This is a genomic window from Collinsella sp. UBA1693 (assembly GCF_002320115.1).
GTDB classification, from domain to species: Bacteria; Actinomycetota; Coriobacteriia; order Coriobacteriales; family Coriobacteriaceae; genus Collinsella; species Collinsella tanakaei.
The window spans coordinates 102,197-152,053 of the sequence record NZ_DCJT01000007.1; the positions used below are offsets into that span (position 1 = coordinate 102,197).

A 49,857-nucleotide genomic window follows, 5' to 3' on the forward strand; every position below is an offset into this window, starting at 1 on the left:
CTTTGAGCTGAACTTGGTTTGGCTTCATGGGGTCGAGCGGCGTATCGCGAATATCTTGCGGACCCAGTGCGGCGATGTGGGCGGCAATGCGGATGCCCTGGGTCTCGAGGGCCTGTAGCGCGATGCCGCCAGCGATGCACAGGGGTGCGGTGAGGCGACCGGAGAAGTGACCGCCGCCCGCGACATCATGGTTGTTCTTGTATTTGATATACGCTGCATAATCAGCATGACCGGGGCGAGGGATTCTGCGCAGGTTGGAGTAGTCTTGCGAGCGCGTGTCGGCATTTTTGATAATGCCGGATATGGGTGCCCCGCAGGTGAGGCCGTCGACTATGCCGGAGATGATATGTGCGGTATCGGTCTCCTTGCGTGCGGTCGCGGTCTCATCGCGGCCCGGCGCGCGTCTATCGAGAAAGAGCTGGAGTCGCTCTAAGTCAATGGAAACGCCGGCCGGGATGCCATCGAGCGAGCAGCCGATGGCAGGCGAGTGGGACTGACCGAATATGCTGAGTTTGAGGACGTTGCCGGTGAAAGAAGACATGCAGACAGCCCCTATTCTTGCGTGAGCTCGACCATGCCGCCAAGCTCTTGATAATGATCGAAGAACAGCGGGTAGGACTTGTTTACGGCTTCCGCGCCCTTGATGTAGACATCGTTTTCGCAGCGGGAGGCGGCGATGGCAGCCATCATGGCGATGCGATGGTCGTTGTGGGAATCGACCGTGCCGCCGATCAGTTGGGGGACGCCGTCGATGATGAGCGCGTCGCGTTTGATCTGGATCTGCGCTCCCAGGTTGCTAAGTTCTTTGGCGACGGTGGCGAGCCTATCGGATTCTTTGATGCGCAGGCGAGCGCAGTCGGTGATCACCGTGCGGCCCTCTGCAACGGAGGCGACCGCGGCGATAATGGGGACCAAATCCGGGATGTCCTTGGCGCTCATCTCGAAACCGCAGAGTTTGTCTGGACGAGAAATGGCGGCGTCGGTGGAGCGGCCTATGCGGGCACCAAAGCGCGACAGGGCTGCGAGAACGTTGCGATCGCCCTGGGCGGAAGAAAGCGAGAGCCCGTCGACCTTGATGGGCAGCCTGCCCAGAGCGCCTGCGCACAGCCAGAAGGCCGCATTGGACCAGTCGCCCTCTACGGTCGCCTCATGCGGGGTGCGGTAGGTGTCGTCCTCGGTGGTGAAGACGGTGACCTCTGTACCATCGCCCTGGGTCCTGCGATCAACGTAGACGTCGACACCGAAGGTTTGCATGGCCTGTATGGTGAGGTTGATATAGGGCCGGCTCTCGATGCGCCCGTTCACAACGATCTCGCTGGGGTGGTCGAGCAGCGGCGCTGCGAGCAGAAGGCCGGTAATGTACTGAGAACTCACATCGCCGGGAAGCTCGAATCGTCCAGGGCGAATTCGACCAGATGTCTTGAGTGGGAAGCCGCCGAGACCCTCGAGTTCGCATCCGGCGGCGATTAGCTCCTCGGAAAGCGGGGAGAGGGGCCTTTCGCCCAAACGACCGCTTCCAATAAAAGTCGCCTCTGCACCCAGCGCGCATGCGACGGGGAGCATGAAGCGAAGCGTCGAGCCGGATTCGCCGCAGTCGAGGGTGGCATGATGCAGCGCCCTCAGCAGGCCGAAGGCGACGCTTTTAGGCATAGGCTTTACTATGAAGCCATCGTCGACCGCATCTATCTTGGCGCCAAGCGCCGTAAGGCAGCGGATGGTGGCGTCGATGTCGGCGCACGTGGTGTTGCACTTGATGTGGGTGTCGCCATTAGCGAGCGCGGCGACGATGATGAGGCGATGTGCAACCGACTTCGAGGCGATGGCCGGAATGGTTCCGGAAAGCAGGGTCGGATGAATATGGGCAATCATACATGCTCCCTTGATGCTGCGAAATGTATGTGCTGGTTACTCGTCTTCTATGTCCCCGGCGTAGGCGTGCACGCAGGCAAGGCCCACCTCAAGGATCTTTTTGAACTCATCGAGCGGTGTGGGTGCTATCGAGGCCGCCCCGATCGCGCGCGGAACCACCAGATCGATCGAATTGCCGGCGCGCTTCTTGTCGTGCAGGGCTTCGTTATAGATGTTCTGTGCGTCGGCTTGGAAATGAAGTGAAAGCCCGTGGTTGCGTAGGAGCGCGGCAATTCGATCGGGAACATCGGGTTCGCACACTTCTGCGGTGACAGAGGCGCTGGCGATGGCCACCATGCCGATACCGACGCATGTTCCGTGGCCCAGGCAGTAGGATTCCGCCGCTTCGACGCCATGACCGATGCTGTGACCAAAGTTGAGGAGCTTGCGCATGTTGGACTCGCGCTCGTCCGCCTCGACAACGGCTCGCTTAATATCGATGTTACGGGCGATGAGGTAGGCGACGCGAGAAAGATCCTGCTTGAGGAGCTCGGGCGTAAGCGGCGTCTTCTCGAGCTCTTCGAACAGCTCGCTGTCCGCGATAACGGCATGCTTGATTACCTCTCCACACCCGTCGGCGAATTGCTCGTCCGTTAGCGTGCCCAGGCAGCCCACATCGGCGAGAACCGCACGCGGCTGCCAGAATGCACCGGCTAGGTTCTTTCCCGCCTCAAGGTCGATAGCGGTTTTTCCGCCAACGGAGGAGTCGACCATGGCCAGCAGCGTGGTGGGAATCTGGATGAAGTCGATGCCTCGCATGTAGGTCGCCGAGACAAAGCCCGCGACGTCTCCCACCACGCCGCCGCCAAGGGCGATGATGAGGTCAGAGCGCGTCATCTCAAAGGACGCGGCCTTCTCGAGGAGGCCGACGTATGTCTCCGCGCGCTTGTGCTCTTCACCGGCGCTGAATACGGCGAGCTCGCAGGTGTAGCCGGCAGCCTGCAAACCGGACTTCACGGGTTCCGCATAGAGCGGAGCGACATTGGAGTCGCTGATGATGAGGGCGCGCCGTCCTGCGTTGAGCGAACGCGCGATCTCACCTGCGCGTTCAAGCAAAAAGGTGTCGATCAGCACCTGGTAGGGCTTAGACGCCTGGATATCAAGAGAGTACATGGTCCTGCCTTTCGCAGATCTTAACGCGGTATGTCATCGAGTGCGCGCTTGATCTGGTCGCCCTCTGCAAGGAGTTCGCGAAGCCCTACCCGATCGCGGTTGATGAGGGCGACGCGGTATTTATCGAGCGCGTTGATGATGATCTCGATTTCATCGGCCAGGTAGTCGGCGTCTTGGATCATCAGCTCGCTCCACATATCGGGGTTGAGGTGCGCCACCCTTGTGAGGTCCTTGTAGCTGCCTGCGGAGAAGCCATGATGGGCCTGGGCCGTGGGGCTCTTCACATACGCGTTGGAGACCACGTGGGCCAGCTGGCTGGTAAAGGCGATGACGCGGTCATGGTCGGCCGGCGTGGTGACGCTAAAGCGCCCGAAGCGGCAGGGGGAGAGCAGCGTATGGGCTCTGTCGAGAAGCTCAAGGCGGGCGACATCGTCCAGCTGGGGCGGGACGAGAACCATGGGAGCGCCGACAAACATATCCGCGCTACCGTAGGCGTATCCGGAGTGCTCGGTACCTGCCATGGGGTGCGCGCCGCAAAAGGTAAATCCATAGGTACTCGCCAGGTCGAACGCGCGGTTGCACAGCGCGCCCTTGACGCCGGCGCTATCGATGACCAAAGGACCTTCCGCGCCCAGCTCGCCCAGCGTTTGGGCGCGGGACTGAAGCCATGCGATGCAGGCCTCGGGGTATGCGGAGAGAATCACAAGGTCGCAGTCTGCGAGCGAGGCATCGTCCAAGACCGTATCAACCGTGTCGATCATGGCTATGGCAAGCGTATCAGCATCGGTATCGAATGCGGCGACGCGCCAGCCGGCAGCGTGGTAGGCGCGGGCGAAACTGCCGCCGATAAGGCCCAGGCCCAAGATGCCTACGGTGGGATTGTTTGAAGTTGCTTCTGCAGGGGTAGAGGTGTTGTCCATGGTTCCTTACGCCTCGCAGCTCTCAGTGTCGCAGATGACGGAGCGGATCTGGCGGATGCGCTCCATGGTCTGGTCGAACATATCGGGAGTTAGGGCCTGAGCGCCGTCGGACCAGGCGCGGCTGGGGTCGTCGTGAACCTCGATCTCAAGGCCGTCGGCACCCGCTGCGGTGGCGGCAAGCGCCATGGGCTCGACGTAGCGCGTGTAGCCGGTGGCGTGGCTGGGGTCTGCGACCACGGGAAGGTGGCTTAGGTAGTGCAGGACGGGCACGGCGTTGAGGTCGAAGGTGTTGCGGGTACGCGTCTCGAACGTGCGGATGCCGCGCTCGCACAGGATGACGTTTTCGTTGCCCTCGCTCATGATGTACTCGGCCGCCATCAGCAGCTCGTCGATGGTACCCGCCATGCCGCGTTTGAGCAGGATGGGGGCCTTGGTCTTACCCACCTCTTTCAGCAGTGGGAAGTTTTGGGCGTTACGTGCGCCGATCTGCCAGACCTCGATGTTCTTATCGAGGAACGTTTGGACGTCGCGCTGGTCCATTATCTCGGTGACGATGGGCATATCGAGCTCGTCGGCAGCTTCGCGCAGCAGGTCGAGACCCTCGGGGCCCATGCCCTGGTATGCGTACGGGGAGGTGCGGGGCTTGTATGCGCCGCCGCGCAGCATGGTGGCGCCGGCAGCTTTAACACGCCTGGCGATGTTGATGAGGTTCTTGCCTTCGACTGAGCAGGGTCCGGCGATCACCTGGAAGTGCCCGCCGCCGATCTTGACGCCGTGTCCGCAATCGACGACGGTGTCCTCGGGATGGAACTTGCGGTTGGCCTTCTTGAAGGGCTCGGAGACGCGCTGTACGCGTTCAACGATGTCCATCGACTCAAGCAGGAAGGGATCGATCTTGGTGGTGTCTCCCACCAGGCCGATGACGGTCTCGTTCTCGCCCTTACTATAGTTAGTTTGAAGGCCCTTCTTTTCGATCCAGCTGAGTAGATGCTCAACGGCCTCGGGCGAGGCGTCCTTGCGCAGGATTGCGATCATGTGGTCCTCCAAAAGTAACTCATGCGCGTGCAAATGTATAAGTTACAGAAGTGTATACCATCCTTATTAATATCGAGGGCCATAACTCATGTCGTTACAAATGCGATAGAGGGTTTGCCCTTAACTGACGATCGTCTTTTCCTGCATGTGCAAGTTCGTTGCCCGCTATTAGCTCACAGCTAATGAATTGGTAGATAGCCGTGCCTAGAATCAAGCTACTGGTGCTGTCCATTGACGTATGGAGGGAAAATGAAAAAGGAGAAAAAGCCTGTAGTTCGCCGCTGGTGGTTCATCGCGCTGGTTGTCATCTTGGCGATATCGGCGTTGGCATCCTGCGCGAATTCGAGCTCGGGCAAGAGCGGTTCTGCGGATGATGCGCCTGCTTCCGAGCAAACAGATGGCGACGATACTTCTACGGTTGATGAAAATGTTCCTACGGAATATTCCTCAGCGCTTAAGAAGGCTGAGTCCTACAGCAAGATGATGCATATGTCTAAGCAAGGTATCTATGATCAGCTCACATCGGAGTACGGTGAGCAATTCTCTGCGGAGGCGGCTCAATATGCAATTGACAATATGAAGGCCGACTGGAATGACAATGCTCTCAAGAAGGCTGAAAACTATAGCGACACAATGCATATGTCCAAACAGGGCATTTACGATCAGCTTGTATCTGAGGCTGGTGAGAAGTTCACTGCGGAGGAGGCCCAGTACGCTGTTGATACAATCGAGGCCGATTGGAATGAAAACGCTCTTGCAAAGGCAAAAAACTACCAGGAAACTATGGCTATGTCGCCCGAGGCAATTCGAGATCAACTTGTCTCTGAATATGGAGAGAAGTTCACGCAGGAAGAGGCCGATTACGCCATCGCTAACCTTTCCTAGCATTTAAGTGTCGCGTCTATAATGATTCTGGAGCTTGAGATCCAATGAGCGAGCGTTTGACTGAAGAACTATTGAACGACCTTTTAGATTCTTCCGACCTTGAGGGATATCTCAACGACCTTTCTTCAGCTGATACGTCGCTCGCTTCCTATCTTCAGCAGCTTTTGGACGAGAAGCATTTGAAGCGCGTCCAGGTGGTGCGCATGGCGGACCTCAACGAGACCTTTGGATACCAGATCTTTACGGGTGCTCGCCATCCCAGTAGGGATAAGGTGCTGCAGATATGCTTCGCGATGGCCCTTTCGCTGAGGGAGGCCAATAGGGCGTTGGGCTATGCCGACGCCGGCAGGCTCGACTGCAGGAGCAGGCGCGATGCCATCATTATCTACTGCCTCGACAAGGGTTGTTCTCTTCAGAAGGTGAACGAAGAGCTCTATCGATTTGGAGAGCGCACTATTTGCTAGGCCTTAGAATCCTTGTTCCCGCGTTCCGCCCGGATACCGTTGTTGTGTCCGGGCGGTTTGCTATAGTTTGGAGCTATGGATACAGATGAATTGACAGACCAGCTTGAATCGATGCTAGCCATCCGTGAGGCGGGCTTGGATTATCGTGTCGAGCGCGTCTTAAAGGATGGCTCGCGCGAGTGCACGCAGGTGGTATATCTGCTTGGCGCGGGTGGGGGAGAATACGGTCCGTTTGTCCACAAGGTTATCGCGGCGGACCGCGGCTTGGGCACCGTATATCGCACGCTTCATGACGCCTGGTTATCAGGACGAAGGTTCGCCCACCTTCCTGAGATTATGAACGTTAGCAGTCAGGGCGATGAGCTTGATGTGCTTATGGAATACGTAGAAGGCCCTACGCTCGAGGTGTACCTCACGGCAGCCGGCTTTGATCGGGGTGTTGCTCTTCATGCTTTTGAGGACGTGTGCCGCGCTTGTATTGAGCTGCATGCCTCTTTCGCGCCGCCCATCATCCACCGCGACCTTAAGCCCTCAAATATCATCATGGCTCAAAGTAGGTTCTCGTCCCAACTCACCGCTGTGCTCATCGATTTTGGCATCGCCAGGCAATGGCGCGAGGGAGAGTCGTCTGATACGGTTCATTTTGGGACCAGGGAGTTTGCTCCACCAGAGCAATACGGTTTTTCTCAAACCACGGTTAGAAGCGACGTGTATGCGCTGGGCATGTTGCTCGCGTACTGCCTTATCGGCTCGACCGTGCCTTGTGAGCAGCTTGTCTCTTCGCTGACGGGCGCGCACGCGAGCGCGGGGCTTATCCGCGTGGTCGAGCGCGCTTGCGCATTCGATCCAGCCGATCGCTATGATTCCGTGCAAGCGCTGCTGGATGCGTTTTCTGCTGCGGTGGGCGCTGGCGACCTTCCTTCCAGCAGGCAGCGTGGGGATGCATTGAGTGGCAAAGCCGTCAAAGACTCCCTCTTTATGGCGCCTTCTTCTACCCTGACGCCGCAGCGTCCCCAGGCGCCGCGTGCCGTTCACGCGCGCTTTATCGATAATCCGATCGTACGCATACCTTGGAACATAACGGTCCTTTTCGTTGCCGTCGTTTGCGTGCAGGCGACTTTAGAGCTGGTCGCTCATCCCACTGAATCCATGAGAGATGCTTCGATTCCCGCGCTTGTCGTCATTGCTTACTTTATGGTGCTGCCGATATTTCTATTTGGCTGTTGGCTGCTTTACAATAAATCCTGGCTAAGAAAGAGATTCGCTTTCGTGGATCGGGCCATATCGATCGGCTTGCCGAGGCTTATTGCTCGTTTTGTTGCCTTGGAAGCTGCTGCTTTGGTTGCCGCGCTGCTGCTGTGGTCCGTTTAGCAGATGGCTTTGCGCGTGCCGCGGTTTATTTGATTAAGAATGAGCGGGGGAGGACTTCTTCTTGAATAGCGACGGTGGGCTTGAATCAGCTTGTTTTACAGGTCAAATTCCGCTTCGCGCTACGTTTATTGGCGGAAATCTTGATGCGGCTAACGCGTTCTCCCTGTGGGGCATGCGGTGGGCGGAGCACCTTGGCGTCCATGAAGACAGAGGCAGGCTACCTGCTCCCAGGCCCGTGATCGAGCTCTTTGTATATTGTCCGGAGGAAAGCGTGGAGCTTGCTTACGCCGTTGCGTATCTATGTGAGTGCACCTGGGCTGATTACGGCTTTGCCGGCATGGCGCATGTTGCGACCGATCACATCGATGCCCTTCGCGACTCTCAGGTGATTGTCGATAGCACTTCCGCGCCGTCCCATTCCAAGAGCGTCTTCAGTCTCGAGGCATATCGTTCTTCTTCGCGTATGGATGCGATGATGTTTGCGCCTCAGGCAGATCTGTATTTCATCGATGAGGGATCGGACCCTTGGATCGCTTTGCCACGCTACGATTGATTTTCGTCCTTTTTAATCCCTTTTCGCTATTCGCTTCAGTCCGCAAACGGTATAAATTCATCTGTGAACGGTATTTGAAAACAAATACTTACAAATTCGCCATTGTTAGGCTATGCTTTCAGCCATAGCAAGGTTGTTACTCCTCGGGAGGCATCACTTGTCGATACGGATGTTTCCCGTAAAAGGGGACCGTCCGATTCGATCAATGAGATGCTTAGGGGAGTTTTTTCATGATCATAGTTAAGAAGATCAACAACAACGTTGCCATGGCGCGCGATGATCGCGGCAACGAGTTGGTCGTTTTCGGTAAGGGGATCGGTTTTCACGAGACCCCGTATTATCTCGAAGACGAGTCGACGCTCCAAGCAGTCTTTTCAAATATCAACAACGGTATTCTCTCCATGGTTCGCACCGTGCCGTCCGAGGTTATCGATGCCGCCCTGCAGATCATCGATATGGCAAAAGGCGAGCTCGACTGCGAGTTGAATCCCAACGTTGTTCTTACCTTGGCCGATCACCTTCAGTTTGCGGTCGAGCGCCTTAAGGATGGCTGCGTTATCGAGAACCCGCTTTCGGATACGGTCGAGTTTGTCTATCCGGTCGAGCATGGTCTGGGCCTTCGCGCTCTCGCGATCCTTAAGAAGGAGACCGGGGTTTCTATGCCGCGGACCGAGGCTTGCTCCATCGCCATGCACCTAGTGAATTCCGAGCGCGCGGATGGTCGGGTTGACGATATGGACGAGGTTATGCGTACGCTTTCCTCAATTGACGAAGTTACAAATATCGTGGAGCGCGAGTTTGGCATCACCGTGGACCGCGCATCATATAACTACGCCCGCTTCACCACCCATCTTCGCTATCTCATCAAGAGGCTTAAGGCGGACAGGGCATCTTCCGATTCCAATGCCGATCTGTTCGCTCGAATCTCTCATGATTTTCCCGATGTCAGCGCTTGCGCCGACGCGATTGCCTCCTATTTGGAGGACCGCTTTGGCCGCGCGTGCTCCGAGGAAGAACGCCTCTATCTCATGATGTACATCAATCGGTTCCTCGCGAGCCGCTGATGGGATCTCTCGTCCAGGCGCCGGACGGGACATCCGAACAATAGGTATTAATGAAACTATGCGGAAGGAATGATCATGGCTCAGAAAAACTATGACGAGCTGTCCCAGAGCATTCTCGACAACATCGGTGGCAAGGACAACATCAAATCCCTTGCTCACTGCATCACCCGCCTGCGCTTTAAGCTCAAGGACGTTTCCAAGGCCAATACCGAGGCCATCGAAGCGCTTCCCGGCGTCATCAAGGTTCTCGACGCCAATGGTCAGTACCACGTCGTCGTGGGTAACAAGGTTGAGGAGGTCTACGACAACTTCTTGAAAGTATCCGGTCTACACGGTGGCGGCGAGGTCGCGGCTGATGATGACGATTCCAACGAGAAGAAGACCCCTGCCGCTATCCTCATCGACTTGATCTCCGGCATCTTCGCCCCCATGCTGGGCACCTTTGCCGCCGCAGGTATCATGAAGGGCCTGCTCGCCGCCGCGACGCAGTTCTTCCCTGAGTTCGCTACCGATGGCGCCTATACGCTGCTCTACACGGTCGCCGACGGCATGTTCTACTTCCTTCCTGTTGTGCTTGCTTACAACGCCGCTAAGAAGTTCCGCATGAGCGAGTTCAACGCCATGGCCATCGCGTTTGCTCTTGTGTATCCCACCATGGTCGCGCTGACCTCCGGTGAGGTCCTTGGTTCTGTTGACCTTGGCTTTGCGGGCACGTTCTCCTGGTACGCCACGTTCTTCGGCATCCCCATCATCATGCCCGCTTCCGGCTACACCAGCTCCGTTATTCCTATCGTGCTCATGATTGCCCTCGCTGCCTGGCTTGAGCACAAGGTTAAAAAGGTTATGCCGGCTTCCGTCAAGATGTTCTTCACCCCGCTGGTCGTCGTCACCGTCACCGTTGTTCTCGGCTATCTGGTCATCGGCCCCGTCGCTACGCTGATCACCAACCTGCTCGGCCTGCTCTTCCAGACCCTGTTCGGTCTTCCCGTCGTGGGTTCCATCCTCGGCTGCACCGTCGTCGGCGCTTTCTGGATGTGCCTGGTCATCTTTGGTTTCCATTGGTCGCTCGTCCCTATCGCGCTTGTTAACCTCACCACCCTTGGCCATGACTACATCCTCGGCGCCGTTATCGCCCACTCCTTCTCCCTGGGAGCCGTCCTGTTCGCCATGTACCTCAAGAATAAGGATCAGGATTTCCGCGGCATCTGCTTGCCCACTATCATCTCGTCTTTCTTCTTCGGCGTTACCGAGCCTGCTATCTACGGTGTCGCCCTGCCCGATAAGAAGGCGTTCGTGATCGCCTCTATCGGTTCAGCCGTCGGCGGCCTCATAATCGGCATCACCGGCGCTGTGGTCTACATCTCCGGTGGCCTGGGCGTCTTCAACTGGCTGTCCTTCCTTCCCCCCGCGGGTGTCGAGGGAGCTAGCTTCATCGTCCCTGCCGTCATCGCCTCCCTGGTGGGCGCCGTCGTGGGCTTCGTCCTCGAGTACGTCACCTATAAGCCTGAGCAGAAGCTTGCTAAGTAGTAATCGCGTCAGCTCTTAATAAGGGCTGCGCAAAATATGGGGCGCGCGGCCCGGAGCATCTCGCTTCGGCCCCGCGCCCTTTTGTTCCCTTCGTTTTCCTTCTTTGCGAAAGGATTCCCACTATGTCTTTCCCTAAGAACTTCCTATGGGGTGGCGCAACCGCAGCCAACCAATTCGAGGGCGGCTGGAACCTTGGCGGCAAGGGTCCTAGCGACGCAGATATGATGACCAACGGCACCCATACCACGCCGCGCCAGATCACCCGTACGTGGGAAGAGGGCCTGTGCTATCCCAACCACTTCGCAAGCGACTTTTATCATCGCCATGCCGAGGACGCCGCGCTTATGGGCGAGATGGGCTTCAAGGTGTTCCGCATGTCCATCAACTGGAGCCGCATCTTCCCCAACGGAGATGATCTGGTGCCCAACGAGGAGGGCCTGGCGTTCTACGGCCAGGTCTTCGATGAGCTACACGAGCAGGGTATCGAGCCTTTGGTAACCATCAGCCATTACGAGTTGCCCTGGCATCTCACCGAGAAATACAACGGTTGGGCATCTCGCGACCTTATCGATTTCTATGTTCGTTACTGCGAGACCATCTTCACTCGCTATCGCGATAAGGTGAAGTATTGGCTCACCTTTAACGAAATCAATTGCGGTACCATGCCTCTGGGCGGCTATCTGGGCCTGGGCATCCTCAACGAGGGAACGCGTGACTTCCTCAACCAGGTGGATGACCCGCAGCTTCGTTTCCAGGGTTTACACCATCAGTTTGTGGCGAGCGCCCGCGCGGTCAAGCTCGCCCATCAGATCAACCCTGATTTCAAGATCGGTTGCATGATCGCCTATATGGCCAATTATCCGTATAGCTGCAACCCGGCTGACGTCATCGCATGCCAGCAGAAGATGGACGAGGGTAATTATTATTGCGGCGACGTTCAGGTTCGCGGCGAGTATCCTCACTTTGCCCAGAGGGTCTGGGATAAATATGGCGTTAAGCTCGATGTTGCTGAAGGGGATCTGGAGGACCTCGCAAGCGGTACCGTCGATTTCTACAGCTTCAGCTATTACATGAGCAATGCTGTGTCTACCGACCCCGCTCTCGCTTCGACTGGCGGGAACCTTATGGGCGGCGCTAAGAATCCGTATCTCAAGGCAAGCGATTGGGGTTGGCAGATCGACCCCGATGGCCTGCGTTGGACGCTCAACGAGCTGTACGGGCGCTACCGTATCCCGCTGATGGTTGTAGAGAACGGTCTCGGCGCGTTCGATACGGTTGAGGACGACGGAGCTATTCACGATAGCTATCGCATCGATTACTTGCGTATGCATATCGAAGCCATGAAGAAGGCCGTTGAGGTCGACGGGGTTGACCTTATGGGCTATACGCCGTGGGGTTGCATAGATTTGGTCTCCGCTTCAACCGGTGAGATGGGCAAGCGCTACGGCTTTGTGTACGTCGATGCGGACGACGAGGGTAACGGCACCTTCGACCGCAGTCGCAAGGATAGTTTCTTCTGGTATAAGAAGGTTATCGAGTCTAACGGCGAGGACCTGGCATAGGCCATCGAACGCGTTGGCGCTCATGTGCGAATGGCTGTGCGACGCGTGCTGCTTGCGTGCTCTTTGCGTGGTATTATTATGGTGTTACCTGCTGGTATGGCAGGTAACGTTCACTCATGAAGTGTTGTGTAAATCCTCACGCCTTATGAGGTGGTGCGATGTTTGAATGGGGGATCCAATGGGATTTTTTGACAGGTTTAAGAAAGCGGCGGAGCCCGAGAAGCCCGCGGTGCCCGCATCCGTAACGGCTCAGGTTTCTGCTGATACGCTGTGCGCTCCCGTAAAGGGCCGCGTTTGCAAGATGGCTGATATCCCCGATCCGGTCTTTAGCTCCGAGGTCCTCGGCAAGGGTTGCGGCGTTTGGCCCGAGGGCGACGTCGTTTATGCTCCCGTTACCGGCACGGTGACCGTTACCATGGGCCATGCCGTTGGCATCCAGGGCGATGACGGCGTCGAGGTTCTGGTGCATGTGGGCGTTGACACCGTTAACATGCAGGGAGAGGGCTTTACCGGCTATGTTGCCCAGGGTGATCACGTAGTTGCCGGTCAGGCGATTCTGGGCATCGATCGCGGTAAGATCGCCTCTGCTGGTTATAAGGACGTTGTTGTGCTGGCTGTTTCCAACAGCGCTGAGTTCGCTTCTGTAGAGCTGTGCGCGGACGAGGATTCCGCTGTTTCTGCAGGCGAGGCCGTTCTTAAGGTTGCTCGCTAGCCTGCTTTTCGCTTATATGCGTGTAAGCCGCGTGCCCATTGGTGCGCGGCTTTTGTTTAGAGTCCGAGCGTGAAGCAAAAACGACGACGTCCCCTTGGAGACGTCGTCGTTTAAATTGGTGAGTTGAAGCTCTCTGTAAGCTATATCTTCTGCATCTCGGAAAGCGTGTTGTGGTACCAATGGTACCAATTGGGCGGGCAGTACTTCTTAGCCGCTTGAACGCTAATCGTGTAGCCATAGCCGCGGGCAAGTCCGCGCACATGGGTATCGATGGCTTCTTCCCAACTTGAGAAGTCGATTGCTCCCCAGCCCCAGGCGTTATGCTCGCGGAAGCAATAGGCTCCCTTTGAGCTTTCGGTGTTGGAGATCGCGGGGGACCAGCGGGGGTCGACACCGTATTTCCAGGCAGCGGCTGCAAAGGTCGCGCCGTAGCCTTCGAGAGGGGAGCCTGCAAGGTAGGCATCGATGCGTGCAGACCACTCGGCAACAAAGCTGGCCTCGTCGGTGTTCCAGTTGACACCGGACGTGTCGGGCAGGACCACTGATGAGCTCTCTTCGGTGCCGCCAGCAAGCTCACTGGATGCTTGCTGAAGCGCTGCAAGCTCGGAAGCGGCCTCCTCGTCTGCTTTCTTTTGAGCGGCCTCACGGAGTTTCTGAGCCTCGGCAAGAGCGTCGGAGGCCGCCTTGGCCTCTGTGTCTGCCTGGGCCTTTGCCTGCTCGAGCTCTACCTTCGTCTGTTCAAGCTGCTTTTGGGTTTCATTGAGCTCTTCGAGCGCGCTGGTGTTGGAATCTTTGATCTGGTTCATGTAAGCCATCTGGGTGAAGAACTCGTCGAAGGACTGGGAGTTCAGGATGAAACTCATGAACGGATTGGATGCCTTTTCATACTTGTACATATCGCGCATGACCTGGCTGGCCTTGCGCTGCTGCTCGGGGAGCTTGGCCTCGAGCTCGGCGATAAGCGCATTGTTCTCATCAATCTGGGCCTGGAGCTTCGCGACATTCTCTGTTGCCTTGTCATAGGCGGCGGCGGAATCCTCAAGCTTTTTCTGGGTCTCGGTCAGCTGTGCCTCAGTCTCCTGGGTAACGGCCAGAGCGGTTGTAGGGCACAGCGCGGTACCCGAAAGCGCGAACGCCAACGCAGCGCCGATAACGAGAGCCTTGTGAGTATGTCCATAATTGCGCATGTACGTATCCTTCGATAGCAGACAACGTGCGAAATCTTTTGCAGGCCATAGTATATACCTGACTTCGAGTTGAACTTGAACCTTAGACTTCTTTAAGGGTCAAGTTGAAGGTTTAGGATAGTCAGCTACCTGCAAGTTTGATGAATTGTGAAGCAACTATAGAGTTTCAAGTTCACGTTTAAGGTTAGGCTCTTAGGTAGATTCTACCCTTGAGAGCGCTACAAAACCATGCGACAACCAGCGGATATCGTACATATGTCGCGCCTTGGCTTCATCCTAAATCGATACGCGCTGATACCATTGTTTAAGTGCGTGCAGCTTGGATGCAAGCGCGTGAGGATTGCGCTGCCTTCGCGGGCGAGGCTTAGTTGAAAGACAGGCGCGTGGATACCTTTTGAGATATCCACGCGCCTGAATGCGTCCTTGAGGATGCCCGGCTTATTCGAAGCCAAATGAGGTGTGGCTTGGTGATGGCCACGATGCCGGGGATTGTTATTAGTTGTTGCTGAGAAACTTCTTGCGTGAGAAGAAGTTGTACCACGTCACCAAAAACGTCGAGATGAGTTTCATTGCCTGGTAACCAATATTGAGCATGGTAACCCCGACAAACATATACAGGTCGTTCAGGCCAAGTCCCACAGCCGAAAGGATCGCGAAGATTGTGAACTCGCGCTTGCGGCTCATGCCCTCGCGATGGTCGAAAACGTATTTCATGCTCAGGACATAGTTGATTATCACGGAAACGATAAACGATACCGTGGTGCTGAAGAACAGGTCTGCCTCGCACGCTTCTACTAAAAACATGAGGAGCGCGTAGTCGACAGCCAGTGACGTTAGTCCAACAATGGCGAATTTGCCGAATTGCTTTGTATTTTCTTGAGTCAATGCAGCTCGCACCAAAACCCCTTACAACAGAGTGTATGTCAAGAACTATAAATATATTGTCAGCAAAAGGTAAGCTGCTCTCGGTGAAACTACAGGCGCACCACATATCGCCGCGGTGCGCCTGTAGGGTTTAGGGTGAATCTGTTGTTGCGGGATTATGAGGCTTACTGTTTTTGTGCATCTCCTCCGGCATCTCCGCCGTCGAGGAAGATCTTCCTGGTAATGAAGTTCCATACCATCACGATTGCCGTTGCCGCGATCTTGACAATTCGGTAATCGATGGATGCGATCTCGGTGCCCGCCCACATGATTGCATCATTTATAAGCAAGCCTGCGACTGAGAGGGCGATGAAGATTGCAAACTCGCGCTTTCGACTCATATCGCTCTTGTGGCTGAAGACATACTTCATGCTCGCGAGGTAGTTGAAAACAACGGAAACGATAAACGAGACCGTGGCAGAGGCGACGGGGGGTATGCTGAATACCTCAGCAAGCAGCACCATGACCCCATAATCGATGACGAAAGCGATAGCGCCGACGACTCCGAATTTCATGATTTGCGTGATCAAATTCCTCATGAGTTGCTCCAAGCTTTGTAACAAGAATGGTTCAGTGATGTTAGGTGAACTCATGCTTTTACTAAGCGGGCGATGCCTGGCAAAAGCTCGATTTATATAAAAACAGCATGTCACATGTTCAACAGCCGTAGATTTATTGAACCGCTTTCTGCAAAATATCGCTGTGCTACCATGTTTTGCGTATTTGACTGCATTTGCTCTTTGTAAGGGGTTCAATCGTGTCAACAAAGGCCAAGCTCGGAAAGAGCCACGCATCGAGCGCGCTTGCCAAAGACATCTTTATTCTCAAGCAGCTTGTAAGCAAGGATTTTAAGCTTAAATATCGACGCAGCGTCTTGGGCGTTGTCTGGAGCGTTCTCAACCCGTTGCTCATGATGGTTGTCATGAGTATTGTTTTCTCGTACATGTTTGGTGGGTCTGTAGAGAATTTCCCCCTGTACCTCATTGTCGGTAACGTTACGTTTTCCCTTATGAGCGACTCAACCAACGCCGCTCTTTGGTCGATTATCGATGCGGCTCCGCTTCTTAAGAAGGTTAAGGTCGATCGCTTTGTCTTTCCGGTGCAGAAGGTTCTCTTTGCGCTGGTCAACTTTGCGTTCTCGTTGATTGCGGTTGCGTTCGTTATGCTGTGGTTCAGGGTTGTTCCCACCTGGCATCTCGTCATGCTTCCCGTGGTTCTCGTCCTCCTCATGCTCTTCTGCATCGGTATCGGTCTCGCCATCGGTTCCCTTGCGGTTTTCTTCAGGGACATTATTCACCTTTGGGGAGTCATCATTTTGGCTTGGACGTATCTGACCCCTATCTTCTGGGATCTTCAGCTTTTGATCGATAAAGCCGCGCCCGCTTGGATCATCACGCTTGTTAAGGTGAATCCCATGTACAACTACATCACGTTCATGCGCGATATCTTCCTTTGGCAGCAGGTTCCCTCAGCTACCGTTTTTGGTCTTTGTTGTTTTTGGGCCGTTCTCGCCCTGGTTATTGGTTTGCTCATCTTCCGTAAGACCGAGCACAAATTCATTCTTTACGTTTAGGCGAGGTTTGCGCTCATGACAACTTCAATTCAAGACAATGACTACGCTATCGAGGTGAAGGATGTCTCTATGGTCTTCAATATGGCCAGCGAGCAGCTTAATAGCCTCAAGGAATATTTCATCAAGATCGCCAAGCGCGAACTATTCTTCAAAGAGTTCCGTGCTCTTGACCATATTTCCTTTAATGTGCCCAAGGGCGAGGTCGTGGGCCTTATGGGCACCAACGGCTCCGGTAAATCCACCATGCTTAAAATCATCGCTGGCGTTCTGGAGCCCACTGAGGGCGAGGTTGTTGTTCGCGGAAACATCGCCCCTCTCATTGAACTTGGTGCAGGTTTCGATCTCGAGTTGACCGCACGTGAGAACATCTACCTCAACGGTTCGCTTCTGGGCTATACCCATGAGTTTATCGACCAGCATCTGGACGATATCATTGAATTTGCCGAGCTTCGCGATTTTATGGACATGCCCTTGAAGAATTATTCAAGCGGCATGGTTGCGCGCATCGCTTTCGCTATCGCTACCGTCACGGAACCGGACGTTCTCATTGTTGATGAGACTCTGTCCGTTGGCGACGTCTTCTTCCAGGAGAAGTGCGAGCGACGCATTCAGAGCTTCATCGATTCCGGCAACGTCACCGTCTTGTTCGTCAGCCACAGCATCGACCAGGTCGAGCGCCTCTGCAAGAGCTGCGTGTGGATTGAGAAGGGCAAGCAGCGCATGGTCGGTCCGGTGGAGGAAGTCTGCAAGGCTTACCGCAACCAGTTCAACTAGCACGGCATTACAATGGATACCCTAATAAGGGCGGGCGCGCCGCGCGTGTGCCGCAATGATCCCAATGCCGCCGCTACGACGTCCGTCGCGCCTTTTTTCTCCATCATCATGCCAAGCTATGGGGTGGAGCGCTATATCGAGGCGGCTTTGGACGATGTCCAGGCGCAAACGTTCGGTGATTGGGAGCTGATCGTGGTGGACGATGGCTCGCCGGACAACGCCGCCCAGCTAGTCCGCGAGCGCATGGCCGCTGATTGCCGCATTCGCTTGGTCCAGCACGATGCTAACCGCGGGTTATCCGCCGCACGCAACACCGGGCTTTCGCATGCCCGCGGTGCCTATGTGTGGATTCCCGATCCCGATGACAGGTATGACCGCACGCTGCTCGCTCGCGTTCACGCTGTCCTCACCGACACTGCTGCAGATGCGGTTGTCTTTGGCTGCACAGAGGAGTACTTCGACGCCAAGGGCAACCTCACCGGGTCGCGAAGCGTCATGCCCCCGGTTTCCGGCGTCGCGTCCGGCGATGCGTTGCATCGCTGCATTCTCGACCTTGAAGAGGCGACGCTTTACGGCTACGCCTGGAACAAGGTCTACAGGCGCTCTGAGCTCTCACGCCTTGCGTTTGAAACCGTCCCGCTTATCGAGGATATCCTGTTCAACATCGCGTTCTTCCAAAACGCCAGCGTTTGCGCGTTTTTGGACGATGCTCCCTATCGCTACGCCAAACGGCTTAACGCCAACCTCACCAATAAGTTTGTGCCTGAGTACTATCAGGTTCACAGGCGCCGCATCGAGGCCCTTTTTAACCAGCAGCGCGCGTGGGGGCTCGATAACCAAGAGGTGCGCAGCCGCCTGGGGTCGCTCTACGGTCGCTTTATCATGAGCGCCCTGGAGAGAAATTGCGATTCGCGCGCGCATCTTGACCGTGCGGGCCGCATCGCCTGGTGCCGCTCGCTTTTTGCGGACCCGCTGTTTTTGACCCTTATTCCCGGCGCCACCTCACGGGGTGGAAAAGTTCTTAGCTTGGGGCTTGCCGTATTGAAGATGCGCTCTGCCCTTGCTTGCTGCGCGCTCGGCAGGCTTATCCATCTGGTTCGCGGTTCTGGCTCCCGTATGTACGCGCAATTGAAGATGCAGAGGTGATGACGATGTCTTGTACGCAAACGGATGGATCCAAAGGTTACTCCAAGGTCCTTACCATCGCCATCCCTTCCTATAACGTCGAGCGCTACCTTGAGCGCGGCCTTGCAAGCTACTGCTCGCCCAAGCTGGAAAGCGGGTTGGAGGTCATCGTCGTTGACGACGGTTCCACCGACGCCACCGCCCTCATCGCCGAGTCCTTTGTCAAGCGCTCGCCGTCGATCTTCAAGGTCATCTCTAAGGAGAATGGAGGCCACGGATCTACCATCAATGCGGCGTTGCAGCAGGCTCGCGGCAAGTACTTCCGCGTGGTCGATGGCGATGACTGGGTGTGCACCCAGGGACTTATCGATCTGGTTGAACGTCTTGGCAGCCTTGACTGCGATCTGGTGATCGACAAGAAGCGCGAGGTCCACATGGTGACGGGGGAGAGCACGCTGTTCGAGCTTCCCGATGGCATCACGCCCGGGGACGTCCTTTCCTTTTCCTCGGTGTGCGGGGCCCATCAGGCCGCGTCGCAGATTATGATCCATACGCTCACCGCCAAGACCTCCTATCTGCGCTCTACCGGCCTTCAACTGTTGGAGCACACGTTTTACGAGGACTACGAGTACATTCTCAAGGCGAGCGCTCCCGCGCGCGATATCGTCTTTTACGATATCGAGGTCTACCAATACCTGGTGGGCAACGCCCAGCAAAGCGTTAGTTTTGAAAACTACGTCAAGCGCTGGGGCGACCATACGCGCGTGGTGGATGAGGTGCTGGCTTACCTCGAGCGTTGCGAGAATGGAGAGGTCCTTGCATCCGGTGCGGATGGTCCGTTGGGGACGCAGGCACTCGATTACGTACGCCACAAGGCGCATCTCATCATAGATACGCACTACAACATCGCGCTTTTGTTTGACGAGGACAGGGCCAGGGGCCGTGCTCGCGCCGCGGCGTTTAGGCAAGACCTCAAAAATCGCAATCCGGCGCAGTGGAAGTTGGGGGAGAAACGGTATAGGGTTGCATTGCTCCTCAATCGATTGGGTATCTCGTATACTCGCATGAGTAACATTCTCGGGCGCTAGGCGCGCAGGTGACATCGAAGGGACCATCATGGCTTCAAAGGGACGCATAGCGATCTTCAGCATCGACGCCAAGCTTGGCCGCGAGGTTAAGGGCGCTACTCGTTATGTCTACCTTGCCGAGCTTCTGCAGCGGTCGGGCTTTGAAGTTGATTTCATCACTTCTCGTTTTCAACACTGGGAGAAGCGCCAGCGCGATCTCGACGCGTTCGATTACTCCGCGCACTCCTTCAACATCAAGTTCATCGAGGAACCCTTCTATCCCAAGAACATGTGCCCTCAGCGTATCTGGGCCCATCATGTCATGGCGGGCCGCGTCGCCGAGTATTTCGAGAGCGACCACGCCTACGATCTCATCTATTCGCAGATTCCGCCTAACGACATCACGTTGGCCATCGGCCGGGTTGCTAAGAAATACAACATTCCCTTTGTCATCGACGTGAACGATTTGTGGCCCGAGGCGTTTCGCATCGCTCTGGACGTCCCCGTCCTCTCCGACATTGCGTTTTTTCCCTTCTACCGCCAGGCCAAGGCGGCATATAACCTCGCCGACGCGATCGTGGGCACCTCTGATGAATACGCCTCGCGCGGATTTAAGGACCGTGCTCAGGATATCCCCAAGGTTGTTGTGTACGTAGGCAACGACGTGGACGATTTCGACGCTGGCGTCGCCGCCAATGCTGACGAGGTCAATAAAGCGGACGATGAGGTGTGGGTGGCATACGCCGGCACCTTGAGTGCATGCTATGACCTTGGGACGCTTATTCGCTCCGTGGCGCGGATTCAGCGCGATAGGCCTTGGGTTAAGCTCAAGTTGCTGGGCGATGGCGTGGTTCGCGAAGATCTTGAGGCCGTGGCCCGCGAGGTTTCTTGCGATGTCGAGTTCTTGGGGTATCGCCCCCACGATGTGATGGCGGCCTATCTTTCTAAGTCTGACATCCTCATCAATTCCTTGGTCGGAAACGCTCCGCAAAGCATCCCCACCAAGATCGGCGACTATCTTGCCGCCGGCAAGCCCATGGTCAATACGTCTTTGAGTCCGGAGTTCTCGTCCAAAGTGGCTGCAGACGGTTTTGGCGTAAACGTTCAGCCTGAGAACGTGGATGCGCTCACGGGCGCGCTCGTCGACCTGATCGACGACAGGTCCGTTATGGAGTCGATGGGCCAGAGGGCTCGCGCCGTGGCCCAAGAGCAATTCAATCGCAGGCGTTCCTATTTAAAGATTGTCGAGCTTATCGAACAGCTGATGAGATAAGGGCATTCCAAATCGGCAGATCATCGACCGATTTGGGCATATCTGACCAAAGAGATAGTAAAATGTTTTCAAGTGTTCGAATTGGTTTTCTGCTATCGACAGGGGGATGCCCATGAGTAGACGTGCTCGGGGCCTGCTGCTATCGACCTTCGCAGTGCTTATTGCGTTAGTGTGCGGGCCCGTATTTATCGCCGCTGGAGAAGATGTCGTTGACGGTGCGGTCATCGCATCGACTGACGAGCCTTCTGCTCTTGCTGTAGAAGGGGAGGGCTCGGCTGAGGCTACCGAAGATTCGGCAGAAGCGTCGAATGCCGTCTCGTCCAGCGAGGACGTTGCTTACTCCTGGCGCTATGAAGCCGGTGAGCTCGAGACCCAGGTCGGCGATTCCGATGTCATGCTTCTTTCTCGTCCAACGCTTCCCGAGGGCGCGGCCGAATGGGGCGTTGACGTAAGCTTTGCTCAAGGCGATATCGACTGGGCCAAGGCGAAGGCCGATGGCGTTGATTTCGCCATCCTGAGGCTTGGATACGGCGTTGGCGGTTCTGACAGGCGTTTTGTTGCAAACGTCCAGGGTTGCAAGGCTAACGGCATCAAGTTTGGCGTCTACCTCTACAGCTATGCCTGGAATGCCTCCACCGCGACCTCTGAGGCCGAGTGGACTTTGACCGTTCTGCGCAATGCCGGCGTTTCGCCAAGTGATCTTGGTCTGCCTGTTTATTATGACCTTGAGAATCAGAATCCCGCCACGGGCCGTCCCGCGGGCGTTGATGACAAGAATCAATACCATGAGATCGAGGGCGGCTCCGCAACGTTTGCCGCTATGGGCAAGGCATTTTGCTCTAAGATCGCTGCTGCCGGCTACACCCCGGGCGTCTACGCCAATCTTCGCTGGTGGAACAACTACCTTACCGATAGCGTCTTCGATAATTGGGACCGCTGGGTTGCCCAATACAACTCTACCTGTGATTACGAAGGCAACTACACGCTGTGGCAGTATAGCTCTTCCGCCTCCGTGGACGGTATTTCCGGCCGCGTGGACGTGAACTATCTTTACGATCCCGAGGGTACGCCGCAGTACATGGACAAGCTTGCCATAGCAAATAAGGGCCTTGTCCAGGACGGCTCTTATGTAGTTGCCTTGGCTGCGGGCAATCGCCAGGTACTCGATGTTTCCGGCGGCTCGCTCTATGCGGGCGCTAACGTTCAATCGTATGGTGCCAACGCGTCCGCGGCTCAAACGTGGGTTGTGCAAACCGTCGACGGCGGATACCTCAAGATCTCCAACCTCGCCAGCGGAAAGGCGCTGTCCGTCACCCCGTTCTCTTCGCAGGCGGGAGCCAACGTTCAGCAAGAGGATTGGAGCGATACCCGTTCTCAAAAGTGGGTTGCTACCAAGCAGGGCGATGGTATCGTCCTTCGCTCGGCATTGGGTAAGCACCTTGTTCTTGATATTCCCCAGGGCGCCCATAACGGGGCGAACGCTGTGGTTGGCGAAGACGCCTCGTCCTCTTCTCAAACCTTCGTCCTCTATAGCGCCGATGGCGTCTCCACTCAAAGCAGAACCCTGCCGGATGGAACGTATTCCTTTACCTTGAACGGCCTTTCGCTCGACATCGCCGGCGCCAGCACGGCTAACGGCGCTGCCCTGCAGCTGTACACGTCCAACGGGACGGCGGCCCAGCTGTTCTCTGTAAGCTTCCACGAGATTTCCGGCGGCAAGGGCTACTACACCATCAGGCCGGCCCATTCGCAGAAGCTTCTGGATGCCGATAACGGAGCATGCTATCCCGGGGCCAGCGTTGCCCAATGGGGCGACACGGCAGGGGCTAAGCAGCGCTACTGGGTCATCGAGAAGAATAGCGACGGCACCGTCTCGATCATCAATGCCGCGAACGGCTATGCGTTGGCCGCGTCCTCTCGCGCTGCTGGTGCGCAGGTGGTCACGCTTCCCAAAACCGATAGCGGAGCCCTTGCGTTTACGTATAAGCGCTCCATTCTTCCTATCTCGCACGACGATATCGACGCCCTTGCCAAAGAGCACATCGACGAGCTGCCAGAAGGAACGTATGCGTTTGGCTTTGGTACGTCGTCCAGGCTCGTCTTTGATGTAAGCGGTGGCTCGACGGGTAACGGTGCGAATATCCAAATCTATTCGTCCAATAGGTCCGCTGCCCAGCAGTGGTCGGTCGAGCGTGTCTACAAATCCAACGGCTACGTTCGCATAGTCAACGTGGGCTCCGGCAAGGTGCTGGATATTCAATCCGGTTCCAATACGCCCGGTGCGAACGTGCAGCAATATAGCTGGAACGGCAGCAGGGCACAGCTGTGGCTCCCCATTAAGCAGGCCGACGGCTCCTACGTGTTCTATTCCGCCGTCGCGAACGCGCTGGTCCTGGATGTCTCGGGCGCTGGCGCCTACAACGGCGCGAACATCGACGTGTACACTTCTAACGGAACCATCGCGCAGTCGTTTACGGCGTACAACCTTAATCCCAACGTGCCCAGCCAGGGCCGCGTTGTCGATGACGGCGTTTACACCATTGTATCCTCGTCCAATTCAAACAGTGCCGTAGCCCTTGGCGAGCCGCTTGATGCCAATGGAACGCTGTTGGGCATCGCGGGCGCAAATGGCAGCTCCACCTCCCAGCAGTTCATGCTCACGTACGGCGATGACGGGTATTACAGGATTCGTTCCGTCTCCTCCCAAAAGGGCCTTGATCTAAAAGACGGCGATTTCCTTGCGGGCGCCAAGATCCAGCAGTGGGATTATTCCTCTGTCAACAAGAACCAGAAGTGGGTTGTCTCCAAGAACAGCGACGGCACTTATTCGGTGGTGTCTGCTTCCACCGGTCTTGCGTGGGATCTGTCCGGGAGTTCGCTGGTGTGCAATCCTGTCAGCTCCTCTTCGAGCCAGCGCTGGTCGCTGAATAAGTACGTTCCCGTTATCGAGACCGGCGCGTACATCTTGAAGTCGGGCGTGGGCGATAACGTGCTAGACGTTGCCAGCGGAAGCGTTCAGGACGGCGCCAACGTTCGCATGTGGACCAACAACGGCTCCCTTGCCCAGCGCTGGTACGTCCGTAAGGTATCCGATGGCGTGTATCGCTTCCAAAATGTGCTCTCCGGGAAATATCTTTCTGCTGACAGCTCTGATAACGTCGTTCAGTCTTCGTTGACCTCACGTTGCGATTGGACCACCGAGGCTTCCCTGTTCGGCGTCGTCCTTAAGAACGTGGCGACGGGTAAGGTGCTCGACGTTTCCAGTGGCAGCAGCAAGGTTGGTGCGAACGTCCAGGTCTACTCGTCCAACGGCTCCAAGGCCCAGGCGTGGACGCTGCAGGCGAAAGAGCTTGTGAGCGAAGGCTTCTATCAGATAGCTTCCTCGATTAACTCCTCGTTTGTCTTGGACGTCTCCCAGGGATCAAGCGCTAACGGCGCCAATGTTCAGATCTACATGAACAACAGCACGTCCTCGCAGAAGTGGATGGTCAAGAGCGCCGGCAACGGGTGGTATAGCATCATCGCTGCCTGTTCTGCCAAGGCGCTCGATGTTGCCGGTGGATCTGCTTCCCCCGAAACCAACGTGGACCAATATGACCAAAACGGTACCGCCGCTCAAAAATGGACGTTCAGGATGGGGGAGAATGGCGTGGAGATCGTCTCCATGCTTGGTACCGTCCTGGATGTAAAGGGCGGCGAGGCGTACAACGGGTCAAATGTTCAGACTTATACGTCGAACAACAGTCGCTCCCAGCAGTGGCACCTTACGTCTATTGAGGCTCCCGGCAAAATCGGCTATCAAAATCCGTCTCAGTTCTTCCAGGTAAGCAGCAAGAATGTTCGGTTGGTGGACGCAGCGTACTCCACGCCGTATTGCTACGTGACACCTTCGAGGATCGATGTCGATGCCACGAGGGAGGAGTGCGTTGAGGCGTTTATTGCCCGTGCATTCGAGTATATCAATGCCCCCTATGTGTGGAACTACTCGCTTTCCCCCCAAAAGGGCGTGGATTGCGCTGGCCTTGTAATGCAGGCGGCGTACGCGTGCGGTATGGATTTGGGCGAGTACAACCCTTACGCCCATTGGTATGATCCCTGGCACAGCCACGATGCAAACAACATGAGCGTTGACCCGCGCTTCATGCATGTCAAGCTTGCCGACCGCAAGCGCGGAGACCTGGTCTTCTACCCCGGTCACGTTGCGATCTATCTTGGTAACGACCAGATTATCGAGGCGACCCCTCCGCGCGTAAGGACTGCGAGCGTCTTTTGGCTTGGAGCGCCCACTGCGGTGGCCCGCCCCTTTGTATAGGGACTGATTACCCTAGCGCCCGGCTGCTTCCACAGTCGGGCGCACTTGTAGTTACTGTGCTATTAGGCCCCTTGCATGGCTCATTGTATAGAATTAACTCTGTTCAACATCTGCCCGTCGCACACGCTGCGGTTGTATGCAACGTTAGGAAGGATCACCATCCCGATGACCGATACCCCGTCGATTTCACTTCTTGTACCAATCTGTAACGTCGAGCGTTACCTGCGCGAATGCCTGGACAGCGCTCAGGGGCAGACGCTTACCGATATCGAGATCATCTGCATCAACGATGGCTCCACCGACTCCTCGCTTGAAATCATTAATGAGTATGCCTCTCGCGACGATCGCTTCATCGTTATTGATAAGCCTAATTCCGGTTACGGCGACTCCATGAACAAGGGCCTCTCCATCGCTAAGGGAGAGTACGTGGGAATCCTCGAGTCTGATGACTTCTTCGAACCCGATGCCCTCGAGCTTATGCATAAGGCTGCTAAGTCGGTTGACGCCCAGGTGGTTAAGGCGGACTTCTTCCTGTTCTGGTCTACGCCGGACGTAAGAAACGACCGCTTCATGTGGGTCGACTCGCGCATCGCCGGCCACATCAACCCCCAGGTTGAGCGCGAGGTCTTTTATCGCAAGCCTTCGATCTGGTCGGCTATCTATAAGCGTGAGTTCCTCATCGAGAACGATGTGACCTTCCTTCCTTCTCCCGGTGCCTCGTATCAGGATGCGGGCTTCAATTTCAAGGTGTGGTCTTCCTGCACTAATGCCGTGCTTATCGACAAACCCATCCTTCATTATCGTCAGGATAATGAGAAGTCTTCCGTCAACTCTCCGGGCAAGGTCTTTTGCGTTTGCGACGAGTATCAGGAGATGAATAAGTATCTCGATACCCACCATCTTGACAGGCCGTATCTTCGTGCCATCCTTTCCAGGATGAAGTTCGACACGTACGAGTGGAACTTTGACCGTCTTGTTCCCGAGCTGCGTGAAGAATTTGTTCCTCGCATGGTTGAGGATTTGAAGCATGATGAGGAGCTTGGACGCGTCGATCTTTCTATCTTCGATCCTGGTAAGAGGATCAATCGCGCCCTGTTGCTTTATGATCCCAAACTGTACGCCATCAAACGCGCGTCCGATGGAGTCCAGTCTCGTTCTGACCGCTTCAAAAGCTTGGTAAAGCACGGCGGTGTTCTTGCTGCGTTTAAGATTGCGCTCTTCCGCCTGACTCATTAACGATTGGTTATTGATGATTAAAGTAAGTATTGTAGTTCCCGTATACAACGTTGAGCGATATCTCGCTCCCTGCCTCGATTCCATTCGCAACCAGTCGTATTCGAATATTGAAATCGTTTGCGTCAACGATGGGTCCCGTGATCGCTCTCGCGACATCCTTGCTATGTATCAGTCGGTCGACGCCCGTATTAAGGTTGTTGATAAAGAAAACGGCGGTCTTTCATCTGCCCGCAATGCCGGCATCGCCGCCGCTACTGGTGACGTGGTGTGTTTTGTCGATTCTGATGATATGATTACCCGTGATGCTGCCGCGGTTATAGCTTCCATCTTTGAATCCACTTCCGCCGACGTTGTAACCTTTGGAGGCTCTGCGTATCCTTCGTTTAAGTCCTATCCTTGGCTTAACCGAGTCCTGAGCCCTCGCGATGTCGTTTACGATTCGTTCACTCCCGATATCTTTGAAAAGGAGGCATGCGATCCCTTTGCCTGGCGAACCGCCTGCCGTAGGGATTTCCTGCTTGCCCATGGGGTTGCGTTTGACGAAGAGCTTCGATTTGGCGAGGACAAGCTATTCCTGTACTCCATCTATCCGCGCTCCTCAAAGACCGTCTTCGTTTCCAACAAGCTGTATCTCTACCGGCTTGACCGCGAGGGATCTCTTATGAGCTCGCGCGCGGAAGACCGTCATCTCAGGCTCTATGATCACCTGAGGATCTTCCACGCCATTGTAAAAGACTGGTCGGATGCTGGTTTCATCGAGTCGTATGGGTCCGAGCTGCTGCATCTTGGGTGCGAATTCCTTATCGTCGACTTGCTGAGTGCTCCCAAGACTATTCGCGTGGACCTGCTCAATTTCCTTGCTGCCATTTGGACCGTGTATTTCTCTCGCGAGCAAATCGACGGCCTGCTTTCGGATCCCCAATACGGTTCCCTGGTCGATGCCGTTCTGGTAAATCGCAAGCGTGCATATGGCGTCTCTCACAAGATGATGTTCTATGCATACAGTCTGCATAGCGATCCTCGAGATTTTTTCTCCAGGGTATGGCAGCGCGTTAAGACTACCGGAATCATCGGTCGTTTCGGGCGCTCCGTCTCTTCCAGGTTGCCGCTATCCAGGCGCGCTGCTGCGGGACTTTTGGAGTCTGTTGTATTCGAACAACAAGATGCTTCGATGTGCTCACAGGCTCTCAAGATGATTCAGTTGGAATCATCTCAGGCGAATTATCGGTCTTAACAACTATCGGACTTTCACCAACCTTTGGGTGAAAGTCCGATTTCTTTTGATCGCAGCGGATTTACGGAAGCATCGATAAACTAGTGACGAAGCGCGTCGACCACTTTTCGATACGGCGTCGCAATCGATGTTCCAAATCGATACGCCTTCGAGTTAAGTATCGTTTCTATTTCCTCCTCAGCGCGCTGCAGCTTTCCCTCCACGTCTTTACGCGCTTCGGTTTCATTGTGAAGCTTTTCCTCAAGAATGGGTATCTGCGGAGCTAGCAGCGTGTAGGCGTCGTAATACTTCCACCTTTCTCGTTCATTGGTACGGTTGGTTTTCCATGATAGGTCTCGCTGTGCGGTTACCTCTTGCAGCTGGGTAAAGATGAATTCATCAAGGCTCATGGCTATGGCGTTATTAATGTATGCCAGTTGGCTTGCGTTAAGGTATTCCGCCGTCTTAAGGCTTCCTAGTTCCAGCTCGGTGAAATAGCGTTCTGCAGATTCGAATACCTTAACAAAGGTTGCGAGTGTTTTTTGCGATGTGAGGTTGGCGTAGTACCCATCGATGGCATGGTTTACATAGCTTGTCTTAACGTTTTCAAAGAGGCCGAGCTTTTCCAGCTCTTCTTTAAGCGATCGAAAAGCTTCAAAGAACGCAAGCGGATCGACTTCGTTGGTCGAGGTGCTATTGGTGGTCAAGCTAATTCGGTAGTGCGGATAGGGGCGTTTGATCGTTGTAATCGAACGCGCCTTCACCAGCGCCAAGCAGGTAAAGAGAAGGTCGTCCGTTCTTTTTACCTGCTGATACCACAGCTGGTTTTCAACGATAAAGCTCCTTTTGTACATCTTGTTCCACGGTACGTTGGAGAACGTGTTGAAGATGGAGTCTTGCATGTCCCTATAGTTGAACACGTCTTTATCCGGGAGATTACCCGTCACAAAAGTCCAGTCGGTAAGATATTCCTCATGGGTGTCGTTTTCATAGGTATAGGACTGCGTAATAAGGACATCGGCGCCGGTGGCGTCGAGCTTATCCGCCGCATCCTTGATAAACGTCTCATCGAAAAAATCGTCCGCATCCAGGCAGATGAGATAAGTTCCCCTTGAAGCGCCTATACCAAGGTTTCTGGCGGCTCCCGCACCAAGACCCTCCCCTTGAAAAACCCGGTACCTAGTGTCTGATTGCGAGCGTCTCTCAAGGATTTCCGCCGTGCGGTCGGTCGACTTGTCGTTGACGCATATGATCTCGAGAGATTGCTCGGTTTGATTCTCGATGCTATCAAGGCATTCATCGAGATACGGGTCTGCATTGTAGATTGGGACGATAACGCTTACGCGCGGATCCGACATGAACTATCTCCTTGGAACAGCGTCTGGCAGCGATGAATCTGCTTGGGTTGGCATGGCGTACGGTAATTCTAGATGCGGAGATGCCGGCGGTCCGCTAAAAATCGATAACTGGCAGTCGGCATTCAGCAACATACGCTATATCAGCGTTTCAACGGCGTTTTTGACGACGTTGAAGAGCGTGGGACATTCGATATAGAGGGCTCCAAATCGGTCTGTCCCCAAAAACGTCCAGCAGTACAGGCCTATACCAACTATCGAAAGGAGCGCTATCGCCGGGTTGAGCTTCCCCTTTGGGCCATCGTTTGATGGCAGGCTCCAAAGAAGCAAGACGGTTGGGATGAGTAGCAGCCATGCGAAGTCTGCAAAATATCTCATATTGGTGCCGGACACATAGCTGGCAACAACGATGTCGAAAGAGGCGATGGCAAGGCAGGCTACAGACAACTTGAGACCTCCACGCTCCTTAAGGGCGCGGCGCGGCTTTTTTAACAGCAGTCCAAAGAGGCAGAGCGTAACAGGCGTGAGGAACATGAATCCAGCGTAAAAGGGCTCGTTGGTGAATAGCATGGGAAGCTTTTGCAGTAAGGGGGACGTATTGATGGTAGAGATGTAAGGGAAGGAGCCAATAAGCTGGAAGGGTAAAAAGAGGTATTCAAGGAATTGGATCATGATTTTCGCCGCGCTGAACGTGTACGAGGTCATGTCTCCGCCCGTGATGTTATATGAGGCTCCAAAGTTGGTCCAAGAGCCAAAGCGTGCCTGGTTGTACCATGCGATGGGGGCCAAAATGATGAGGAACGGCACGATGACAGCCAGTGTGTTCCAGATGCCGCGGACGGAGAAGAACTCACGTTGCTTAATCTCGTCAAAGAAGATGGGGAACGCCAACAAGCATGCAAGTACAAATTGCGGCCTGCAGCCCAGCGTGAGCGCTATAGAGAAGGAGCCTGCAACGAGATAGGCTTTGTTCCATGTTCGCGATTGGGCAAATTGGCGCTCCGCCTTGATCCAGAAGTAGAGGCCCATGTATGTAAAGAACAGCGCGGAGAGTATTGGGATGGGATAAATTCTAGGTAGAAAGGCCTGCTCCAATACACCGCAGCTCAGTCCAAGCAATATAAAGCCAATAAGATACTGTCCAAGAGATATATCTTTAGCATACTTTTTAGCGAGTTCGACAAGAAGCAGTGCCGAAGCGGCAAGCGTGAGGCACGCGAACGCAACGACAACGATATCTGTGCGCAAGTGCATGCCTGTAAACGCCTTGAAGGGCAGAAACATTAGCAGACACGGCACTACGCCGAAATAGCAGTAATAGCTTCCGTCGTAATATGCGTAGTCCCAATAGATGGGTTCGCGAGCTTCCTTATTGAGCTGTGCTCTAAGAGCCGGGTCGTAGGGGTTTTCCATACTATCCAAGATGGGTGAGGAAGGAAGATCAAGGCTGAGGCTTCCGCTGAGCAGCGCGTCGGCAAGGTGGTTATATTGGTTGCCGTCCTGGACGGCTTCGATTCCCTCATTGTAGACCGGGCCCTGTTCCAGCCATGCCGCTTGACCCGAAAGCTGGGAGAACGCACCCATACCCATACAGCTTATCGCGAACGCGATGCCAAGGGATACTTTTGCCCTAGCTCCCATGTCAAAAAACTTGATATTCCAGATGGCCGAGGAGGGTTTGAATATCTCGAACAGCACGTAGATAATCGCCATCACCGCAAGGCGGGCCTTAGAGATGAGAAACGGCCCGGGATTGCCAGAAATGATACCTGCCAGCGTAAGCCAATAGCGCCAATGGAATACGATGGCTTCGATTGCGAATATCGCTACGAGTGCCACTAGCACCTTCATGGCAAGCCTTGATGGAGAAGACTCGCATTTGGTCTTTATCGCCGGCATCGATTTCTTAGCGAAGTGATTGCCTGGTTTGTTCATACGATGATTCCTTTACGCCGTTCTCAAAAGTAGGACAAAGCCCGTGCAGTACATGATTCTCACAATGGATGCGATTCCGTTGCTAAATGGCATTCCGATCAAGAACGGAAGCGAGCTCCATGCTATCCACCAATCGAGCGCATGCATGCAGTATATGGCCATTCCTTCTCGTCCATAAAAAAGCAGGGGCTTTTTTATGGAATAGTTGATAGCCGGATGGGAAGCTTTTGAGAGGACGGCGGCAGCCAGGCAGACCGACAGCGTTCCCGCGATGGCGGCGATAAGCGCAAGCGCTACGTTGTGATAGGCGCGCGTTGCGAGCTCGAGCGAGCTGTTGCTTGAGGTAGCGAGCCAAAGAACGACGGATATCGGCAGAGCGAGCCATTTGCTCTTGATCTTGCTAAATAGGTCAAGCTGCTTCGCCGCATATCCTACGTACATGAAGAAGATCGCCACAAGTGCGATGTCGAAGCTAAAGGGCAGGTAGATGCCAAGTCGAGCGCCCAGCGAATAGCCAAGTGCAAGGCTGGTCAAGCTGAGGATGCCCAAGGTGGCCAGCGGCTTCTTGGAGCGTTGCGCCGCGGCCGCCGCGATGTTGAAGAGGATTCTGGCGACAAAGAGGACCACGAGGAACCATGCCATTCCAACGGCGACGACCTTGGGCGTTTCCAGGTCGATGCCGGAGGCGAAGGTGTAGGTGAGTGCAAGGGACAAGATGCTTTGGTCCGTTATGGGGCCAGATTTGAGCGCGAGCATTCCGTGCCAAAGCAGAAAGACTATCGTGTAGGGAAGCAGTAGCCTTTTTGCCGACGACGCCACAAGCGGCATCAGGGGTTTTGGTTTAAACGTGTACCCAGCCAAAATGAAAAATAGGGGCATATGAAACGAGAATATGTGTCGATAGAGCGCCGACTCCGGTGATATCGTGTGGCCGACTATTACAAGAAGGCACGCGAAGCCCTTGGCGATGTCTATCCATTCGAGCCTTTGTGAAGGATGCGGAGGCACGCTGGCCGGCGTTATTACAGGGCCCGTTGTCGATTTGCTCATATCTAGTCCTTAGCAATTGCGTTTACGGTTAATTGTACTTAGCTAAGGCTCTTCTGTCATTTCCCGTTTGAATCGCGTCGGTCGCTTTTTGACTGAAACGGGTGTTCTCGGTGTATCGGGGGACCGCGTGTTGGAGATTGGCCCCATCGCGCTACAATCATTTAACGTTCGTTACGGTACTGAGAGGAACATCATGTCTGAACTTGCTACAGTTGAAGACTCTCGCAATGTGATCGTTATCGGTGACCCCAATCTTGGTGTCCTGGCTCCTTCGTGGAGGCTTAAGGAGACGCTTGAGATTCTTGGATATGGAGTGTTCTACTTCTCAGCACATACATGGCCGCTGCTCTTTCAAGGCGGTGTGGTGCGCCTTGCGTTTTTAAGAAACCTCATCAACCGTTGGGGCGTTAAGGCCCTTGTTCTGGCAGATGGCGTTCAGGTCGATGCAGAGCAGTCGGATGTCCTGGATAATCTTAGCGTGGTTGTCTACGCCCTCGATCAGCAGCAGTGCCGTTGCTCCCTCGATTCACTGAACACGACTGCGGATCTTGTTATCTGTGCCTCTGATATGGAGCACGAGGGTCGGTTTTCCAGCAACTTGTTGCTTCCGTTAGCTCCGGACGCGAAGCTTCGCTCCACCGTTCTTGCAAACGACATTGCCCTTTCAAGGGGATATCTTTGTTTGCAGGATTTCACGCCCGAGCGCCTTGCGTGCCTTCAGGGGCTGGCGGACAGAAACGACACCGTTGTGCGTTGCTTGGGCGACTCTTGGCCCGAGGAGATCAAGATCCGTTCGGATTATTCTTCCCTTGCTTATGCGATGGGCTTCTCCAATCTCCTCATTTACTTTGATGAAGGCGATGGCGAGCCCGCGCCACTTCAGCGTTATTTGATGATGTGCGGGTCCATCATAGGCGATGCCTCCATTCTGGTCCTTTCGAGAGACGATATGGGCTATCGCATTGAATGCGGCGGCCCCATCTCCTACGGCGCTTTTCTGGAGCGGTATAAATGCGAGGTCGAGGATGCCGTGTTCGAGCAGTTTGTGGCTTCAGCGTTCGACATCCTGTTCGATGGGGAGGCTTCTTTTAACCACTGCCGCATCGCGACCCTGTTTGGTTATGTTGGCAAGGGCAATTTCGGCGATGAGTACATCTTGTCCACCATCGCCAAGCGCTTGAACCTAAGGTGCCCTGGAACGATTTTGCTCGCCGTGGGTGAGGATCCCTGGCATACGCTGGTGCATCGCGGCATCTACTCCATTGGACTTGAAGATTCGTTTGCGCTCGATCGGGCTCTCGAGGCCAGCTCGATTGCTCTTGTGATGGCTGGGTTGCTATTTGATCAAGGCGTTCGCTGGACCATGGGTAAGGGCGAGCTGGTTTCCACGCAGATGCATTCTGACTTGCCGGGTATCGCCTCTTTCTGTCAGGTCGCGCTGCTCAATGACACGCCGGTCTTCTTCTACGGAATCGGTGCGGGACCTCTCGATCTAAGGGACGGAAAGCTCCTGGTTCGCTATATGGGCTCGCTTGGCGCGAGGTTCCTTGCCCGTGACGAGATGACCGCGAAGGCGGTTCTCGCGGCAGGCGTGTCTCCAGATCAGGTAGCCAGGCGCGCTGACGTTGCGTTTACCGCGACCTCTGAGCCCAGTGCGTATGCTGATCAGTGGCTCATAGACCACGGTGTCGATTATCGAATGGAGAAGCTGATCGTGGTGTCGCTTCGCGATTACGAGAACGTGGTTCCCGGATTCGATAAAACCGTGGCTCGCGCTCTCGATTCCCTTGGCAAGCGATATCAAGATGCTCGTTTCTTGTTCTGCATTCTCGACCAGGACGATATCGTTCCGTCCCAAGCGGTGATCGATGCTATGGAGCTTTCCGATCGCGCCCTCATCTTTAATCCCGGCGACGACATCGATGCCATCGCGGGAATGCTCGTTCGTTGCTACGGCGGGTTGTCGATGCGCTATCACTGCTCGTTAATCTTGGCTCGAAGCGGCGTCCCCTGCGTTGGCTTGGGCTACCTACCCAAGGTTGTGTCGCTGTACCGCGAGTGCGGCCTTGGCAATCATATCCTTCGAATGGATGCTGATTCCGATGAGATCTTCAGGCATCTCGTCGATCTGTTCGAGGGGAGAGAGTTCCTTCTCTCGCGCATCGAGAAGGGCGTGGGCGCGCTTAGCGATCTTGCGAACGAGTCTGAGGATGAGGTCGTCGCGTGCTTGGAGGCCGGCACCTCGGCTGCTCGACTGCTTTCACATGGATCCGAGCTGTATCAGCGTAATATCACTGGAAACAGCGAGCAAATCGATTACCTGCGTTGGCGCGCATGGGTTCTCGAAACCGAGCTTCAGGAAACTACCTTGCAGCTTGAGGAGAAGAATCGATATCTGGAGAAAAAATCAAGCGAGGCAGATGCGCTTCGCGCTGAAGTGGACGAGTTGAGGAACTCCACGTCTTTCAAAATCGGCTCCAAGCTCACGTACCTTCCCGGCAAGCTTAAAGCGCTTATCCAGAAGTAGCGTCTACGAAAAAGGCCGCTCGTCTATCCGGGCGGCCTTTTTCGTTATGGTCTGTAGCTACGCGCGTTCGATAAGCTCTACGAGCTCGGAAATCGCATGGGCCTGCGAAGGTTCGTCGAGGATATAGTCTGCAATCGGTTTGGCGGTTTTCTTGCGTTCCGCCCGCCACCGCTTTATGCCTCTATACTCTTCGATCCTTTGGCGAAGGGTGGGTTTAACGCCGGAGTTCTTAATGGCTATCTCAGCGGCATCGCGCTTGCGCCGGGCCTCCTCGATCACGTAACCCGTCGTCCCACGCGCCGCATGCCATTCGATAAGCTTTCCGTATTCTTGAAACCTTATCCTGTCGACTCGCTCGGTGCCCCAGCTCTTGCTCTTGGTGGTTTGATGGGGGTTTTCTCTCCTCATCGCAAACCAGATCTTGTTTGTAAACAGGCAGTGCTTGGAGCAGAATGCGGCTTTGTGCCTAAAGATGCTCTCCATCTCAGCGGGCCTTGTGGTGCTGAATACTATGTGCTCCCGTTTAAGCATGGGAGTAAAGTACAAGAGGGTTGCGAACTCGTAGTCGATCCTCCATGAGGCGTCGCTTGCAGATTCAAACACCTCATCAAAGGGGACGTATTCCATATTCGCCTTCGTAAGATCGGGTGTGCAGCACAGCCTGCACGGAACAATGGTCTCGATCTCTTTTTCAATACAGTACTCAAGGAAGGACTTGAGCTGTTCCGTATAAAAATTGGGCAGAATCTGGTCGTCGCAATCAAGGAAGATGGTCCATTTGCCATTAAGGTCGGGGATAACCTCGTTTCGCGTTTGCCCCGGGCCAACGTTCTCGTGACTGACAACGCGAATCCTATCATCCTTATCTGCATATTGCCTTGCTATGGCAAGCGAGTTATCCGTTGATCCATCGTTGGCAACAATGATCTCAAGGTCCTTGCAGGGTTGGTTCAGAGCGGACTCGATGGCGGAACCCAGATAGCGCTCGCCATTATATACGGGAATGAGAACACTTAAAAAGGGCATGCGGATCCTTTCAACGCATTGGGTGCAGGTACATATGTGTGCGCAAATCGACTTTTATAGCTACCCGCATCGATTTAGTATACATGCACTTTTGATTCGGGGTTTGCTGTTCGTGCTATAGTAATTCGATATCAAATCAAGCATGTATTAGGCCTGGGTAAACAGATTGTCAGCCGTTTAGCCTCTCGGGTCGTTTTTATGGGGGTTACCGTGCAAATATTTGATCTGGTTATCGGGGTCTTGCTCGTCATCTGCTGCCACGCCTTCTTTCTCGTCCGTGATGGCTTTCCCGTCTCGCGCGATCGCGTTGTCGCCGCGTTGTGGGGCCTTCCCTTCGTCGCATTGTTATGCGGGTTCGTTTTCCTTGATGTCAAAGGATGGCTTGAATGCGAATGGTCTTTCACGCCTGCCATGGCTTCCCTCATCGTAGGTGGATGCCTTATGGCTTTTCGCCCGAATGTCACTCGATATCAGCGCGACCTTCCGGTATCGAGCGCCCTTGCATTCACTATTTTTAGAGATGTTCTGCTCGTACTTGGGGCTGCGGTTCTCTCCGTGGTGCTCATAGAGCTGCCTTGGAACGATGAATTCTACGCCCTGCCCGCCAATATGGTTCTCCTGAACTTCGCGATGATTGCCCTCGGTTTCGTGTGCCTTTATTTCCTTGGCTTGCGTTCGGGCTCGCTTGTCGCCTTGGGCATGTCGTTCCTCTTCTTCGTGGGTATCGCTCAGTACTTTATCTCCCAGTTTAAACAGTCTTCAATCCTGCCAAGCGACTTGATGGCTCTTGGCACCGCTATGGCAGTGAGCGATGGTTACGACTTTGTCTTTACCGATTCGATCGTCTCGCTCGTTCCGTGGTATTCCGCCGCCATCGTCCTGCTGTCCTTTATGGTCCCGGTTCGTCCTCGGATCTTCGGTAAGAGGCGCTATTCCATGTTCATCGAAGGCGCGCTTGGCTGTATTTTCTGCTTTGCTTTTGCACACGCGCTTGTGACCACTGACTTTGTGAACACCTTTGGGTGCACCAACAGTTATTGGGATCCTTTGGGAGTTTATAAGACTCAGGGCTTTCTCCCATCTTTTACGTCCCTTGCCCAGTCTTTGGCCATCAAGGAGCCGGAAGGGTATTCCGATCAAAAGGCGGACCAGCTAGAGAAGGGTTACGCCTCGCAATATGATGCCACCAGGGGCTCGAGCGAGGGTGTCCGCATGGCGCAAGAGCAGTTTGCAGGGCAAAAGCCCGCCATCGTTGCGATCATGAACGAGTCGTATGCCGACCTGTCCGTATTCAACGGTCTTGATGGCGGCTATGAGGGCGCTGCGTATCCCAGAACGCTGCAGGACGGCATCGTCGGGGGTAAAGTTCTCTCCTCTGTGTTTGGCGGCGGAACGTGCAACTCTGAATTCGAGTTCCTTACCGGTGTTTCGATGGCGCACGTTGGATTTGGCACCTACCCCTTCACGTCCTATAACCTTTCCAATATCGCCAGCCTACCCAAGCAATTGAGCTCTTACGGCTATAGTTCCACGGCAATCCATCCCTATATTGCGACCAATTGGAATCGCGACGTTATCTACGGGCAGATCGGTTTCGATGAGTTTATCGACAGGGATGATTTCGATGGGGGAGAGTGGTACCACGCCGGCCTGTCCGATGCGTGCAGCTACGCTAAGATCCTCGACATCCTTCGGGATGATTCCTCGCCCCAGTTCATCTTCGATGTGACCATTCAAAACCATGGCGGATACGACTGGGGCAATATCCCGGCAGACCAGCTTCCTTCCTATTCTCCCCAAGGTGTCTCGGATACCGTGAGGAACGCGTTGAACGAATATGTGGCCTGCATCAATAAGTCGGACGCCGACCTCGCATGGTTTTTAAACGAGCTAAGGGTGATTGGCAGGCCGGTTGTCGTTGTCTTCTTCGGTGATCATCAGCCGGCTTTCACCAACGAGCTCAACGATGCCGCATTTGGAGATACCGATAGCATCGCGGGGCAGGCAAGGATTTACGAAACCCCTTATTTCATGTGGGCCAACTACGACCTTCCCAGCAGCGACCAGGTTTCTCAGTACATGGATACCAACATCTGCAATCTTGCAGGGCTCCTTTTGGAGTACGTTGGCGTTCCGCTCACGGAGTATCAAAAGTCTTCTCTTGCGCTGCAAGAAACGCTTTCGTATCTCAATGCGTTTGGATATCGATCGCCTGACGGTCAGTGGTATTCCCTCGATGACGATGGATCCCCCTATATCGACCTGGTGAACGATAGGGCCGCTATCCAATATCGAAACTTTGCAGAGTTGATCTAGAAAAGAGCGGAACCCTTATATGAGGGCTCCGCTCTTTTGCAACGTGATCGCGAATCTTTATGCGCTATTTATCGTTCTCTGAGATCTTGTAGACTTCCAGCTCCCATTGCTTGCGCTCCGTCTTCGCAAGATTGTCCAGCACAAGGCCGGTTGCGAAGGACAGGCCGCATAAAAACATGAACGCTGTTGCCAGCAGAGCGGTTGGAAGCCTGGGCACCAAGCCTGTCTCAAAGAACTCGACAATGACGGGAATGCCTAAAAGCAGACCGATGACTGCAAGTACGAGGGCGGCTAGCGAGAAAAATTTTAGGGGACGATAATTTTTGAACAGGGATGCGATGGCGATCATCACCTTCATGCCATCACCAATGGTGTTCAGCTTGGAAACACTGCCTTCAGGGCGATCGCGATAGATAATGGGTACGTCCTTTATGCGCCAACGCCTATCCACAGCGTGTATGGATATCTCTGTTTCGATCTGGAAGCCCTCAGACATTACGGGGAACGTCTTTACAAAAGGACGGCAGAATGCGCGGTACCCGGTCATGACGTCATCAAAACTGTATCCATAGATCCATTTGATCATGGCGCGAACCAGGTCGTTTCCAAAACCGTGGAAAGCGCGCTTGTTTTCCTCGGCGTACGTTCCGTTTGAAAGTCGGTCGCCAACCGTCATATCGGCCTCGCCGTTCAGAATGGGCTCGCAAAGCTCTCTAGCGGATTCTGCGGGATACGTGTCGTCTCCATCTACCATGAGGTAGCAGTCGGCATCGATATCTCGGAACATCTGGCGAACCACATTGCCCTTGCCCTGACGAGGCTCGAACCTAACGATGGCGCCAGCGTCTTTTGCGAGCTTGGAGGTATCGTCGGACGAATTGTTGTCATAAACGTAGATATCAGCTTCGGGAAGCTCGCGCTTAAAATCGCTCACAACCTTATGAATGGTGACCTCTTCGTTGTAGCAGGGAATTAGAACTGCGATCTTATTGTTCCGGTGTTCTAGTGAGCTCATGTGTCTCCTCAACGACTTGATTCTTCCGCATGAAATCATAGTTCATCACAAGGGCCATGGTATACCTATTGGCCAGAACGGTCGGCTCGTTTATAATTTGTCTACATGCGCCATTAGCTCAGTTGGATAGAGCAGGGGACTTCTAATCCCAAGGTCGTAGGTTCGAATCCTATATGGCGCACCCCAGAGGTGTTTTGGCCGTGCTCCGCGCGGCCATTTTTTGTGCGAATTACTATCCTATTCCATAATTGGGTTAACGATTAGCATCCACGATATTCCACATTTAGAATCATATGTCTCCGTAATCATGTATTTACATCTACTAATTCATCTTTGTTGTGAATGGAATTTATTACATGATGCGTTAAACTAGATGCGTCTTATATCGTGCTTCTTGGCTTTTCGCCATGGCATGTTGAAAAGGAGTCAGTTATGGTTTCTGAGAAGGCTACCCTCGTTAATCCCCAGGGTCTCCACATGCGTCCTGCAGGCCTCTTCGCCTCCACCATGGGCAAGTTTGCATGCGACGTCACCGTCGTTACCCCCGACAAGGAAGTTAACGGCAAGAGCCCCATGGCTCTGATGGCCGCTGGCATCCCTTGCGGCACCGAGGTCGAGGTCAAGTGCGACGGCGCTGACGAGGCCGAGGCTCTCGCTGCAGCCATCGAGCTCATCAAGAGCGGTCTTGGCGAGTAGCTCGCCCGCGGGCTTAGCCTTGAACAATTGAGTTCATAGCAATGTCGCAGGCGTCTACACTTGTGTGGGCGCCTGCATTTTGTATGCTTGCAACTTGCAAGCTACGGAGAGAGGAATGGGAATGTACCAGGGAGTCAATGCGTCTGAGGGCATCGGTATCGGTACCGTCATGATCGCTGTGGATCCGGACCTTACGTTCGAGCCGCATGAGGTCGCCGACGCCGCTGCTGAAAAGGAGCGTTACCAGTCCGCGCTTGCGGTTTTCTGCGAGAAGACCCAGGCTCAGGCTGATCATATGAAGACCGCCGTGGGCGAGGCGGAGGCCGAGATCATGCTGGGGCACATCGTTCTTGCCCAGGACCCCGGCATGACTGATGCCATCTACGGCGCCATCGATGGCGGCACCTGCGCCGAGCAGGCGCTTGTCGACGCTAGCACCATGTTCGAGAACATGTTCCTGTCTATGGACGACGAGATGTTCCGTCTTCGTGCCGCCGACATCGCAGATATCCGCACCGGTATTCTCGCCGAGCTTCTGGGCGTTGAGGTCGTCGACCTTTCCGTCCTGCCCGAGAACACCGTCGTCGTCGTTCATGACCTTACCCCGTCCATGACGGCGACTATCGATAAGAAGAACGTTGCCGGTATCGTTACCGAAACCGGTGGCCGTACATCTCACTCCGCGATCATCGCTCGCGCACTCGAGATTCCCGCGGTTCTTTCCGTTGCCAACAGCTGCTCTGCGCTTCGCAACGGCATGACTGCAATCGTTGATGGCTCTGACGGCGTCGTTATTTCCGAGCCCGACGCAGACGTTCTTGCCAAGTACACCGCTATGGCTGAGGAGTTCGCTGCGGAGAAGGCCGCGCTCGAGGCTTTCCGCGGCAAAGAGACTGTTACCGCTGACGGCATCAAGAAGATTCTTGCTTGCAACATCGGCAGCCCCGACGATGTTGCCAACGCGCTCGACCACGATGCAGAGGCGATCGGTCTGTTCCGCTCCGAGTTCCTGTTTATGGATGCTACTGAGCTTCCGTCTGAGGAGGAGCAGTTCCAGGCATATCGTAAGGTTGCCACCGCTCTCAAGGGCGCTCCCGTCATCATCCGCACGCTTGATGTGGGCGGCGACAAAGAGATCCCCTATCTCCATATGGAGAAGGAGGAGAATCCCTTTATGGGCTATCGCGCCGTTCGCTACTGCCTTGATAACGCCGACCAGTACAAGGTGCAGCTTCGCGCTTTGTTGCGCGCCAGCGCCTTTGGTGACATCAAGATTATGATCCCGCTGGTAACTTGCGTCGAGGAGGTTCGCGCCGTCAAGGAGCTCGTCGAGGTCTGCAAGGCGGAGCTCGATCAGGAGGGATTCAAGTTCAATCCTGATACCGAGGTCGGCGTCATGATGGAGACCCCGGCCGCCTCCCTTATCGCTGATAAGCTCGCCGAGGAGGCTGACTTCTTCTCCATCGGCACCAACGACCTTATCGGTTACACCATGTGCGCCGATCGTGGCAACGATCGCATCTCCAACCTGTACAACGTGTACTATCCTGCGGTCCTGCGCTCGATTAAGAACATCATCGAATGCGGTGTCAAGGCGGGCATCATGGTCGGCATGTGCGGCGAGGCAGCTGCCGATCCGCTGCTCGAGCCGCTTCTGATTTCCTTCGGCTTGGAGGAGTTCTCCATGTCCGCGCCCAGCATCCTTCGCGCTCGCAAGACCATTTCCCAGTGGTCTAAGCAGGAGTGCGACGAGCTCGCCGAGCGCGCGCTTTCGCTTTCCACCTCCGCTGAGGTTAAGGCTCTTCTGGAGGAGGCCGCCCGCTAGGGCTTGCGACCGACTACGGTTTTGTAATCGAGGGGCCGCTTCGCAACGCGGCGAGGCGACCCCTCATTGAATAAAGGGGGCAATATGTTCTATACACTCACGGCTAATCCAGCTGTCGATATGACTGTTTCCTGCAACGGTCTTGTTCCTAACGAGAACGTCCGCTCTGGCTCCGCTAGCTATACGCCCAACGGTAAGGGCCTGGATGTTTCCTACGCCTTCAAGAAGTTCGGCGTCGATTCCGTAGCTCTTGGCTTTTTTGCCGGTTTTACCGGTAAGTTCATCGTCGAGGAGACCATGAACATGGGCTGCCTTTGCCGCCCCGTTTGGGTTGACGGCATCACCCGTATCTGCGCATACATCAACGATGGCGAGAACGAGTACGGCGTCCTTAATCCCGGCGCTCCTATCACCCCTCAGAACGAGCAAGAGCTCTACAAGATTCTGGACACCGCCGGCAACCTCGATTGTCTGGTCGTTTCCGGTTCCGTTCCTCCTCGCGCCTCCAAGGATTTTCTGGATAAGGTCGTCGACCATGCCCAGGCCCGCGGCGCCGATGTCGTCCTCGATCTCTCCAGCTCTAAGCTGAAGGATCTTGCAGCCAAGAAACCGCTGCTCATCAAGCCCAACCATCATGAGATGCGCGAGATCTTCGGCGTCCAGATCGATACCGATGATGATGCCCGTCGTGCCCTCGCCATGGCTCATGAGATCGGTATTCAGAACGTTCTCCTTACCATGGGTAGCCGTGGCTCCGCCTACTTCTCCAACGGCGAGGACATCTGGTACGCCCAGCGTCAGTTCAACATCAAGCTCGTTTCCTCCGTTTGTGCCGGCGATTCCACGCTCGCTGCCTTCCTGCATAAGTGGTATGACGACCGCGACAACGTCGAGGACGCCCTCAAGCTCGCCCTCGCAACGGGCGCTAACGTTGCCGAGAGCGTTGGCCTTGGTGACTTCGGTCACGTCGAGGAGTACAGCAAGCGCATCGCCGTTCGCAAGTTGCCTCGCTAATAATCGATGGTTACCGCTGTCTTTCGATGGCGACCAAGTTAATCGATTTGAGCCCCTCTTCAAGAGGGGCTTTTCGTTTTGGTTTGGTTGGACATGTCTGTGGGGGTTTTACAAGCTGGACCCGCTCACCCGAGCCTTCGAAGAAACCTCGCTGTGCCATTTCGGATCTTTAGGTACGGCCGCTTTATCAATCGCGAGTATACTATCCACACTATGAAAGGTGGAAGCTATGCCTCAGCTTGAAAACGCTAGCATCGATTCATATTTGGACGATTCGTATAAGGGCGCTTCGTTGTGCGGTGCGGTCCCATCGGACGCGTCCGTTCGCGTTGTTCGCGCGCTGGAGGATGCCGGTCTTGAAGCGTGGTTTGTTGGCGGATGGGTTCGCGACGCCTTGCTGGGAGCGCCTTCCCATGATGTAGATCTTTGTTGTTCCGGTACGTGGCGGCAAAGTGAAGATGCCTTGCTGTCCGCTGGAGTGGACGTTGTCCGTAGCGGCATTCGCTTCGGTGGCATCACCGCCATCGCGGACGGTGAGCGCATAGAGGTCACGGCGTATCGAAAAGACGGCTTTTATACCGATGGCAGGCATCCGGAAGATGTCGTTATGGCGTCTTCAATCCTGGATGACCTTGCTCGCAGGGATTTCACTATCAATGCCATGGCGTGGCATCCAGCGCGCGGTCTTCTTGATATGTACAACGGCGTCTCTGACCTTTCTCAGGGCCTTGTTCGCGCGGTTGGCGTAGCCCGCACTCGCTTCGAGGAAGACGCCCTTCGAATGCTGAGGGCCGTTCGTTTCGCTTGCCGTCTCGATTTTGCCATGGAGGCTCAGACCGCGTCGGCTCTTTCCGAGTGCGCGCATCTTCTTGATTCGGTTGCCCGGGAGCGCGTGGGGATCGAGCTTTCGGGCATTTTGGCTACAAGAAGGGGAGGGGACGCGATGGTCCGCTACCCCGATCTTATGTGCGCCGCCATTCCAGAGCTTCAGACGTGCCGCGGTTTTGACCAATGTACGCGTTACCATGCCTTTGATGTGTACGACCATATTGCTCGCGTCCTCACCGTTGCCGGCGAGCTGTCGGCATTTCGCATCGATGGCGGGGATCCATCTTGCGAGGTTTCCCCGACGCTTATGTGGTCGGCGTTGCTCCACGATATCGCCAAACCCGATTGCTTCACTGTTGATGAGGCGGGCCGTGGTCATTTCTATGGTCATCCCGAAGCCGGAGCAAAAAAGGCACGCGTAATCATGAGGCGGCTCGGACTATGCGACAACCTGGTCCGCGACGTCTGCCTCCTTATCTCCTATCACGATCTTCCCCTCTACCCTGAGCGGTCTAGCCTTCTTAAGGGCATGTCGCTTTTTGCAGGCGAGGGCAGGGACGTTCCCCGCCTTATCGGCGAGCTGTTCGACCTTAAGCGCGCGGATACATTGGGTAAGGCGACATGCTGCTTTAGCTACGTGGAAGAGATAGAGCGGATGCGCGAGATGGTTCGTGAGCTTGTGGCCAATGGCGATGCCTACAGCATAGCCACGCTCAACCTAACTGGTCGGGACCTTATTCAAGCCGGGGTCGAGCCCGGCCCCAGAATAGGGCAGTTGCTTGACAGGGCACTCGACGCCACTATCGCTGGGACGGCTCCCAATTCAAAGAATGACTTGCTCGCGTATCTTCGTCTTGCCTAGGCGGGCGTCTCGCTGCTATTAGTCCGGCGCTTCGCAACGTGGGGCACTACCAATCACTGCGTGTGTGTACAAATGTAATTGTCCCATCGTGTTATCTAGAGTAGGATTATTCACACTACTGGTAACACGATGTGATGACATCGTAACACTCATTGGGGTCAGCTCATGAATCACGCCGTTTCATCTCGTCCAATCAATAGAAGGACATTGGTTGGAGGGTCGCTTGCGTCTGCAATTTCACTTGCAGCATCTACTGGTCTTGCGGGCTGCTCCGGCTCTAGTAGCGTTGATCCCGCCGGGTCTTCCCCTGTCGATCGCGATCACACCGTCACCATTGCGATGAACGCCGGCAGCGAGCCTGCTGCGGGCTTCGACCCCTTGGTCGCGTGGGGGTGCGGCGAGCACGTGCATGAGCCCCTCATCCAATCCACGTTGGTCACAACCAACGACCAGATGGAGATCGTCGGCGACCTCGCGACGAATTATTATTGCTCGGAAGACGGGTTGGTGTGGACGTTTGAGCTGCGCGACGACGTCAAGTTTACGGACGGCGAGCCTCTGACGGCTCAAGATGTCGCCTTCACTATCAACTCGGTCGCCCAGGGCAATACGTCCGAAGCGGATCTGTCCATGGTCGATACCGCCGTCGCCACCGACGACCATGTCCTTGAGGTCCGCCTCAACAAACCCTACAACGCCCTTCTGTTCACCCTTGCGGTGCTTGGTATCGTCCCGGAGCACGCCTACGGGGAGGATTACGGGTCCGCCCCCATTGGATCGGGCCGCTACATGCTCGAGCAGTGGGATAAGGGCCAGCAGGTCATCTTTACCGCCAACCCGGATTACTACGGCGACAAGCCAAATATGGAGCGCGTGGTGGTTGTGTTTATGGCCGAGGACGCCGCTTTTGCCGCCGCCAAATCCGGTCAGGTCGATATCGCGTTCACCTATCCCACGTATTCGGACCAAACCATCGATGGCTTTGAGCTCGCGAACTACAAGACGGTGGACTCGCGCGGCATCTCGCTGCCAACCCTCGCCGCCGGCGCCACCAAGGTTCTCGAGGGCGACATCGCCTACAATGCAGGCAACGATGTCACCTGCGATATCGCGATCAGACGCGCCATCAACTGCGGAATCGACCGCTCCAGCATGGTTGAGCACGTGTTGAATGGATATGGGCACGTCGCATATAGCGTGGGGGACGGGATGCCTTGGTCCAGCGATGATATGGTTGTTGATTACAACCTTGATCGCGCCAAGCAGCTTTTGGACGAGGCGGGGTGGAGCGCGGGCTCTGACGGAATCCGCGAGCGCGATGGCGTTCGCGCCGCATTCGACGTTTGGTACTCTTCTGACGATTCGGCTCGCCAGGCCCTTGCAAACGAGTTTTGCAATCAAGTACTCGAGCTGGGTATCGAGGCCACGCCGCGAGGCGCTAGCTGGGATGAGATCTACCTGCATCAGTTTGAATCACCCGTGCTGTGGGGCTGGGGCTCCAATGCGCCGGTTGAGGTGTACGAGCTGCACTATTCCACGGGCTGGGGCAACTATCCCTGCTACGAGAGCGAGATGGTCGACGCTTATCTTGACCAGGCGCTGGCTCAAACCACCCTTGAGGAATCCTATCCGTTTTGGAAGAAGGCCATGTGGGATGGTGAAGAGGGTGTGGCCCCGCAGGGCGCCTCGACCTGGTGCTGGATCGCCAACGTGGACCATCTGTATTGGAAACGCAGCGGCCTGGATGTGGCGAAGCAAAAGCCGCACCCCCACGGCCACGGTTGGTCTTTGGTGAACAACGTCGACACCTGGTCTTGGTCCCGGTAGTCATTTCTCGTCCGCTTTGTCCATACGGCCCGCGCCCGCTCGTGGCGACGGGCCTTGTCCTTGTTGGGAAGTCTTTTGAGACCTCGTTCATCTGCGTTATCCCCGCGCGTCGACGGCTCAAAACTCCGTTGGCTGTTGGCAACGGGGGCCCGCTTCGCGCTGCTGCTTATCGCCGTGAGCTTCATTACATTTCTACTTGTTGGCATGTCGCCCATCGATCCCGTGCAGGCAAATGTCGGGCAAGCGGCATACCTTACCATGAGTGCTGAAAAGAGGGCTGCGCTCGCGGAGCGCTGGGGCGTTGGCCAAAGCGTTCTCGCGCGCTATACTGCATGGGTTTCCGACGCGCTGGCCGGAGACTTGGGGTACAGCCTTAGGTACAACGCTCCCGTTATACAGGTTGTTGCCGAAAAGCTTTCCTGTTCCATCGTTTTGCTCGCCGTCGCGTGGTGCATATCGGGCATTGCGGGCTTTTGCCTTGGGGTCGCCGCCGGTGCAAAGCGCGGGACCGCGGTCGATACCGTTATCAAGGGATACTGCTACGTGCTGTCGACGTCCCCTACGTTTTGGCTGGGCCTTATCGCCCTCATGGTGTTTTCCGTCCAGTTGGGCTGGTTTCCGCTGGGCTTCTCCATACCTATAGGTGAATCGTCCGCATCCGTGTCGCTTGCGACCAAGTTCTATCACGCGGCGCTGCCCGCGCTGGTCTTGTCGCTGACCGGCGTCGCCAGCATCGCCTTGCATACGCGCGAGAAGACCATCGACTTCCTTGCGTCTGATTACGCGCGGTTCGCTTCTTCGCGCGGCGGGTCGTCTTGGTCCGTCCTCATCCACCACGGGTTGAGGAATTTGGCCATGCCGGCCATTACGCTGCAGTTCGCGTCGATTGGCGAGATCATCGGTGGGTCGGTCTTGGTGGAGCAGGTCTTTTCCTACCCCGGGCTTGGGCAGGCGGCTGTCACCGCCGGTCTTGGTGGGGACGCACCCTTACTCGTTGGCATCGCGCTTGCCACGTCATGCATTGTCTTTGCGGGAAACCTCATCTCCAACCTCATTCAAGAGGTACTCGACCCCCGCGTGAAGGGGGGATTGTTCCATGCAGGACAACTGTAGCGCCTGGCCCGAGCGCTCGGGCCACCTTTTGCATGACGGCCGTCACGCAAGTGCGCTGACAGGGCGACGCGCATTGCTCGTCTCCATCATCTTATGTTGTGCCGCGCTCGTCATCATTGTGGCCCTAGGGCCCGTGCTGCACGACGAGGCGGTCCGCTCCGACTTCACGCTCAAGGGCATGGGGCCAAGCCTCGTCCATCTTTTCGGCACCGACTGGATGGGACGAGATATGCTTGCGCGAACCGTGTGCGGTCTTTCCACCTCTATCTACATCGGCCTTATCGCGGCGATGGCCTCCTCTGTCATAGCGTTTCTTCTAGCTTCGATCGCGGCGTTTGGCGGGCGCTTCGCGGACGCCGTGGTGTGCTGGTTTATCGACCTGGTTATGGGCATCCCCCATATCGTGCTTTTGGTTCTCATAAGCTACGCCCTGGGTCGCGGGGCGCTGGGCGTCTTCGTTGGTATCTCCGTCACGCACTGGCCCAGCCTTGCCCGCGTCCTGCGTGCAGAAATGCTGCAGGTGCGAAGCGAACCCCATATCCAGTGCGCGCGTTCCCTTGGTTCAAGCTGGCCCGCCATCGCGTTTCGCCACATCTTGCCCGCGGTGGTTCCGCAGTTTCTCGTTGGTCTGGTGCTGCTGTTTCCCCACGCCATCTTGCACGAGGCGTCCATCACGTTTCTGGGTTTCGGGCTTTCTCCGGAAGAACCGGCGATCGGCGTGATCCTATCCGAAGCCATGGGTTACCTGTCATCCGGCTCATGGTGGTTGGCGGTCTTCCCCGGGTTCGCGCTGCTGTTCACGGTGCTGTTGTTTGAGAAGGTGGGCTCGTCGCTTCGAACGCTGATTTCTAAGGAGGGGGTGCAGCTATGAACGAGGAAGCATTGAAGCATGGACCGCATCATGATAGCGAGTTCCACCATCACCATTCCCATGCTGCGACCTCAGCGCATCCCGGCGAACACCACCTATTAGCCATCGAAAACCTTTCGGTTGGTTTTGAGATGTACGATCCCGATGCGCCGTATTTCTCCGCTGGCAAAATTATCGCCCCGGTGGTTCATGATCTGAACCTGTCCGTGCATCAGGGCGAAGTTCTGGCGCTTGTGGGCGCTAGCGGGTCGGGCAAAACCGTGCTGGCCGACGCCATCATGGGCTTTTGGCAGCCAAATGAAATCGTATCTGGAACTATCTGGTTCGATGGCGAGCGCCTTGATGCGGGCCGTGTCCAAGCGCTTCGCGGCAACGGGCTCTCCATGGTTCCGCAAAGCGTTTCCAGCCTCGACCCTCTCATGCCCATAGGCCGTCAAGTGGTCGGGGCTGCGCGGGGCGCTTCTCGCAGCCAGCGACGCGCGTCGTTTGAAGCCAGGCGGTCTCGAATGAGGTCTCTATTCGCCCAATACGGGCTTGGAGCCGACGTAGAGCTCATGTATCCCCATGAGCTGTCCGGCGGCATGCTCAGGCGCGTCCTGTTGCTTTGCGCGCTTATGGACGAGCCCCGCCTCATTATTGCCGATGAGCCAACACCGGGATTAGATTTGGATTTGGCCCTGCGCGCCATCGACGATTTGCGCCGCTTTGCCGATGCGGGCGGGGGAGTGCTGCTGATCACGCATGATATCGAACTCGCGCTGCGGTGCGCTGACAGGGTCGCCATCTTCCACGACGGAACCGTTGTCGAGGAAACCTCGACCGCCTCGTTTGCCTCTCCCGATCTTCTTTCCCACCCGTTTTCGAAGGCGCTGTGGCATGCGCTTCCCGAGCATGACTTTTTCAGTTCGCCCGACATCAGAAGCAAAAGGGGGTGATGCTTGATGGCACTCATAGCATCAGGAATCGCATACCGGCACCCTTGCGGGGACATGCTGTTCTCTAACATCGACCTTACCGTGAACCCTGGCGAGCGGGTTGCCATTTCAGCCCCTTCCGGTACGGGCAAGACCACGCTCTGCCGCATTTTGGCCGGATATCTTAGGCCATCGCAGGGAACAGTTGAGATCGACGGCGCCAACATAGAAAGCTTCGCTGGGCGTCCCATGCCTGTGCAGCTGCTGTGGCAGCAACCAGAGCTCGCCTTCGATCCCCGTGCCAGGGTGTCCAGGTCGCTTGAGGATGCCGGGGCGGTGTCCAAGCAGTCCCTAGAGCGACTCCTTGACAGATTCGACGCGAAGGCATCCTGGCTCAATCGATATCCGCATGAGCTATCGGGCGGTGAGCTCATGCGCCTTAGCATGGTGCGGGCCCTTTTGGTCGATCCCGCCTACCTTATCGCCGATGAGGCTACGGCCATGCTCGATGCTGTGACTCAGGCGCAGCTAATGGGTGAGATGGTGCGGCTGACGGAGGAGGGCCTGGGTCTCATCTTCGTCTCGCACTCGCCTTCCTTGGTACGTCGTGTCTCCACCCGCGTGTTCAGCCTTATCGATACACCTCTCTGACCTGCGTACTCCATAAGGTGAACACAAATACGAACTTTTTTGAGGTTCACGCTTGCGTCTGGGGGAGACCTCCCGTATTATGTTTTCTCGCGCTGAGGGGCGCAGACAACAACCGATTGGGATGTCGTCTAATGGCAGGACAGCGGATTCTGGTTCCGTCAATGGGGGTTCGACTCCCTCCATCCCAGCCAAGTTGTTTGCTCCTTCTAGTTGGCCCGTTCGTCTAGCGGTTCA

40 protein-coding genes and 2 tRNA genes (1 of these 42 running past the window's edge) are annotated in these 49,857 nt (G+C 55.4%); 29 read left to right on the forward strand and 13 right to left on the reverse strand.

Annotation, left to right across the window (positions count from 1 at the left end; all coding sequences use genetic code 11):
- The 5 genes in view from aroC to aroF are tightly spaced (at most 36 nt apart) and all read right to left on the reverse strand, a layout consistent with a single transcriptional unit that may run on beyond the window.
- Positions 1-541 carry the beginning of a chorismate synthase gene (gene aroC, locus B3H65_RS04020; RefSeq protein ID WP_286684220.1) on the reverse strand. The gene continues 587 nt to the left of window position 1, outside the view, so the window shows 541 of its 1,128 coding nt (coding positions 1-541); it begins with the start codon at positions 539-541; its stop codon lies beyond the left edge, outside the window.
- A gap of 11 nt (positions 542-552) precedes the next feature.
- Complete coding sequence (gene aroA / locus B3H65_RS04025; RefSeq protein ID WP_286684221.1) at positions 553-1,869, reverse strand: 3-phosphoshikimate 1-carboxyvinyltransferase; 1,317 nt, start codon at positions 1,867-1,869, stop codon at positions 553-555.
- Positions 1,870-1,905: 36 nt separating this feature from the next.
- Entirely contained in the window at positions 1,906-3,021 is a 1,116-nt protein-coding gene (gene aroB / locus B3H65_RS04030) for a 3-dehydroquinate synthase (RefSeq protein WP_286684222.1), read from the reverse strand.
- Between the two features lie 20 nt (positions 3,022-3,041).
- The gene (locus B3H65_RS04035; RefSeq protein WP_286684223.1) at positions 3,042-3,941 is read right to left on the reverse strand and encodes a prephenate dehydrogenase; all 900 of its coding nucleotides are present in this window, start codon (positions 3,939-3,941) and stop codon (positions 3,042-3,044) included.
- A 6-nt stretch (positions 3,942-3,947) separates the two neighbouring features.
- Positions 3,948-4,976, reverse strand: a complete 1,029-nt coding sequence (gene aroF, locus B3H65_RS04040) for a 3-deoxy-7-phosphoheptulonate synthase (protein WP_286684224.1) — start codon at positions 4,974-4,976, stop codon at positions 3,948-3,950.
- A gap of 249 nt (positions 4,977-5,225) precedes the next feature.
- Between aroF and B3H65_RS04045 the strand changes: the two genes are divergently transcribed.
- From B3H65_RS04045 to B3H65_RS04080, 8 genes are all read left to right on the forward strand, one after another.
- Positions 5,226-5,861 (forward strand): Ltp family lipoprotein, encoded by a 636-nt coding sequence (locus tag B3H65_RS04045; protein ID WP_286684225.1) that lies wholly within the window; start codon positions 5,226-5,228, stop codon positions 5,859-5,861.
- A 56-nt stretch (positions 5,862-5,917) separates the two neighbouring features.
- Positions 5,918-6,325: an XRE family transcriptional regulator gene (locus tag B3H65_RS04050; protein ID WP_286684226.1), complete on the forward strand. Its 408-nt coding sequence runs from the start codon at positions 5,918-5,920 to the stop codon at positions 6,323-6,325.
- Between the two features lie 75 nt (positions 6,326-6,400).
- Positions 6,401-7,696 carry a serine/threonine protein kinase gene (locus B3H65_RS04055; RefSeq protein ID WP_286684227.1) on the forward strand — a complete coding sequence of 432 codons (1,296 nt, stop codon included), beginning with the start codon at positions 6,401-6,403 and terminating at the stop codon, positions 7,694-7,696.
- Positions 7,697-7,967: 271 nt separating this feature from the next.
- On the forward strand, positions 7,968-8,249 hold the full coding sequence (locus B3H65_RS04060) for a hypothetical protein (RefSeq protein WP_286684228.1): 282 nt from the start codon (positions 7,968-7,970) through the stop codon (positions 8,247-8,249).
- A 230-nt stretch (positions 8,250-8,479) separates the two neighbouring features.
- Positions 8,480-9,313: a PRD domain-containing protein gene (locus B3H65_RS04065; RefSeq protein WP_286684229.1), complete on the forward strand. Its 834-nt coding sequence runs from the start codon at positions 8,480-8,482 to the stop codon at positions 9,311-9,313.
- Between the two features lie 75 nt (positions 9,314-9,388).
- Entirely contained in the window at positions 9,389-10,840 is a 1,452-nt protein-coding gene (locus B3H65_RS04070; protein ID WP_286684230.1) for a PTS transporter subunit EIIC, read from the forward strand.
- Between the two features lie 122 nt (positions 10,841-10,962).
- Positions 10,963-12,402 (forward strand): glycoside hydrolase family 1 protein, encoded by a 1,440-nt coding sequence (locus tag B3H65_RS04075; RefSeq protein WP_286684231.1) that lies wholly within the window; start codon positions 10,963-10,965, stop codon positions 12,400-12,402.
- Positions 12,403-12,580: 178 nt separating this feature from the next.
- Complete coding sequence (locus B3H65_RS04080) at positions 12,581-13,114, forward strand: PTS sugar transporter subunit IIA (RefSeq protein WP_040362122.1); 534 nt, start codon at positions 12,581-12,583, stop codon at positions 13,112-13,114.
- A gap of 140 nt (positions 13,115-13,254) precedes the next feature.
- On the opposite strand, the gene B3H65_RS04085 is transcribed toward B3H65_RS04080, so the two are convergent.
- From B3H65_RS04085 to B3H65_RS04095, 3 genes are all read right to left on the reverse strand, one after another.
- Positions 13,255-14,301: a coiled-coil domain-containing protein gene (locus B3H65_RS04085; RefSeq protein ID WP_286684232.1), complete on the reverse strand. Its 1,047-nt coding sequence runs from the start codon at positions 14,299-14,301 to the stop codon at positions 13,255-13,257.
- Between the two features lie 495 nt (positions 14,302-14,796).
- Positions 14,797-15,198: a GtrA family protein gene (locus B3H65_RS04090; RefSeq protein ID WP_117679404.1), complete on the reverse strand. Its 402-nt coding sequence runs from the start codon at positions 15,196-15,198 to the stop codon at positions 14,797-14,799.
- Positions 15,199-15,350: 152 nt separating this feature from the next.
- The gene (locus tag B3H65_RS04095; RefSeq protein ID WP_286684233.1) at positions 15,351-15,764 is read right to left on the reverse strand and encodes a GtrA family protein; all 414 of its coding nucleotides are present in this window, start codon (positions 15,762-15,764) and stop codon (positions 15,351-15,353) included.
- A 218-nt stretch (positions 15,765-15,982) separates the two neighbouring features.
- Between B3H65_RS04095 and B3H65_RS04100 the strand changes: the two genes are divergently transcribed.
- The 8 genes from B3H65_RS04100 (at position 15,983) to B3H65_RS04135 (ending at position 27,819) form a co-directional block, all read left to right on the forward strand.
- Positions 15,983-16,798 (forward strand): ABC transporter permease, encoded by an 816-nt coding sequence (locus tag B3H65_RS04100; protein ID WP_270480510.1) that lies wholly within the window; start codon positions 15,983-15,985, stop codon positions 16,796-16,798.
- Positions 16,799-16,813: 15 nt separating this feature from the next.
- Positions 16,814-17,572, forward strand: a complete 759-nt coding sequence (locus tag B3H65_RS04105) for an ABC transporter ATP-binding protein (RefSeq protein WP_117679407.1) — start codon at positions 16,814-16,816, stop codon at positions 17,570-17,572.
- A 12-nt stretch (positions 17,573-17,584) separates the two neighbouring features.
- The gene (locus B3H65_RS04110; RefSeq protein ID WP_286684234.1) at positions 17,585-18,718 is read left to right on the forward strand and encodes a glycosyltransferase family 2 protein; all 1,134 of its coding nucleotides are present in this window, start codon (positions 17,585-17,587) and stop codon (positions 18,716-18,718) included.
- Between the two features lie 5 nt (positions 18,719-18,723).
- Positions 18,724-19,785, forward strand: a complete 1,062-nt coding sequence (locus B3H65_RS04115) for a glycosyltransferase family 2 protein (protein WP_286684235.1) — start codon at positions 18,724-18,726, stop codon at positions 19,783-19,785.
- A 28-nt stretch (positions 19,786-19,813) separates the two neighbouring features.
- Entirely contained in the window at positions 19,814-21,037 is a 1,224-nt protein-coding gene (locus B3H65_RS04120) for a glycosyltransferase family 4 protein (RefSeq protein WP_286684236.1), read from the forward strand.
- A 112-nt stretch (positions 21,038-21,149) separates the two neighbouring features.
- Positions 21,150-25,349 (forward strand): RICIN domain-containing protein, encoded by a 4,200-nt coding sequence (locus B3H65_RS04125; RefSeq protein WP_286684237.1) that lies wholly within the window; start codon positions 21,150-21,152, stop codon positions 25,347-25,349.
- A 165-nt stretch (positions 25,350-25,514) separates the two neighbouring features.
- Positions 25,515-26,585, forward strand: a complete 1,071-nt coding sequence (locus tag B3H65_RS04130; protein ID WP_286684238.1) for a glycosyltransferase family 2 protein — start codon at positions 25,515-25,517, stop codon at positions 26,583-26,585.
- 13 nt (positions 26,586-26,598) lie between these two features.
- Positions 26,599-27,819 carry a glycosyltransferase family 2 protein gene (locus B3H65_RS04135; RefSeq protein ID WP_286684239.1) on the forward strand — a complete coding sequence of 407 codons (1,221 nt, stop codon included), beginning with the start codon at positions 26,599-26,601 and terminating at the stop codon, positions 27,817-27,819.
- A gap of 80 nt (positions 27,820-27,899) precedes the next feature.
- On the opposite strand, the gene B3H65_RS04140 is transcribed toward B3H65_RS04135, so the two are convergent.
- The 3 genes from B3H65_RS04140 to B3H65_RS04150 all read right to left on the reverse strand — a co-directional run bounded on the left by B3H65_RS04140 (position 27,900) and on the right by B3H65_RS04150 (position 32,138).
- A complete protein-coding gene (locus B3H65_RS04140; protein WP_286684240.1) occupies positions 27,900-29,156 on the reverse strand; it encodes a glycosyltransferase family 2 protein in 1,257 nt (418 codons plus the stop codon).
- A 135-nt stretch (positions 29,157-29,291) separates the two neighbouring features.
- On the reverse strand, positions 29,292-31,088 hold the full coding sequence (locus B3H65_RS04145) for a hypothetical protein (protein WP_286684241.1): 1,797 nt from the start codon (positions 31,086-31,088) through the stop codon (positions 29,292-29,294).
- 12 nt (positions 31,089-31,100) lie between these two features.
- Positions 31,101-32,138, reverse strand: coding sequence for an acyltransferase family protein (locus B3H65_RS04150; protein ID WP_286684242.1), 1,038 nt, complete (start codon positions 32,136-32,138; stop codon positions 31,101-31,103).
- A 193-nt stretch (positions 32,139-32,331) separates the two neighbouring features.
- On the opposite strand from B3H65_RS04150, the gene B3H65_RS04155 reads away from it, so the two are divergent.
- Complete coding sequence (locus tag B3H65_RS04155) at positions 32,332-34,665, forward strand: polysaccharide pyruvyl transferase family protein (protein ID WP_286684243.1); 2,334 nt, start codon at positions 32,332-32,334, stop codon at positions 34,663-34,665.
- A 57-nt stretch (positions 34,666-34,722) separates the two neighbouring features.
- On the opposite strand, the gene B3H65_RS04160 is transcribed toward B3H65_RS04155, so the two are convergent.
- On the reverse strand, positions 34,723-35,691 hold the full coding sequence (locus tag B3H65_RS04160) for a glycosyltransferase family 2 protein (protein ID WP_286684244.1): 969 nt from the start codon (positions 35,689-35,691) through the stop codon (positions 34,723-34,725).
- A 210-nt stretch (positions 35,692-35,901) separates the two neighbouring features.
- Here B3H65_RS04160 and B3H65_RS04165 point away from each other — a divergent pair, with 210 nt between their 5' ends.
- The gene (locus tag B3H65_RS04165) at positions 35,902-38,007 is read left to right on the forward strand and encodes an LTA synthase family protein (RefSeq protein WP_286684245.1); all 2,106 of its coding nucleotides are present in this window, start codon (positions 35,902-35,904) and stop codon (positions 38,005-38,007) included.
- 64 nt (positions 38,008-38,071) lie between these two features.
- Here B3H65_RS04165 and B3H65_RS04170 read toward each other — a convergent pair whose 3' ends face one another.
- Positions 38,072-39,022 (reverse strand): glycosyltransferase family 2 protein, encoded by a 951-nt coding sequence (locus tag B3H65_RS04170; protein WP_286684246.1) that lies wholly within the window; start codon positions 39,020-39,022, stop codon positions 38,072-38,074.
- 107 nt (positions 39,023-39,129) lie between these two features.
- On the opposite strand from B3H65_RS04170, the gene B3H65_RS04175 reads away from it, so the two are divergent.
- From B3H65_RS04175 to B3H65_RS04225, 11 genes are all read left to right on the forward strand, one after another.
- Positions 39,130-39,203 (forward strand) — tRNA-Arg (locus B3H65_RS04175).
- A 251-nt stretch (positions 39,204-39,454) separates the two neighbouring features.
- Positions 39,455-39,718, forward strand: a complete 264-nt coding sequence (locus B3H65_RS04180; protein ID WP_009140378.1) for an HPr family phosphocarrier protein — start codon at positions 39,455-39,457, stop codon at positions 39,716-39,718.
- Between the two features lie 121 nt (positions 39,719-39,839).
- Entirely contained in the window at positions 39,840-41,543 is a 1,704-nt protein-coding gene (gene ptsP, locus B3H65_RS04185; RefSeq protein WP_286684254.1) for a phosphoenolpyruvate--protein phosphotransferase, read from the forward strand.
- A gap of 84 nt (positions 41,544-41,627) precedes the next feature.
- Positions 41,628-42,557 carry a 1-phosphofructokinase family hexose kinase gene (locus tag B3H65_RS04190; protein ID WP_009140376.1) on the forward strand — a complete coding sequence of 310 codons (930 nt, stop codon included), beginning with the start codon at positions 41,628-41,630 and terminating at the stop codon, positions 42,555-42,557.
- 229 nt (positions 42,558-42,786) lie between these two features.
- The gene (locus B3H65_RS04195; RefSeq protein ID WP_286684247.1) at positions 42,787-44,247 is read left to right on the forward strand and encodes a CCA tRNA nucleotidyltransferase; all 1,461 of its coding nucleotides are present in this window, start codon (positions 42,787-42,789) and stop codon (positions 44,245-44,247) included.
- Positions 44,248-44,412: 165 nt separating this feature from the next.
- Complete coding sequence (locus B3H65_RS04200; protein WP_286684248.1) at positions 44,413-46,074, forward strand: ABC transporter substrate-binding protein; 1,662 nt, start codon at positions 44,413-44,415, stop codon at positions 46,072-46,074.
- A 75-nt stretch (positions 46,075-46,149) separates the two neighbouring features.
- Entirely contained in the window at positions 46,150-47,187 is a 1,038-nt protein-coding gene (locus B3H65_RS04205) for an ABC transporter permease (RefSeq protein ID WP_286684249.1), read from the forward strand.
- On the forward strand, positions 47,171-48,058 hold the full coding sequence (locus B3H65_RS04210) for an ABC transporter permease (protein WP_286684250.1): 888 nt from the start codon (positions 47,171-47,173) through the stop codon (positions 48,056-48,058). Before B3H65_RS04205 ends, B3H65_RS04210 begins: the two co-directional genes overlap by 17 nt.
- Entirely contained in the window at positions 48,055-48,993 is a 939-nt protein-coding gene (locus B3H65_RS04215) for an ABC transporter ATP-binding protein (RefSeq protein ID WP_286684251.1), read from the forward strand. The genes B3H65_RS04210 and B3H65_RS04215 overlap by 4 nt, the downstream gene beginning before the upstream one ends.
- Before the next feature lie 6 nt (positions 48,994-48,999).
- Positions 49,000-49,623: an ABC transporter ATP-binding protein gene (locus B3H65_RS04220; RefSeq protein ID WP_286684252.1), complete on the forward strand. Its 624-nt coding sequence runs from the start codon at positions 49,000-49,002 to the stop codon at positions 49,621-49,623.
- A gap of 117 nt (positions 49,624-49,740) precedes the next feature.
- Positions 49,741-49,814: transfer RNA gene (locus B3H65_RS04225), tRNA-Gln, on the forward strand.
- The last annotated feature ends 43 nt before the right edge of the window (positions 49,815-49,857 follow it).

Bases quoted from the DNA above. Each gene is read 5' to 3' on its own strand.
- B3H65_RS04120 (WP_286684236.1), top strand. From the start codon at position 19,814: ATGGCTTCAAAGGGACGCATAGCGATCTTCAGCATCGACGCCAAGCTT.
- B3H65_RS04130 (WP_286684238.1), top strand. From the start codon at position 25,515: ATGACCGATACCCCGTCGATTTCACTTCTTGTACCAATCTGTAACGTC.
- B3H65_RS04080 (WP_040362122.1), top strand. From the start codon at position 12,581: ATGGGATTTTTTGACAGGTTTAAGAAAGCGGCGGAGCCCGAGAAGCCC.
- B3H65_RS04085 (WP_286684232.1), bottom strand. From the start codon at position 14,301: ATGCGCAATTATGGACATACTCACAAGGCTCTCGTTATCGGCGCTGCG.
- B3H65_RS04170 (WP_286684246.1), bottom strand. From the start codon at position 39,022: ATGAGCTCACTAGAACACCGGAACAATAAGATCGCAGTTCTAATTCCC.
- B3H65_RS04145 (WP_286684241.1), bottom strand. From the start codon at position 31,088: ATGAACAAACCAGGCAATCACTTCGCTAAGAAATCGATGCCGGCGATA.
- B3H65_RS04140 (WP_286684240.1), bottom strand. From the start codon at position 29,156: ATGTCGGATCCGCGCGTAAGCGTTATCGTCCCAATCTACAATGCAGAC.
- B3H65_RS04065 (WP_286684229.1), top strand. From the start codon at position 8,480: ATGATCATAGTTAAGAAGATCAACAACAACGTTGCCATGGCGCGCGAT.
- B3H65_RS04155 (WP_286684243.1), top strand. From the start codon at position 32,332: ATGTCTGAACTTGCTACAGTTGAAGACTCTCGCAATGTGATCGTTATC.
- B3H65_RS04070 (WP_286684230.1), top strand. From the start codon at position 9,389: ATGGCTCAGAAAAACTATGACGAGCTGTCCCAGAGCATTCTCGACAAC.
- B3H65_RS04180 (WP_009140378.1), top strand. From the start codon at position 39,455: ATGGTTTCTGAGAAGGCTACCCTCGTTAATCCCCAGGGTCTCCACATG.
- B3H65_RS04095 (WP_286684233.1), bottom strand. From the start codon at position 15,764: ATGAGGAATTTGATCACGCAAATCATGAAATTCGGAGTCGTCGGCGCT.
- aroB (WP_286684222.1), bottom strand. From the start codon at position 3,021: ATGTACTCTCTTGATATCCAGGCGTCTAAGCCCTACCAGGTGCTGATC.
- B3H65_RS04035 (WP_286684223.1), bottom strand. From the start codon at position 3,941: ATGGACAACACCTCTACCCCTGCAGAAGCAACTTCAAACAATCCCACC.
- B3H65_RS04195 (WP_286684247.1), top strand. From the start codon at position 42,787: ATGCCTCAGCTTGAAAACGCTAGCATCGATTCATATTTGGACGATTCG.
- B3H65_RS04045 (WP_286684225.1), top strand. From the start codon at position 5,226: ATGAAAAAGGAGAAAAAGCCTGTAGTTCGCCGCTGGTGGTTCATCGCG.
- B3H65_RS04210 (WP_286684250.1), top strand. From the start codon at position 47,171: ATGCAGGACAACTGTAGCGCCTGGCCCGAGCGCTCGGGCCACCTTTTG.
- B3H65_RS04215 (WP_286684251.1), top strand. From the start codon at position 48,055: ATGAACGAGGAAGCATTGAAGCATGGACCGCATCATGATAGCGAGTTC.
- B3H65_RS04150 (WP_286684242.1), bottom strand. From the start codon at position 32,138: ATGAGCAAATCGACAACGGGCCCTGTAATAACGCCGGCCAGCGTGCCT.
- aroA (WP_286684221.1), bottom strand. From the start codon at position 1,869: ATGATTGCCCATATTCATCCGACCCTGCTTTCCGGAACCATTCCGGCC.
- B3H65_RS04220 (WP_286684252.1), top strand. From the start codon at position 49,000: ATGGCACTCATAGCATCAGGAATCGCATACCGGCACCCTTGCGGGGAC.
- aroF (WP_286684224.1), bottom strand. From the start codon at position 4,976: ATGATCGCAATCCTGCGCAAGGACGCCTCGCCCGAGGCCGTTGAGCAT.
- ptsP (WP_286684254.1), top strand. From the start codon at position 39,840: ATGTACCAGGGAGTCAATGCGTCTGAGGGCATCGGTATCGGTACCGTC.
- B3H65_RS04105 (WP_117679407.1), top strand. From the start codon at position 16,814: ATGACAACTTCAATTCAAGACAATGACTACGCTATCGAGGTGAAGGAT.
- B3H65_RS04075 (WP_286684231.1), top strand. From the start codon at position 10,963: ATGTCTTTCCCTAAGAACTTCCTATGGGGTGGCGCAACCGCAGCCAAC.
- B3H65_RS04115 (WP_286684235.1), top strand. From the start codon at position 18,724: ATGTCTTGTACGCAAACGGATGGATCCAAAGGTTACTCCAAGGTCCTT.
- B3H65_RS04110 (WP_286684234.1), top strand. From the start codon at position 17,585: ATGGATACCCTAATAAGGGCGGGCGCGCCGCGCGTGTGCCGCAATGAT.
- B3H65_RS04190 (WP_009140376.1), top strand. From the start codon at position 41,628: ATGTTCTATACACTCACGGCTAATCCAGCTGTCGATATGACTGTTTCC.
- B3H65_RS04135 (WP_286684239.1), top strand. From the start codon at position 26,599: ATGATTAAAGTAAGTATTGTAGTTCCCGTATACAACGTTGAGCGATAT.
- B3H65_RS04055 (WP_286684227.1), top strand. From the start codon at position 6,401: ATGGATACAGATGAATTGACAGACCAGCTTGAATCGATGCTAGCCATC.
- B3H65_RS04160 (WP_286684244.1), bottom strand. From the start codon at position 35,691: ATGCCCTTTTTAAGTGTTCTCATTCCCGTATATAATGGCGAGCGCTAT.
- B3H65_RS04125 (WP_286684237.1), top strand. From the start codon at position 21,150: ATGAGTAGACGTGCTCGGGGCCTGCTGCTATCGACCTTCGCAGTGCTT.
- B3H65_RS04200 (WP_286684248.1), top strand. From the start codon at position 44,413: ATGAATCACGCCGTTTCATCTCGTCCAATCAATAGAAGGACATTGGTT.